This window comes from Frigidibacter sp. RF13 (assembly GCF_026626305.1).
Classification (GTDB): domain Bacteria; phylum Pseudomonadota; class Alphaproteobacteria; order Rhodobacterales; family Rhodobacteraceae; genus TMP-24.
This window is the reverse complement of the sequence record NZ_JAPNUE010000002.1, coordinates 390,085-445,639: the sequence shown is the minus strand read 5'-3', so window position 1 is coordinate 445,639 and position 55,555 is coordinate 390,085. Positions and strand designations below refer to the sequence as shown.

Below are 55,555 nucleotides of genomic sequence, written 5' to 3'. Positions count from 1 at the left end.
GGGGGCTCACCGCACTCCGAGGTACATTCGTCTGCCCACCCCGACCCTGCAAGGCCGAAGGCGGCCAGACCAAAGGTCAGCGCCACTATTCGTGCGACCGAAATGATCATTCGGCGGTTTCCACCAGCTCCAGGAGCTCGCTTGCGTGTTCAAGTGCGGATCGTGCGGCATCGATGTCGCTGTCCGCTGCGGCACCGACGAGGGCGAGGCGGTAAAAACCCAGGGCCGACGGACCGTCGATGATCGTGAGCCCGTTCGCAAGCAACAGGTCGGCGAAGGCCGCGTGAGGCGCCGCATCGCGTACGGATACGGTGAAGATCGCCGCGGGCTGCGGACCGGCCGCCTGTCTGTAGCCTTCATCCGAACTGCCCCAGCCGACCAGGGTGAAGCCGCCCGCCGTGACCGCCGCTGCAATTGCCGCAGCCGCGGCCGACTGACGGAGCGCAGCGGGCGCGCGCGCTTTTTCGGCGACCGAACGGCGCAGGCGGGCAAGGCCGAAATCGCCGGGCGACCGTTCGGGCAGGGCCGAGGCCCGCATCAGTTCGCGCAACTGCCGCGCGGCCTGAACCTGGGCATGAAGGGCCGGATCGCGCTCGAACTCGCGGGCGAGTGCCTCGGCCTCCGCGTCGGTCAGCGAGCCGTTGACCCAGAAGGGAACCAGCTCCGCGATCTTCGCCTTGTCGAATGGGGTCGAAGTCATGCGCGCACCCTCCTGTTCATCTTTGCCTCAAGGCAGCGCAGAAGCAGCGCCTTGGCGTGAAACACCCGTGTCTTCACCGTGCCCTCGGGGACACCGATCACCTCGGCGACCTCGCGGTAGCTCATGTCTTCCAGAAATGTCAGCTCGATTGCCGCCCTATGGTCGGCCTTCAGGCCTCCAAGGCAATCGCGCAGCATGTCCCGCTCTTCCGCCGTCTGCAGAAGCTCGAAGGCGCTTGGCCCCTCGTCGGGCCGATCCGGCATTTCATCCTGTATCGTCACTCGTCCACGTGCCCTGAACTCGTCAACCACCTTGCGCCATGCGATCGCGTAGACCCAAGTCCTGACCCGCGACCGGTCCTGAAACCCGGCGGCACCGCGCCAGACTTCCAGAAAGACCTCGTGCAGTATGTCGGCTGCGGCGAACGGATCGTTCAATTTTGAGTGGATGAATCCGAAAAGAGGTCGCTCAAGCTGGCGATAGAGCGTGTCGAGAGCCGAGACATCGCCTGCGGCCATGCGTCTTACGACAGCGACGAGCGCATCATCCTTCATCTGGGGCAACATCCCGAACCATGCTTACCTGCCCTACATAGCAGGTAGATGGTCCGGGTATAAGCCACAACCCTGACGCATGATGTCGGGTATGATCAAAAGCCGCTAAAGCGACGATTGTTGCGCCGGTTACTCCAGCCGTGCGGGGAAGCCCGGTGCGCGCAGATCGGTGTGCAATAGGTCCTCAAGCAACTTCGCGATCATCGGCGATTGCGCCTCGCCGCCGTAAGCGGCCTTGGCGGCGATATAGGTCTGGTTGGTGGCCGACGCGAGGTCGAGCGGCACGCCGAATTCCTTGCCGAAGCCCAGCGCGAAGCCCAAGTCCTTGAGCGCCAGATCAATGTTGAAGGCGATGTCGTAGGAACCGTTGAGGATCAGCGCGCCTTCAGTCTCATGCACGAAGGAATTGCCCGACGAAGCCTGGATCGCATGCCATGACTGCGCCAGATCGAGCCCGCCGCGCTTGGCCAGCATCAAGGCCTCGCCGCAGGCTTTCAGATGGATGAAGGCCAGCATATTGGTGATGACCTTGATAATCGAGGATGACCCGAGCGGCCCCATGTGAAAGATGCGGTTGCCCATCGCCTCGAAGGCTTTCCAGTGCAGGTCGACAAGGTCCTTGTCGCCGCCCGGCAGCATGGTGATTTCGCCCCGGTAGGCAAGGTGGACGCCGCCGGTGACCGGCAGTTCCAACATGCGCACGCCCGCCTCGCCCGCGACCTTCGACATTGCCAATACATCATCGCGGCCAAGGGTCGACATCTCGATCCAGCTCGCGCCCTTCCTCATATGCGGCAGGATCGACCGCAGGACCTTTTCCGAAACCGCCGGTGACGGCAGGCAGGTGATCACATGATCGACCGATCCCGCCACCGCCTCGGCGCTGTCGGCCCAGGTCGCGCCCGCCTTGATCAGCGGTTCGGCAAGCGCCTTGTTCAGGTCAAAGACCGTGACCTTGAAGCCCGCCTTGAGAAGACATCCCGCGCAGGCAGCACCCAGGTTGCCAAGTCCGATATAGCCGTAGTGCATGTCACTCCCCGAGAGATTGGAAGGGCGGCTCCCCGCCGCCCGAAAGGTTGTTTATTCGCCCCAGCCGACGACGCCCTTGACCTCGCAGAAGTCATGGATGCCCCAGTCGGCATATTCGCGGCCGTTGCCCGATTGCTTGTAGCCGCCGAAGGGCGCGAACGTATCCCAGGCGGGATAGTTCAGGTTCACCATGCCCGCGCGCAGGCGCCGGGCGACGGCGCGGGCCTCTGCAATGGGACCCGCGACATAGGCCGCCAGCCCGTAAGGCGTGTCGTTCGCGGCCGCCACCGCCTCGTCCACCGTGTCATAGGGAATGATCGACAGGACCGGCCCGAAGATCTCCTCGCGGGCGATCACCATGTCGTTCGTCACATTGCCGAAGACCGTCGGGCGCACATACCAGCCCCGGTTAACCCCCGCCGGACGGCCGATACCGCCCGCGACCAGCGTCGCGCCCTCGTCGATGCCCGCCTGGATCATCGCCTGCACCTTGTCGAACTGCATTTTCGAGACAAGCGGCCCCATCGTTGTCGCCACGTCCTGCGTGTCGCCGATCACGACGGCGTCTGCCGCCTCCTTCGCATGAACCAGCGCCCGATCATGCTGATCGCGATGAACGAACATGCGCGTGGGGGCGTCGCAGCTTTGCCCGGTGTTGCCAAAGCAACCCTCGACGCCCGCCTTCACCGCCGCCGCGAGATCGGCCGTCGGCAGGATGATGTTGGGCGACTTGCCCCCCAGTTCCTGCGCCACGCGCTTCACCGTGGGGGCGGCCGCCGCCGCCACCGCCGTGCCCGCCCGCGTCGAGCCGGTGAAGGACACCATATCGACCTCTGGGTGAGAGGTGAGCCGCGCGCCCACCCCCGGCCCCGTACCGTTTATCAGGTTGAAGACCCCTGGCGGCACACCCGCCGCATCGCAGACCTCGGCGAAAAGCACGCCCGACAGTGGTGCGATTTCCGAAGGTTTCAGCACCATCGTGCATCCAGCGACCAGTGCGGGCGCCACCTTGCAGGCGATCTGGTTCATCGGCCAGTTCCAAGGCGTGATCAGCGTGCAGACGCCGATCCCCTCGCGGATGATCTTTGTCGTGCCGCGCATCTCTTCCCAATGGAAGCTTTCGGCAGCCTTGATCGTCGCCTCGATATGCACCTGCCCTGCCCAGGCCTGCGCGCCGCGCGCCCATTCGATCGGTGCGCCCATCTCGACCGCCATGGCCTGCGCGAAATCCTCATAGCGGTCGTTATAGACCTCAAGCACCCGCTTCAGGACCGCGATCCGCTCTGCCACCGGCCGGACGGTCCAGCCCGCGAAAGCTGCCCGCGCCGCCATCACCGCCCGGTCCGCATCGGCTTCGCCCCCCAGCGCCACCTCGCAGACGATCTCCTCGGTCGCCGGGTTCTCGACCCCCATGCGGTCGGACGACAAGGGATCGACCCATTGGCCCCCCACGTAGAATTTCAGGCTGTTTGCGTGGTTCATCCGCCGCTCACTTGAAGTAGATATTGTAAGTCTTGCGGATCGCCGCATCGATCTCCGGGTCGATGACGCTGCCCGCCTTCGACAGGATATCGTTCTTCCGCGCGATGGCCGTATCCAGAAGAATCGGCTTGCCCGCCTCGTTCCATTCCTTGGGGCTCATCCGGTTGCCGACCGCCGGATAGACATACTCGGTCTGCATCAGCGCCAGCGTCTGGTCGGAGCCGAGATAATGGCCCGGTCCGCCCATGCAGACCTGTTTCATCGCCTCGATCGAGGTCGAATCCTCGGTCACGTCGATGCCGCGCACCAGCCGCATGGCCTGCCCCAGAAGATCGTCGCCAAGGATCAGGCTTTCCAGGCAGAAGCCGAGCAGAGAGGCATGCATCCCCACCGCCTCGTAGCACATGTTGAGCCCCGCGAGGCCGGCAAGCGCGTTGGTGATCCCCTGTTCCCAGCCCGCCTGCATGTCCGGCAGCTTCGAATCCGAGATGCCAGAGGCCGCGCCACCCGGCAGATCGTAGAACCGGTGCATCTGCGCGCAGCCCGCCGTCAGCAGGGCCTGTTCCGCGCTGCCGCCCGACATGGCACCGGTGCGCAGATCAGACACGAAGGGCCAGGTGCCGAAGATCGCAGGCGCCCCCCTCTTGATGGCATTCACATAGACGACGCCCGCCAGGCATTCCGCCACCGCCTGCACGATCGTCAGCGCAATGGGCGCGGGCGCCGTCGCCCCCGCCTGACCGGCCGACAGCAGCAGCATCGGCATGCCGCGCCGCACGCAATCCTCCATCGTGATGCAGCTTTCCTCGGCGAATTTCATCGGCGGCACGACGAAACAGTTCGAGTTCGAGACAAACGGCCGTTCCAGCCATTTCTCCTCGCCGCCCGCCACCGTGTAGATCATGTCGAAACAGTCGGCGACATGGGACGGATCGCTGAAGGACGTGCCCACATGCTTGCGGGTGCCCGACAGGCAGCCGTAAAGCGTGTTGAGGTCCATCTCCTTGTTGTCGACCACGTCGCGGCAGACCATCGTGCGCTGGTAGAAATGGATATTGTCCAGATGCTCGACCAGCCGCGCCGCGTCATAGAGGTCCTGCGCGGTACTCTCGCGGTAGTCCAGCGTCACCGGATCGACGATATGGACCGCCGCGCCCGCCGTGCCGTAATGGACCTTGGTGCCTGACAGATGCAGGTCGAACTTCGGATCGCGGGCGTGCAGCGTGATATTGCGCGCCGCGACTGCCAGCATGTCTTCGACGAGCGCGCGCGGGAAACGAATGCGCCCGTCATCGCCGAGGATCGCCCCCGCCTCGGTCAGAAGCTTCACCCCCGAAGGCGGCGCCTGGCTCAGGCCGATCTGTTCCAGCGCGTCAAGCGCGCTTTCATGGATCTTCCTCATCCCCTCGTCGGTCAGCGGCCGGTACTGGCCACCCGACATGCCCGCCCTGACCGGACGCAGCCCCTCAGCCAAGGGTGCCGCCCGCGCCGCGCGGCGCGCTTCCCGCCCACCGGCCCGTGCCGCCCGCCTCGGTTCGCAATTCAGCGCGTCTTCGCTCATCTCAACCTTCCCTGAAGGCGTCTTGCCTTCACTGTGGTCCAAATATCCTCGGGGGGTTCCGGGGGGCAGACAGCCCCCCGGGGCTTCCGCCCGTCACATCTTCGTCCGTTCGCCCTTCGGGTCGTAAATCGGCTGAAGCGAGGCTTCCGCCGTCACCCGCCGCCCGGCGATCTCGATCTCGTAGGACGAGGCCAGAAGCGCCTCCGCCCCTTCGCCCTTCGACGGCACATAACCCATGCCGATGGCGGCGCCGAGGTGATGGCCATAGGCGCCCGACGAAAGATAGCTCACGATCTTGCCGTCCCTCAGGATCGGCTCATTGTGATAGACCATCACGGACGGATCGCTCAGCCGGAACTGCATCATCCGCCGGTCGAGCCCCGCTTCCTTCTTTCTCAGAACCGCGTCGCGGCCAATGAAATCGGGCTTCGCGATCTTGACCGCAAAGCCAAGCCCCGCCTCCAGCACATGATCCTCGGAGGTGATGTCATGGCCGAAATGGCGGAAGGCCTTCTCGATCCGGGCACAATCCATCATGTGCATGCCGCAAAGCTTCAGCCCCATGTCGTGGCCCGCCTCCCACAGCACTTCGAACGCATGTCCGCACATGTCGGAGGAGACATAGATCTCCCACCCCAGCTCGCCCACGTAAGACACGCGGTGCACGCGGGCGAGGCCCAGCCCCAGCTCGATGTCCTGCGCGGTGCCGAACGGGTTCACCTCGTTCGAGAAATCGTTGGGGCTGACCTTTTGCATCAGCGTCCGCGCGTTCGGCCCCATGACCGCCAGGACGCCCTCCGCCGCCGTCACATCGGTGATCACCACGTTGAAATCGCCCACATGTCGGCGCATCCAGGCCTGATCCTTCGGCCGTGTAACGGCGGGGGTGACGACCAGATAGGCGGTCTCCGAAAGCCGCGTGACGGTCACGTCGGCCTCGATCCCCGCATTCTTGTTCAGGAACTGGGTATAAACGATCCGCCCCACCGGCACCGACATGTCGGCGCCGCAGATATGGTTCAGGTAGGCTTCGGCATCGCGCCCCTCGACCCGGATCTTGCCGAAGGAGGACATGTCATACATGCCGACGTTCGTCCTCACCGCGCGATGTTCCTCTGCGGTGTTGCCGAACCAGTTCTGCCGACCCCAGCTGTAGCGGTATTCCCGTTCCTGACCCGGCTTCGCATACCAGTTCGCCCGTTCCCAGCCGCCGATCTCGCCAAAGACCGCGCCTTCGGCCTCCAGATGGGCATGGAAGGGCGTCCGCCGCACGCCGCGCGCGGTGGCCTTCTGGCGGTAGGGGAAATGGTCGGCATAAAGAAGGCCGAGCGTCTCCTTTGACCGTTCGAACAGGTAATGCCGGTTGCCCTGGAAGGGCTGGTTGCGGCCCACATCCACATCGCCGAGGTCGAAGGGCTTCTCGCCCGTCTCCATCCATTCCGCGAGCGCCATGCCCGCGCCGCCCGCCGACTGGATGCCGATCGAGTTGAACCCGGCCGCGACCCAAAAATTGTCGACCTCGAGCGAGAGGCCAAGGTTATAGGCATCGTCTGGCGTGAAGCTCTCCGGCCCGTTGAAGAAGGTATGGATCCCCGCCGAGGCCAGCATCGGCAAACGGTTGATCGCGCGTTCGAGGATCGGTTCGAAATGGTCGAAATCCTCGGGGAGCTGATCGAAGCAGAAATCTTCCGGGATGCCGTTCATGCCCCAGGGCTTGGCATGCGGCTCGAACGCGCCCAGAAGATATTTGCCCGCATCTTCCTTGTAATAGGCGCATTCGTCCGGCACTCGCAGCACCGGCATCTGGGTGAGGCCCGGGATCGGCTCGGTCACGATGTAGAAATGCTCGCAGGCATGAAGCGGCACGTTCACGCCCGCCATGCGGCCAACCGCATGGCCCCACATGCCCGCGCAATTGACCACATGATCGGCCTCGATCACGCCCGCCTCGCCGTCCATCTCCCAGGAGACGCTCTTCGCGCGGCGACCCTCGACCTTCACGCCCGTGACCTTCACGCCCTCGACCACCACCGCGCCGCGCGCCTTCGCACCCTTGGCCAAAGCCAGTGCGATATTCGCCGGGTCGCCCTGCCCGTCGGTCGGCAGCCAGACGCCCGCCTTCACCCCTTCGATGTTCAGGTGCGGATAACGTTCCTTCACCTCCGAAGGCGAGATTTCCTCGACCGGCACACCGAAAGCCCGCGCCATCGACGCATTGCGGAAAATCTCTTCCTTGCGCTCATCGGTCAGCGCGACCGAGATCGAGCCTACGGTCTTCATGCCTGTGGCAAGACCGGTCTCGGCCTCCAGCCCCCGGTAGAGGTCGGCGGTATATTTTGCGAGCCGCGTCATGTTTGACGAAGCGCGCAGCTGGCCGATCAGCCCCGCCGCATGCCAGGTGGTGCCGGAAGTCAGCTGCTTCCTTTCCAGCAAAACCACATCCTTCCAGCCGAGCTTGGTCAGGTGATAGGCGACCGAACAGCCGACGACGCCTCCGCCGATGATGACCGCGCGCGCCTTTTGCGGCAGGTTAGACATGATTTTCGCTCCGGTCTTTGGTCGTCTCGACAAGGTGGATCTGGGACAGGGTGATGGTACTGACGAGCCCCGCGAACACCTCGCGCGGCAGGTGCGGGCGGCCGAAGAGCGTCAGGTCGTTCAGATAGACCGCGCGCATCTGTCCCCGCTCGGACGGCTCGGCGATGATACCTGACGTGGCGTAGACACCGCCGGGGCGCAGACGGGCAAGCACCCCCTGCCGCGCCGTGCCGGTGCCCAGATCGATGATTGCGTCGAACCGACCGGACGGCAGGCCTGCGATCACCTCGGCACCGGCGGCGCGAGCACCGGTGGCCGACGAACCGGTACAAAGCGCCGTGACCTTTGCCCCGAGCGTCCGCGCCAGCCGGATCGCGGCATAGCCCGCCGCCTCGCCTTCACAGACCACCAGAACTGCACTTCCGTCGCCGACGTTCGCGCGCACCAGAAGATTGTGCGCCGTGCCGAAGGCAAGCGGCATCGAGCCGATCTCGGCATTGAGCGGCGAAAGCGCGTCCGCGGCGACCGGCGCAAGCACGGGGCGCATGGGTCGGGATCTGGCGCTTATGCTCGTCACGCCCGGATCCTTTCGTTCTTCGGATCCCAAAGCGGCTGGTCTTCCTGCACCACGGCGCGACAGCGTTCGCCGTAGATTTCCACCTCGATCTCGGTGCCAGGGCTCGCCAGATCGGCGCGCAGCATGCCCAGCGCGATCGACTTGTTCACCCGGTAGCCCCAGGCGCCCGACGTGGTTTCGCCCACGACCTTGCCGTCATGCCAGAGGGTCGACATGTAGGGCGCATCGCAGTCCCCGGCCTCGACGACTAGCGTCACAAACCGCTTCTTCGCGCCGCGCTGCCTTTCGGACAGAAGGGCAGCTTTGCCGATGAAATCCTGCGGCTTGTCGAATTTGACGAACCGGTCGAGCCCGCCTTCCAACAGGCTGTAATCGGTCGAAAGATCACCCTTCCAGGCACGGTAGCCCTTCTCGATCCGCAGGCTGTTCAGCGCCCACATGCCAAACGGCTTGGCGCCCTCGGCCAGCACTGCGTCATAGATCGCCGGAATGCTCTCGACCGGGGCGTGAACCTCCCAGCCCAGCTCGCCTGCGAAAGAGACGCGCGCCAGAACCGCCTTCTGCCCGGCGACGGTCCACATTTCGTGGCTGAGCCACGGCAGGCTGAGGTCGGCGTCCGAAATCTTCGCGAAGAGATCGCGCGCCTTCGGCCCGGTGACGATCAGCGTCGACAGATCGCGCGTGCGATCTTTCAGCGTCAGCCCCTTCGGCAGCGACTTTGCTAGCCATTCGTAATCGTGCCATTGCGCCACGGCGGCGGTGATCAGCGTGTAATCATCCTCGCCGTTACAGGCGACCGACATTTCGGTCAGAATGCGCCCGCGATGATCGGGGAAATAGGCGAGCGACAGCCGCCCGGGCTTCGGCAGGCTGCCAGAAATCTGGCCGAGCAGCCATTCGCCCGCTCCCGGCCCCGAAAGATGGAAACGCGAAAAGCCCGGCAGGTCGAGAACGCCGACCCCGTCGCGCACCGCCTCGCATTCCTCGCGGATGCGCGCCTCCCACGGGCCAGAGCGGCCCCAGGTCTGGGCCGCGTCCCAGGAGGTATCGTCACCGGGCTTGGCGTACCAGTTGGCGCGTTCATAGCCGTTGTATGCGCCGAACTGGCCGCCCAGCGCCTTGACCTTGTCATGCACCGCCGACAGGCGGCGATCCGGCGCTGCCGGCCAGCGCGCCCAGGGGAAGTGCATACCATATTCGTGGCCGTAGACCTCCATCCCCTTCTGCACGCAATAGTCCGTGTCGGTATAGTCGGTGAAGCGGCGCGGGTCGCAGGACCACATGTCCCATTCGGTCGCGCCCTCCGTGATCCATTCGGCCAGCACCTTGCCCGCGCCGCCACCCTGGGCGATGCCGAAGGTGAAGACGCAGGCCTCGAACGCATTGGCCACGCCCGGCATCGGCCCAATCAGCGGGTTGCCGTCGGGCGCATAGGGGATCGGGCCGTTGATGACCTTGGAAAGCCCCGCCTTGCCCAGAAGCGGCACACGCGCCAGCGCATCCTCGATGTAATATTCCAGCCGTTCCAGATCGTCGGGGAAGAGCTGGAAGCTGAAATCATCCGGGAACGGATCGCCGGGGCTCGCCCAATGGGCGCGGCAATTGCGCTCGTAGGGCCCAAGGTTGAAGCCGTTCTTTTCCTGCCGCAGGTAGTAGGAGGTATCGACATCGCGCAGAAGCGGCAACTTGTGGCCGACGCTCGTAGACCATTGCTTCACCTCTTCGACTTCCTCGAACAGGATGTACTGGTGGCTCATCACCATCATCGGCACGGTGCGCCCGCCGTAGGGCTTGAACCATTCGCCGACCTTCTGGGCATAGTAGCCTGCGGCATTCACCACGATCTCGCAGCGGATATCGCCCTTTTCGGTATGGACGACCCATTCGCCGTTCTCGCGGGAAACGCCGGTCGCCGGGGTAAAGCGCAGGATCGTCGCCCCCATGTCGCGCGCGCCCTTAGCCAGCGCCTGCGTAAGCTGCGCGGGGTCGATGTCGCCGTCGTTCGGGTCATACAGCGCGCCTTTCAGGTCATGCGTCTCGATGAAGGGATATTTGTCCCTGATCTCGCCCGGACCAAGGATGTCGATATCCATGCCCTGATAGCGGCCCATGCCCTTGGCGCGCTCAAACTCCTGCATCCGCTCTTTCGAATGTGCCAGCCGGATCGAACCGGTGACATGGTAGTTCATCGGATAATCGACCGCCGCGCCCAGACCACGGTAGAGTTCTGTCGAATAGCGCTGCATGTTCATCAAGGACCAGGAGGTCGAGAAGGTCGGCACATTGCCCGCCGCATGCCAGGTCGATCCGGCCGTCAGTTCGTTCTTCTCCAAGAGCACGACATCGGTCCAGCCCGCCTTGCACAGGTGGTACAGCGACGACACGCCGACCACCCCCCCGCCGATGATCACGACCCGTGCGGTGCTTGGAATGGCGCTCATCTCTTCCTCCGTAATTCCGCGCGGAGTATCGCCGCCGAAGCCGAAGCTTTCAATTCGAAGCGGAGGGGATTATTGATCGGAAAGTCCGATTAGAGGCGCCCATGCAGATCGAACTGATCGAAACTTTCCTCGACCTCTGCGAAACCCGCAGCTTCAACCGCACCGCCGAACGGCTGGGGGTCACGCAGTCAACCGTTTCGGGCCGGATCAGCGCGCTGGAAAAGGCGCTGGGGCAGAAGCTTTTCGACCGGTCGCGGTCGGGCACGCAACCCACCCTGCAGGGCCTCAGGTTCGAGCCGCACGCGCGCGGCCTGCGCCATGGCTGGACCGAGGCGCGCCATGCGGTGGGCGACGCGGGCTCGCGCCCCGCGACGATTCGCATCGGCATCCAGCACGATCTGGTGAATGCCCATTTCAGTGATCTGATCGCCGCCTTTCGCTTGAGCCTGCCCGACACGGCTTTCTTCTTCGAGGCGGATTATTCAGCGCAGATGTGCGCGGACCTCACGACCGGCAAGGAGGACCTCGCCATCCTCTTTTCGCCACGCTTCCATCCCGACCTTTATTTCGAGACGCTCGGCGAAGTGACCTATGTGATGGTCTCGACCGAGGTCGAGCGGTTGGAGGAAGTGCGGCGCGAGACCTACATCCTGCCCCACTTCTCCGACGCGATTCCGCATGCCCATGCGGCGCTGCACCCGACGCTTGTCGATGCGAGCCTGTCGATCGGCCAGAATGCGGCGATGGTGGCACTTCTGCGCAGCATGGGCGGCACCGCCTATGTGATGCAAAGCTCGGTCGCCGATCTGACCGCCGACCGCACCTGCCGCCTGATCCCAGATGCGCCGCCGATCACCCAGACGGTCTTTGCGGGCGTCAACCAGCGCTTTCGCCACCGCCCGGTGCACCGTCGCCTTCTGGCCTGCCTGCGCGACCATTTCGCCTTCGCCCGCCAGCCGGAACCCAGGCGCCCGGCGCGCGGCGTCAGGGCGTAAGCAGCCCGAGTTTGTCGGGGTTGCGCTGGATATAGACTGTCCGGACCGCACCTACCCCGTCGACGTCGAAGGACATGAGGCTACCGCTGTCGCCCTCTGCCAGAATCATCACCGCCGGGGCGCCGTTCACCGTCAGCGGCCGCACGGCGATCCCGCCCGCGGCCTTGCGCGCGATCCCGGCAAGGAAACGCGCGACCGGCACGGCCCCCCTGACCACGTTCAGCGCCGCAAGCGCCTTGCCGCCGCCGTCCGACACCAATTCGGCATCGGCCGCGAGCCGGGCCGCGAGCGACGCCACATCGCCGCTGATCGCCGCATCCGATATCGCCTGCAGAAAGGCCGCTATGTCGCTGGCCGTCGCGGGCCGTTTCGCCCGGCCTTCGCGCACCGCCGCACGGGCGCGTGACGCAAGCTTGCGGCAGGTGGCGGGCGTGCGGTTCAGCGTCCGGGCGATCGTCTCGAAATCCTGATCGAAGAGGTCGTGCAGGAAGAAGGCCGCGCGTTCCAGGGGACTCAGTGCCTCAAGCGTGCGCATCACGGCGAAGGAAATATCGAGTTCCCGGTCGGCGGCGGCATAAAGATCAGGCTCCACCACAGGCTCTGGCAGCCATTGGCCGACATAGCTTTCGCGCCGTGCCTTCTGCCGCCGCAACCGGTCCAGCGCGCCATTCGTCACCGTCCGCGCCAGCCATCCCTCGGGCCGGTCGACCGGGCCTGCCTTGCCGAGCTTCAGGAAAGCCTCCTGCACCACATCCTCGGCGTCGCTGACACTGCCAAGATACCGGTAGGCGAGCCGGAGGAGACGCGGGCGTTCCCGGACAAAAAGCGTCTCTATTCTGGCCCGATCCGCCATTTTCAGGCCGCCTGCGCCGGACAGAACTCCGGCGGCAGCATGGCGCAGTCCCGCGCGTGACCCATGCCCCGCTTGACCATCGGATAGAACTGCGACGTTGCGATGGCGACAGCAAGGCCGGTGCGCCCGCGCCGCCCGAAACGCGCCTCGACCGCCTCCAGCAGGTCGGGCAGAGCGGCATCGTTCGTCACCACCGCTTCGGCGAAATCGGCCGCAAGCCGCATGTCGGGGTCGGCCAAGCCACCCTTGCGCGCAATGGCGGATAGTGCCGCGCGCGATACGCCTGCCTCTTCCGCCATGCGGATCACCAGATCCACGCAAGGCCCGCAGCCAGCCGCACGCGTTGCGATGAATTTCGCCGCGAAAAGCGGCCCGGGCGGCAGGCGATAGCCGTAGGAGGACAGGCCCGCGAGCTTCGCAAAGCGCCGGAACCCGGCGAAATCCTCCTCGATCATCTCGTCCATGTAACCCACATCATAACCGTAGCGGCGACCGAAGCGGCCGACCAGCCGGTGCGCGAGAAGCTTAAGCATCATCTTGTCCTTTCAGAAGCGGAAGAAGCGGCAAAAGACCCGGCAGCAGGACCAGCAAGATGTCACGCAGCACGGCCGCACTGAACACATGGTGGAAGAAGTCCAGCACATGCATCGCGGCATGGCCGCCCAGGAACACCAGCGCCGCTACTAGAAGCGGCCCGCGGCCGGGGGCGCAACGGGCCGCAAGGGCCAGAGCCGTCGCCGCCGCGAGAAAGCCCCAGCCGACATCGGCGATGAAATGCGCATTCGCCGCACCGGTTTCCGCCACGCCCGGCACCGCCCGGAACCAGCCGAGCGGTGCGGCGACCATCAGAAGACCGTTTGCGCCATGATAAAGCGCCAGACCCCACAGAAGCAGCCGCATGATCCGTCCTTTCGTTGATGCAAGGACGCAGGCCGCCCGAAAATGTGACATGGCCCCGCGCGAAAACCCGCCCACAAGCGCAAATTGCTTGCCTTTGGCCGCCGCCCGGCTCAGATGCCGCCATGACCCGCTTTGCCACAGACGCCCGCGCCGCCACCCTCGCCCTGAGGGATCTGTTCGATCCGACGCCCTTGCAGCTCAACGATCATCTGTCGAGCCGCTATGGGGCCGAGATCTACCTCAAGCGCGAGGATCTGACGCCCGTGCGCAGCTACAAGTTGCGCGGCGCCTATAATGCCATGCGGAAAGCGATCTCGGCGGGCAAGGCTGCCTTCGTCTGCGCAAGCGCGGGCAATCATGCGCAGGGCATGGCCTATGCCTGCCGTCATTTCGGCGTCAAGGGCACGGTGTTCATGCCGGTCACCACACCGCAGCAGAAGATCGACAAGACCCGCACCTTCGGCGGCGACAGTGTCGAAATCCGTCTCGTCGGCGACTATTTCGACCGGACGCTCGCCGCCGCCCAGGCCTTTGCGGACGAGGCCGGCGCGCATTTCCTCTCGCCCTTCGACGACGAGGATGTGATCGAGGGTCAGGCCACCGTCGCCGTCGAAATGCTCGACCAGATCGACGGCGCCCCTGATCTGGTGATCCTGCCGGTGGGCGGCGGCGGCCTTGCCGCCGGTGTCACCAGCTATTTCGCCGAGGCCGCACCCCGCACCGAATTCGTCTATGTCGAACCGCAAGGCGCGGCCTGCCTGAAGGCAGCGCTCGGCGCGGGTGCGCCTGTCACGTTGAAAGGCATCAACAATTTCGTCGATGGCGCCGCCGTCGCCCGGATCGGCGCCCGCACCTTCGAGCGTTTGAGACATCTGTCACCCGATCAGGTGCGCCTCGCGCCAGAGGACCGGATCGGCATCACCATGCTCGAATTTCTCAATGTCGAGGGGATCGTTCTGGAGCCGGCCGGCGCCTTGTCCGTCGACGCTTTGCCCGGCCTCGCCGACCGGATCAAAGGCAAGCGCGTGGTCTGCGTGACCTCGGGCGGCAATTTCGATTTCGAGCGCCTACCGGAAGTGAAGGAACGCGCCAACCGTTACGCTGGGCTGAAGAAATATTTCATCCTGCGCATGCCGCAGCGCCCCGGCGCCTTGAAGGAATTCCTGGGCATGCTCGGGCCGGATGACGATATCGCGCGGTTCGAATATCTGAAGAAATCGGCCCGCAACTTTGGCTCTGTGCTGATCGGGATCGAGACGAAGCGGGCGACAAGTTTCGCGGAACTGACGTCGAAACTCGACGCGGCGGAATTCGACTATCGCGACATCACCGAAGATCAGGCGCTTGCCGAATTCCTGATCTGACGGCGCCCCGTCTTACGCCGCGCTCGGCTGCCGCCCCGCCGCCAGCTCACCCAGCCCGTCGATGAACACGTCCTTCGATCTCTCGTAACTTTCGAGGATCACCGGGATGTCGATACCGCCTGCCTGCCCGCCCGCCGCCCGCCGCTCGCCATCCTGGCAGAGCGCGCCAAAAGCGCTGAACCCGAGGTTCCAGGCGCTGCCTTTCAGGAAATGCAGATCTTGCTCATAGGTCGCCGGGTCCGGCACCGCCCTGAGGCGCGCCACCACATCCTCGACCTCGTCGAGGAACAGTTCCACCACTTCGGCAAATCCCTCGTCGCCGATCTCGGCGCGCAATTCACCCACCCTTGCCCAATCGATCATGGCCACCACCTTTTCCCATCCACGCTCGAGCCTAGCCCCCAACCCTTGCGCTGCCGTTAAGGCCCCTGCGGCGAAAAAGCCGATTTGCATTCAATTCGTCTTAACCCGGCCCGGCCTAGTTTCGTCGGGAACGTCAGAGGCGGGAACCGCGTGCAGCCAATGAGGGCCGAACGACCGCAAGCCGAAAGCGCAGGTGCCGTGGCACCGGCGCGATCCGTGCTTGTGGTCGATGACAGCCGGGTGCAACGCAAGATCCTTTCCTCGCAGCTCGCGCGCGCTGGCTACCGCGTGCTTGAGGTCGGATCGGCAGAAGAGGCGATGGATGTCGTCACGCAAGACGCACCCGATCTGGTGATCTCGGACTGGATGATGAGTGGCATGACCGGGCTCGACCTCTGCCGCCGGGTCCGCGACCTCGGGCTTGATCAGTATGTCTATTTCATCCTCCTGACCTCGAAGACCGAAACCGCCGAGATCGCCCATGGCCTCGACATGGGCGCCGACGATTTCCTGATCAAGCCGGTCAGCGGCGACGAGTTGCGCGCCCGCATTGCCGCAGGCGAGCGCATCCTCAGGATCGAACGCGAACTGACCGAGAAGAACCGCCTCCTGTCCTCGACGCTTACCGAACTCCAGGGGCTCTACGATTCCATCGACCGAGACCTGATGGAGGCACGCAAGCTGCAGCAAAGCCTGGTGCGCGAGCGCAGCCGCAATTTCGGCAGCGCCGAGGTCAACCTGCTGCTCAGGCCGTCCGGCCATGTCGGCGGCGATCTCGTAGGCTTCTTCCCGATCAACGCCCGCCGCATCGGCTTCTTCGCCATCGACGTTTCGGGTCACGGCATCACCTCCGCCCTGATGACTGCGCGGCTCGCGGGCTATCTTTCCGGCAATTCCCCCGAACAGAACCTCGCCCTCGTCCTCACCGAGTTCGGCATCTACGACGCCCGCCCGCCCGAGGAACTCGCCGAAACCCTCAACCGCGTCGTCCTGAAGGAGATGGAGACCGAAAATTACTTCACGCTGGCCTATGCCGATATCGACCTCGTCTCAGGCAAGGTCGCGATGGTGCAGGCGGGCCATCCCCATCCGGCGGTAATCCGCAAGGATGGACGGGTGGAATATCTCGGCACCGGCGGCATGCCGATCGGCCTCATAGATTTCGCCAGCTACGACCGGATCGAGACGCAGCTCGACCCCGGCGACCGGTTGTTCCTGATGTCGGACGGCATCACCGAGGCCGCGGATGCCAATGAGGTGCAACTGGGCGAAGAGGGCCTTACAAAACTCATCGCCCGCTGCGAAGGGCTCAGGGGCGCGGCCTTCCTCGAAGCGCTGCACTGGCATCTGAACGACTATACCGGCGGCGAATTTTCCGACGATGTCTCGGGCGTCTTTTTCGAGTTCGACGGTGCGAAGGCCAACGCCGACTGAGCCGCGTCTGCCTCGGACCTGCCCTTCACTGTGGTCCAAATATCCCGGGGAGCGCGAGGGGCTGGCCCCTCGCTCCGTCTCGGCTCAAAACCCGAACGCGAGCCGCAGGAAATGCCGGTCGCCGTCATTGCCGACAAGCCGCTCGGCCTCGCGCGCGCCCACCCAGACCGCCGTGTGACCGGGCTCCTTCGGCGGGCCGATGCGGCGTACGGGTCGGGCGAGGTAGATCATGCAGATCTTCTCGGCCCAGCGGTCATACTCCGGCATGTAGGCAAAGCGGCGGAAGGTCCCGATCCGGCGCGGCGCGGCGATTGTCCAGCCGGTCTCCTCATAGACCTCGCGGTGCAGCGCCTGAACAGGCGATTCGCCCGGGTCAATGCCGCCGCCGGGCAGTTGGAACTCTGCGTCGGGCTCCTCTTGATAGGTCAGCAATACATCCCCATCTAACTTCAGGACCGCGTAAGCCCCTGGCCGGGGCCGATAGACCTGCCCCGCCACCACCGGCTCTCCGAACCGCCTGATCATCCCATCCGCCCGAGGTTGCCCATTTTGACCCGACAAGCTATGCCAAGGCCCGCGCCCGAAGAAAACCCCTCAAGGAACTCCATGTCCTCGACCCTCGAGATTGCCTGGGACGATACCGTCCTGCCGTTCCAGCTTGACGCGTCCGACATCCGTGGCCGGGTGGCGCGGCTCGACGGCACGCTCGACCGGATTCTCTGCCAGCACGACTATCCCGCCCAGATCGAGGCTCTGGTGGCAGAGGCGGCCGTTCTGACGGCACTCATCGGCCAGACGATGAAACTGCGCTGGAAACTGTCGCTGCAGATCCGTGGCAACGGCCCGGCGCGGATTGTCGCGACCGACTACTACGCCCCGGCCGAAGATGGCGCGCCCGCGCAGATCCGCGCCTGGGCCTCGTTCGACCCCGAGCGGATAGATCCGGAGGCAAAGCCCTTCGACCTGATCGGTCAGGGCTATATGGCCGTGCTCATCGACCAGGGCGAAGGCAACCTGCCCTATCAGGGCATCACACCCATCGCCGGCGGCTCGCTTTCCGCCTGCGCCGAGACCTATTTCGCCCAATCCGAACAATTGCCGACCCGCTTTGCGCTGTCTTTCGGCCGCTCGCGCCTGCCCGGCGAGGGCGAACGCTGGCGCGCCGGCGGCGTGATGCTGCAGCACATGCCATCGGCCTCGCCCTCGGTCGCGGCCGATGGCGGTTCGGGCGAGGGCGGGCTCCTGACGCACGCCGACATTCTTGGCGGCGCGGAGGGCGAAAACTGGAACCGCGTCAACCTCCTCCTCGACACGGTCGAGGAGCTTGAACTGATCGGCCCCTCCGTCCAGCCGACCGACCTGCTGATCAGGCTCTTCCACGAGGAAGGCCCGCGCGTCTTCGATGCGCAGGGGGTTCGCTTCGGCTGCACCTGCTCGCCCGACAAGGTGCGCCAGAGCCTGTCGATCTATTCGGCCAAGGACATCGCCACGATGACGACGCCCGAAGGCATCGTCACCGCCGATTGCCAGTTCTGTGGCGCGCATTACGAGTTCGAACCCGCAACGCTTGGATTCGAGGCAACGAAGGCACCCGCAGACGGTGCCGAGGGCGGCTCAGGTGCCGCCCTCTGACCTCGCCATACGGCTCGGGCAGGCGATCGCCCGGCCAGGGCGCGACACGTCGGACTATGACCTGAACCCCGGCACCGTCCTGCCCGAGGGGCGCCTCTTGCGCCCGGCGGCGGTACTCGTGGGGTTTCAGCGCGATCGCGTGATCCTGACCAAGCGCGCCTCGCATCTGAAGCACCATCCCGGCCAGATCGCCTTTCCCGGCGGCAAGGTCGATGCGGCTGATGGTACGGGCGAAGACGGGTTGATCCGTGCCGCGCTGCGCGAGGCCGAGGAAGAGATCGGCCTATTGCCGCAGCAGGCACGGATCATCGGCGCGCTCGCACCCCATGAAACCGTCACCGGTTTCACCGTGACCCCGGTTCTGGCCGAAATAGACCCTGATTTCGCCCCCCGCCCGCAGGAGGAAGAAGTCGAGGAGGTCTTTGCCGTCCCCTACACCCATCTCGCCGATCCCGCGCATTTCCGGGTCGAATCGCGGCTCTGGCGCGGGCAGCGGCGGCATTATTTCACGGTTCCCTATGGTCCCTATTACATCTGGGGCGCGACCGCGCGTATCCTCAGGGCACTGGCGGACCGGATGGCGGCATGAGGATCGAAAGCGACTGGATCGGCGATGAAGCCCTGCAGGCGGTTCTCGCCTGCCTGACGAAGGCGGGACACCGCACGCTTCTGGTCGGCGGTTGTGTTCGCAACGCGCTGATGGGCCGCGCCATCGACGATATCGACATCGCGACAGATGCCCGCCCCGACCGCGTGGTCGCACTGGCCGAAGAGGCGGGGCTAAAGGTGGTGCCGACCGGCATCGACCATGGCACCGTCACCATCGTGGCGGGCGGGCGGCCGCATGAGGTGACAAGCTTCCGCCGCGATGTGGAAACCGACGGGCGGCGCGCGACAGTCGCCTATTCGGACGATATCGCCGAAGATGCGGCGCGGCGCGATTTCACCATGAACGCGCTTTATGCCGAAGGCGACGGCACGGTCATCGACCCACTCGGCGGGTTGCCCGACCTTCTGGCCCGCCGCGTGCGCTTCGTCGGGCGGCCCGAGGATCGCATCCGCGAAGATTACCTGCGCATCCTGCGCTTCTTCCGTTTTCACGCGATCTACGGCGACCCCGCGGGCGGGATCGACCCGGACGGGCTGGCAGCGGCAGCGGCCCTTTCGGCCGGAATAGGGACACTATCGCGAGAGCGGGTCGGGCACGAGATGCGCAAGCTTCTCGGTGCCGCCGACCCCGCGCCCGCGCTTGCCGCGATGGAAGCGGCGGGCGTTCTGGCCCGCGTGCTGCCCGGGGCCGCTGCCGCGCCGCTGGCGCGGCTTGTCGCGGTGGAGGCGGGCGCCCGGCCCGACTGGCTCCGCCGCCTCGCTTTGCTCGGCGGCGCTGACGCGGGCGACGCGCTCCGCCTGTCGCGCGACGAGGCGCGGCGGCTGGTTGTGCTACGCGACGGGATCGGCGCGGCGACCGGGCCCGGCGAACTCGCCTGGCGCCACGGGCCGGATGCGGCGCGCGATATCCTCGCCTTGCGTTTCGCGCTTCTGGAACAGCCGGTGCCCCCTGGCGCCGCCCAAGAGATCGCGGCGGGCACCGCCGCCCGCTTTCCGGTCCGCGCCGCCGATCTTCCCGATCTCTCCGGCCCGGCGCTCGGCCGACGGCTGAAGGACCTAGAGGCGCGCTGGATCGCCTCGGGCTTTATCTTGTCACGGGAACAATTGCTGGCTTGAACCGCGCGCCCCGTCCCGGCACTTTCCCGGGCCGGAGGACCCCATGCCGACCGAGACATTCATCGCCCTGATCGGGCTTGCCATCGCCACGCTGTTCACGCCCGGCCCCAACAATGCGATGCTGGCCGCCTCCGGCGCCGCCTTCGGTTTTCGCCGCAGCCTGCCGCATCTGACCGGTGTCGCCTTGGGCTTTCCAGCGATGCTGCTGATCGTCGGCCTCGCGCTCGGCGGCCTGTTCCAGACGAGTGTCGTCTTGCGCGAGGGCCTGCGCTGGGGCGGGGCGCTGCTCCTCCTCTGGATCGCCTTCAAGATTGCTACCTCGGCGGGCGCCGAGTCAAAGTCCGCCGCCCGCCCGATGACCTTCCTCGCCGCCGTCGCCTTCCAGTGGATCAACCCCAAGGCCTGGTCGATGGCGATCGCCGCCACATCGCAGTTCATCCGGCCCGACGACCCATGGCGGCTCGCGCTGATCGTCGCCGCCACCTTCACGCTTCTGGGCCTCGGCTCCGCCTCGACCTGGGTAGGGCTCGGTCAGGCGATTTCCGGTTGGCTGACCACGGCAGGACGTCTCAGGCTATTCAACCTGACGATGGCCGGGCTCATCGTTCTCTCGACGCTCCAGATCCTCAGCCACTGACGACAGGTCGAGTGCCGCCGATACATTGGCTGGTACAATCCGGGGCGTGACAAGCGCCCGTGATTGCGCTATCTGAACCGCATCCAACGGAGGGTTGCACCATGAGGAACGGGATTCTGCCAGAGCTCGCCTGAGCCGGACCGAACCCCGTGTGGCGGTCCCGCGAGGCCCCGCCTGACCCTTGTTGCATCCGCTGGAAAGTTCTCTCCATGTTTCGCTTCTTCGAAAATCTCGTCGATCCTTTCGCGGCCTATGACGAGCACGACGCACCGCCCACCCGGCTTTTCGCCTTCATCCGCGATTATGTCCGGCCCTTCCGCTGGGTCTTCGTCTTCAGCACGCTCTGCAAGGTGCTGGTGGCGGGGTCGGAGATTGCACTCATCTGGTATCTTGGCCGCATCGTCGACCTTCTGGGCCGCGAAGCGCCCGCGACCCTTCTCGCCGACCACGGTACGGAATTCGCCATCGCGGCTTTCCTCGTCCTCGTCGCAAGGCCGGTCGTGTCGGCTTTCGACACCGCCCTTCTGCACAATACGATCCTGACCAATCTCGGCGCTTTGGTGCGCTGGCGGGCGCACAAACATGTGCTGCGTCAGCCCGTCGGCTGGTTCGAGAATGATTTCGCCGGCCGTATCGCCAACCGCATCATGCAGACCCCGCCCTCGATCGGCGACGCGGTTTTCCAGATGCTCGATTGCGTGGCATTCGCGCTGACGAGCGTGGTCGGCGCCTCGATCCTTCTGATCGGGGCCGATGCGCGGCTTTTCATCCCGCTCGCGGTCTGGATCGTCTTCTACCTCGCGCTCCTCAGATGGACGGCGCGGCGGATCGGCCCGGCGTCCAAGGCCTCGTCCGACGCGCGCTCGACCGTCACGGGGCGGGTGGTGGACAGCTATACCAACATCCATTCGGTGAAGCTTTTCGCCCATGACGACCGCGAGGTCGATTATGCGGGCGCGGCGATCCGGGCGCTGCGCGACCGGTTCATCGCCGAGATGCGGCTCGTCACCAAGATGGACGTGATGCTGACGGCGCTGAACGCCTGCCTGATCGTCATGCTGACGGGCCTTGCGGTGAAATTCTGGCTCGACGGCACAGCCAGCACCGGAGCGGTCGCTGCGGCAACGGCGCTGGTCCTGCGTCTGACCAGCATGACCTACTGGGTGATGTGGGCGACCTCGAACCTCGTCGAGGCGCTTGGCGTCGTGTCCGAAGGCATGGAGACCATCGCCCAGCCCGTCGGCCTGACCGACGCGTCGGGCGCGCCGGACCTGCGGCTGACCGAGGGGCGGATCGCGTTTGAAGAAGTGTCGCACCACTACGGGCGCGGCTCGGGCGGGATCGACCGGATCAGCCTGACCATCCGGCCGGGCGAGAAGATCGGCCTCATCGGGCGCTCGGGCTCCGGCAAATCGACCTTGGTGAAGCTGCTCCTGAGGTTCTACGACAGCGAGGGCGGCCGCATCCGGATCGACGGGCAGGATATCGCCATGGTCCGGCAGGCGAGCCTCAGGGCGCAGATCGGCATGGTGCAGCAGGAAAGCTCGCTTCTTCACCGTACCGTGCGCGAAAACATCCTCTACGGCCGCCCCGAGGCGACCGAGGCGGAGATGATCGCGGCGGCCGAACGGGCCGAGGCGCACGGCTTCATCCAGACGCTGCGCGACCCCGAAGGGCGGGCAGGCTACGACGCGCAAGTGGGCGAACGCGGTGTGAAGCTCTCGGGCGGCCAGCGCCAAAGGGTGGCGATCGCCCGCGTGATCCTGAAGGACGCGCCGATCCTTGTCCTCGACGAGGCGACAAGCGCGCTCGACAGCGAGGTCGAGGCGGCGATCCAGGACACGCTTTATGGCGTGATGGAGGGGAAGACGGTTATAGCCATCGCCCACCGCCTGTCGACCATCGCGCGGATGGACCGGATCGTGGTGCTGGACGACGGCCGCATCGCCGAGGAAGGCACCCATGCCGACCTTCTGAACAGAGGTGGTCTTTACGCCCGCTTCTGGGAACGGCAATCTGGCGGCTTCATCGGGACCGAGGATGCGGAGGCAGCCGAGTGAGGCGATTCTGGACGATTGATGCCTTCCGGCCGGCGGACGGGCCGCCGCCGCGCACGCTCGGGCGCTTCTTTCTCTGGTGTCTCTCAGGCTCCTGGGGGCCGCTTCTGGTCGCGACTTTCCTCTCGGCCTTCGCCGGCGTGATGGAGGTGATCACTGCCGACTTCCTCGGCCGCGTGGTCGATGTCGCCACGAGTGCCGAGGCGGCCACGGTCTTTCGCGATCACTGGCAGCTTTTCGCGACCTTCGGCTTCTTCCTGATCATACTCCGGCCACTCGCCTTCGGCCTCTCGTCGGCCTCGAACTCGGTCATCGTGCAACCGAATGTTCTGCCACTCGTCCTCTCGCGCCTGCACCGCTGGACGATGGGCCATGCCGTCACCTTCTTCGACAATGATTTCGCGGGCCGGATCGCGCAGAAACAGATGCAGGCGGCCCGCGCCGTCACCGATGTGGCGTCGGAAACCATCAATACCGTGGCCTTCGCGCTGGCCACGCTGATCGGCTCGGCGGTCTTTCTTCTGACCATAGACGGCGTTGTAGCGGTGGGCCTGACAATCTGGATTATGGTCTATATCGGCCTGATCTGGGCCTTCCTGCCGCGCATCCGCGTGAAATCGAAGGACCGTGCCGGGGCGCGGGCGATGGTCACCGGCCAGGTCGTCGATACGATCACCAATATCAAGACGGTGAAACTGTTCGCCCATGCCGATCACGAGGATCGCGCGGCCCTTGGCGCGATGGAGGTGTTCCGCACATCGGCGCTCGACTTCGGCAGGCTTTCGGCCTGGTTCCGCCTCGCCTTGATGACGCTTGCCGGTACCCTGCCGCTTCTCCTCATCGGCGGCACGCTGCTTTTATGGTCCAAGGGTCAGGCGACCCCCGGCGACATCGCGGCGGCGGGTACCGTCTCGATCCGCATCGCGCAGATGACCGGCTGGGTCTCTTTCGCGCTCATGTCGATCTATGCCTCGGTCGGCGAGGTCGAGGACGGGATGCGCACGCTCACTCCGCCACATGCCCTGACCGACGCGCCCGACGCCACCGATCTGGGGCGCGTGACCGGCGAGGTGCGGTTTGACGATGTGACCTTCGCCTATGGCCGGACGCGGGGTGGCATCGACCATGTCAGCCTGACCATCCGCCCGGGCGAGAAGCTTGGCATCGTCGGCGCCTCGGGTGCGGGCAAATCGACGCTCGTCGCGCTGCTTCTCAGGCTCTACGACACCGAAAGCGGGCGGGTTCTTGTGGATGGGCGCGATGTGCGCGGCGTGACGCAGGAAAGCCTGCGCCGCCAGATCGCGATGGTCACGCAGGAAACTGCGATGTTCAACCGCTCCGCCCGCGACAATATCCTTTACGGCCGCCCCGACGCGACCGAGGCGGATCTGGTGGCAGCTGCGCGGGCGGCGGAGGCGGACGAGTTCATCCCGTCCCTCGAAGACCACAAGGGCCGCAAGGGCTATGACGCGCATCTCGGCGAACGCGGCGTGAAACTGTCAGGTGGCCAGCGCCAGCGCATCGCGCTCGCCCGCGCTTTCCTCAAGGACGCGCCGATCCTTGTGCTGGACGAGGCGACAAGTGCCCTCGACAGCGAGGTCGAGGCGCAGGTGCAGGAAGCGCTTCACCGGGTAATGCAGGGCAAGACGGTTCTGGCCATCGCCCACCGCCTCTCGACCATCGCCGAGATGGACCGGATTGTGGTCCTTGACCAGGGCCGGATCGTCGAAGAGGGCAGTCACGCGGTGCTTCTCGCCAGGGGCGGGCTTTACGCCCGCTACTGGAGCCGTCAGTCGGGCGGTTTCCTCGGCACGGAAGAGGCCGCCCAGTGAAAGTGACGATCGAACGGCTTGGCCATCTCGGCGACGGGATCGCGGCGGGTCCCGTCTACGTGCCGCGCGCCCTGCCAGGCGAAGTGGTGGAGGGCGAGGTGGCGGACGGGCGGATGGACGCCCCCGCCATCGTCACGCCCTCGCCCGACCGCCGCCGAGCGCCCTGCCCGCACTACGCCGCCTGCGGCGGCTGCGCGCTGATGCACGCGACCGACGGGTTCGTCGAGGACTGGAAGGCGGATGTGGTGCGCGCCGCTCTCGCGGCTCAGGGCCTTCCGGCGCCGATCCGCGCCGTCCATACCTCGCCCGAACGGTCGCGCAGGCGCGCGACTCTTTCCGGCAGGCGCACGAAGAAGGGCGCGATCGTCGGCTTCCACGGTCGCGCCTCGGGCACGCTTGCCGACCTTAGCGACTGCCACCTCCTGCTGCCATCGCTTACGGCCCTTCTGCCCGCCTTGCGCGATCTGACCATCGCGGGCGGCTCGCGCAAGGGCGAGATATCGCTGACCGTGACCGCGACAGAGGCGGGCGCCGATGTCGCGGTCAGCGGCGGCAAGCCGCTGGAGCCCGCGCTGTTCACCGACCTCGCTGCCATCGCCGAACGCGCCGACCTCGCCCGCCTGACATGGGAGGGCGAGCCCGTCGCCGTCCGCCGCCCCGCGACCCAGCGCTTCGGGGGCGCGCTCGTCGAGCCGCCTTCGGGGGCGTTCCTCCAGGCGACGCGCGAGGGCGAGGCGGCACTCCTCGCTGCGGCGCGGGCGGCACTCGGCGGGGCGGACCGGATCGCCGATCTCTTTTCCGGCGCGGGCACCTTCTCGCTGCCGCTCGCTGCGGGATCAGAGGTACATGCCGTCGAATCCGAACGCACGATGCTTGCAGCCCTTGACCGCGCCGCGCGCCATGCGCCGGGTCTGCACCGGATCACGACCGAGCCGCGCGACCTCTTCCGCCGCCCGCTTCTGCCCGACGAGCTTGACCGCTATGACGCGATCCTCCTCGACCCGCCGCGCGCGGGCGCCGAGGCGCAAGTGTCTGAAATCGCAGCTTCCCGGACAAGAGCCGTTGCCTATATCTCCTGCAACCCGGTCAGCTTCGCCCGCGACGCGCGGATCTTGTCGGACGCGGGCTTCACGCTTGACTGGATCGAGGTGGTGGACCAGTTCCGCTGGTCGACCCATGTCGAACTGGCTGCGCGCCTGACGCGCACCGGCCTCACGAAAGCCTGACCGCTTCCCCCTTCCCGCCCGGCATCGCGCCGTGTAAGAGGCGGAAAAGGGCAACGGGTAGCATGACATTTCTTCGCGCAATTCTTCTTCTGGCCACGCTTGCGGTCGTCAGCTCCTGCGGCGGCAAGTTCCGCACCTATAACGGCCCCGCCGTCACCGCGATCGTCGTGCACAAGGCCGACCGGCGCATGTACCTTCTGCATGACAGCGAGGTGCTGAAAGCCTACGACATCGCGCTTGGCGGCAATCCGGTGGGCGACAAGCAGTTCGAGGGCGACCGCAAGACTCCCGAAGGCGCCTATTTCATCGACCGACGGAATCCGAAAAGCAGCTATCACCTGTCGCTCGGCATTTCCTATCCGAACGATCTGGACCGGGCAGAAGCGGCAGCGCTTGGCAAGAAGCCCGGCGGCGACATCTTCATCCACGGCCGCGCGGGCAAGAATCGCGGCTTCGGGCCGGACTGGACCGCTGGCTGCATCGCGGTCAAGGACCGCGAGATCGAGGAGATCTATGCGATGGTGCGTGTCGGCACGCCGATCTTCATCAAGCCCTGACCGCGGTCGCCACCCCAGCGAAGAGAAGCGAAGCGCACGATGAGCGGCCCCTCACGGCTCAGCTTCCGGTGACGAGCGTCCACCAGAGCTTGCCCGACGGTTCCTGGAACCAGGAAAACCCGACCTTCATCGCAGCCGGATCCAGGATCACGCCGCGCGTATCGGCAACCTGCATCCAGGCGGCAAGCGTCTCGCGCTCGTTCTCGTAGGTTTCCGAGATATTCTCGCCCAGCATCTTGCCCGGATAGCCGGTGCGCTGCACCCGGAGGAGCGGCGAGGACCCGTCGGACCCGAAATGCCAGGGCCGGTTCTGCAGATGCATGTCGCGCGAATGGGTGGCGGCGGCGGCGGTCAGCTGCGCATCGAGCGTCAGGGGCGCAAGCCCCTTGGCCGACCTCAGCGCATTGATCGAATCGACCATCGAATAGGTCACGCGGCCCACATCGCCCGGCCCGATCACATAGGCCTGCGGCACCGCGCGCCCATCGGAGGCAAGTTGCACCTGCCCGGTCTGGCAGGCCGCAAGCATCAGGACCGCGGCGAGAACGGCGGAAAAAGGCTTGTTCATCGGAAGAAGGCTCCCATTCTTTCGCCCGTGCTTTACAGTTTCGCCAAACGGTGTTCAAACGCCAAATCGCCGGGATGGGCGGCCTCTCGCGCAGGCGTGATTTGCGCGAACCGCCCCGGACGGCCAGAAATGACACGGGCTGACGGCAGGACCCCGGCGGCCCCAACCGGCAAACGGAGAGATGAGGCAATGCGTTCAGACGGAAAAGAGCTGAGCCGCCGCGCGCTTCTGGGCGGGGCTGCGGCACTCGCGGCGGGAAGCCTCGCAGCACCCGCGCTTGCGCAGGCGGTCAATGATGGTACGACCGAGTTCGAGCAGGACCTGAGCAACAATATCCGCCACAATATCTCGAGCTTCCGCTCGCTCGAATGGCAGCCCTATTTCGCCAATCTCGCGAAGGGCGCAATCCTCGTCGACATTACCTCGCGCGCCCTGCACTACTTCAGTGAGGATGGCGCGACCTACCGGCTCTATCCCTGCTCGGTCGCTTTGTCGGAGGAGCTGACGCGCCGCGGCCGCACCCAGGTGGTTGAAAAGGTGGTCAAACCGACCTGGCGCCCGACGCCGGAAATGCGGCAGCGCAATCCCGAATGGCCCGAGGTGGTCGAGGGTGGCGATCCGAAGAACCCGCTCGGGCCCCTCGCGCTTTATCTCAGCTGGCAATATTACCGCATCCACGGCACGCATGACACCCGCAAGATTGGGCGGCGGTCGTCGAACGGCTGCGTCGGGCTTTACAACGAACATATCACCGAGCTTTTCAGCTTCGCCAAGGTCGGCACCCAGGTGCTGCTGATCTGACCTGTTGCCGAATTGACATGCGCGCCCGCCCCACCGGCGGCGGGCGCGGAAATTCTGCTTGAAAATCTGCGCGTGCCGGGCTCAACCTGTGGCCGAGGGACAGACATCGCCCCGGTCGTTCCGGTTCATGCCAACGGGGCACGGATGGAGATATTCATGAAGAAGTTTGCGCTTGCTGCTGCCATTACGCTCGCAGCAACTTCGGCTTTCGCTGGCGGCATGGCCCCGCCGGTGATGGATGACAAGCCTATCGCCGACGCGGCGGCCTCGTCTTCGGCCGGCGGCATCGTCGTTCCGCTGCTCGTCCTCCTGCTCGTCGCCGCGGCGGCCAGCAACTGATCAAAGCGTGCCGGGCCGGTTTCTGCGCCGGACTGGGACCTGTCGCCGGGGGTGCAGCCCCCGGCGCAACATATCCCCGCTGCCACCGGGTGTTTCTGGTGCCGGAGTGTTCTTCCGGTGTGGCGATCCGACTCAGATAGTTACCTGATCCGGCTGGTCTTCCGGGGAAGGTTTCCTGCCACCCTGGCGCCGCGAAAACCGGACGCCGGGAGTGTTGCTATTTTGACGAAGCTCCCGAAAGCTTTTCGCGCGACCACACATGGGGTGTTGCACATATCCCGCAGTTCGCGCTAGTCGGCGTAACGAGGTAACCAAAATTGCCCCAGTTATCCTCAGATGAATCCCTGCTGGGGCGCGGATGGAGACATAGTCAAATGAAGAAAATCGCGCTTGCTGCCGCCCTCACCCTGGCTGCCACCTCGGCTTTCGCCGGTGGCATGGCTGAGCCGGTCATGGAAGAAACCGTTGTCGAAGCTCAGGCCTCGTCCTCGGCTGGCGGCATCGTTGTTCCGCTGCTCGTTCTCCTGCTCGTTGCGGCCGCTGCCAGCAACTGATCGGGTCTGATCTTTCAGAAGGAAAAGGCGACGCTCCGCGTCGCCTTTTTCTTTTGCGGACTGGACGGGGAGCGGCTCGTCCGGCCTTGCGGCCCTCCTCGCCGAAGAGGGCTGAAAGGCCCGATGAGGCGCCCGGGTCTGCCGTCTTCGCCCCGCTGTCTTCAGACCCAGCCCGAAAGATTTTCAGCGATGATCGCTGAAAGCGCGGCAATATGCGCTTCGCCGTCATTCAGGCAGGGAATGTAGGTGAAACTCTCGCCGCCCGCATGCAGGAAAGCCTCGCGAATCTCGCCCTGAATTTCCTCCAGCGTCTCGATACAATCCGCCGCGAAGGCCGGTGAAATCACCGCGATCCGCTTCTTGCCCGCCCGTGCCAGCGCCGCCACATGTTCGACCGTATAGGGCTTCAGCCATTCCTCCGGCCCGAAGACCGACTGGAAGGTCGTCTCGATCGACCCCTTGTCCCACCCCAGGCGCTCATGCAGCAGCCGCGTCGTCTTCTGGCACTGGCAATGGTAGGGATCGCCCTCCATCAGATAGCGTTTCGGCATGCCGTGATAGGAGGCCACCAGCACGTCCGGCCGGTGGTCGAGCCCCGCATAGGCCTTTTCGACTGAGGTCGCGAGCGCGTCCACATAAAGCGGATTGTCGAAGTATTCCGCGACGGTCCGCGCCGCGGGCTGGCGCTTTTCCTTCATCAGCGCCCGGAAGAACTGATCGTTCGCGGTGGCCGACGTGGCCCCAGCATAGTGCGGATAAAGCGGGAAAAAGAGGATCTTCTCGCACCCCGCCGCCACCATCCGCCGCACCACACTTTCGGTGGAAGGATTGCCGTAGCGCATGCAGAAATCGACCATCACCCGGCCGCCCCAGCGCGCCTCGGCCTCGGCCCTGAGCTTGTCGGTCTGGTCGCGGGTGATGGTCAGAAGCGGGCTTTCGTTCCGCTCATGGTTCCAGATCGTCTGGTAGTCGCGGCCCTTGGCCTGCGGGCGCTTCGACAGGATGATCAGCTGCAGGATCGGCTGCCACTTCCAGCGCGGGTAATCGATCACCCGGCGATCGGACAGAAACTCCGACAGATAGCGCCGCATCGACCAGTAATCATAGCCGTCGGGCGTGCCGAGATTTGCCAGAAGCACGCCCACGCGCGCGGGCGGCAGTTTCGGGTGATCGGCGGGCGCGTGCGGCAGGGGGCGGGTCGCGTCGGTCATCGGCTTCCTGACTCTTTCGGTGGCTCGGTCTGTTCAGTCTTTCAGCGGCGGCGCGTTCAGCGCATCGGCGAGCCGCGCCACGGCAGAACCCGGGCGCAGCGGTTTCTGCTGGCTCTCGTGCGGCGCCCAGCCGGTGAGGAACATCAGTTCCATCGTCGCTGCAATGCGACCTTCCGGCGCGGGGAAATGCGCCGCGTAAACCCTTTCGGCTTCGCGCAGCACAGGGCGCGGCAGGGCGCAGCGCGCCCGGGCGGCCAGCGCATTGCCCTCGCCCATTGCCCTCAGATCGGCGGCAAGATGGCGGATCGACCGATAGCTGACCGAAAGACCCACCACATCGGCGACCGGCAGGGCGAGCCCTGCCCGCGACAACAGCCCGCCCAGATCGCGCACCTCTGCCATCGGCAGGACGCGCGCCGACAGGCCCCCGGTAACCGCCGCCTCTGCTTCGGCGAGGCTTGCCCGCAACTCGTGCAGCGTCCGCCCACCCGGCGCGACGGCAAGGAACAGCCCGTCGGGCCGCAGCGCCCGCGCACACTGGATCACCTGTCCGACCGGATCGGCCGCCCAATGCAGCGCCATCGCATGGATCACCAGATCATGCGCGCCCGCTGTCAGGTCCAGCACATCCGCATCGGCCACGACCCGCGCCGCGGGCACTGCATCCGCCCAAATCTCCGGCCATCCGGTCACGATCGCGGGCGCCGTAAACCGTCTGTTAACCAATCCGAGCCTTTCCTGAATCTCGGCCAAGGCCTCGTCATGCAGGAAGGCCGCAAGGCCCCGCCGCCGCGCACGCGCGCGGTTCGCCTCAAGGGCGGCGCGGTCGGTGAGCGGCGGGGGGGCGGAAACGGGCGCGGACATGGGCCGCGACCATAAGGGACGGAAATGGGAATAGAAAGCGCGCTGCGCCTGATCTTTCCGCCCGCCTGCGCCTCCTGCGGGGCGCCGGTGGCCGAGGAATTCGGCCTCTGCCCCGCCTGTTGGCGCGATACGGGTTTCATCGGCGGTCTCGTCTGTGACCGCTGCGGCACGCCCCTGCCCGGCGAGGACGAGGGCCGCGCGGAATATTGCGACGATTGCCTGACCATCGCCCGGCCGTGGGAACGGGGGCGCGCCGCGCTCCTTTACCGTGACAGGGGCCGCCAGATGGTGCTGGCGCTGAAGCACGGCGACCGGCTCGACCTCGTGCGCCCGATGGCTGGCTGGCTTGCAAACGCGGTCCGCCCGATCCTCGTGCCCGACATGCTGGTGGCGCCCGTGCCGCTCCACTGGCTGCGGCTTCTCCGCCGCCGCTACAATCAATCCGCCCTTCTCTCCCGCGCGCTGGCGCGCAGCCTCGGTCTCGACCATTGCCCCGATCTTCTGATTCGCGCCCGCAAGACCGACAGCCAGGAAGGCAAGGACCGCGACACGCGCTTCCGCAATCTTCAGGGCGCGATCCGCGCCCATCCCCGCCGCCGTCACCGCCTCGGCGGTCGCCATGTGCTGATCGTCGACGATGTGATGACCTCGGGCGCCACCTTCGCCGCGGCAGCGGATGCCTGCCTTGCCGCAGGGGCCTCTCACGTTTCCGTTCTGGCGCTGGCGCGCGTTGCGAAGGACGCCTAAATCCCTATAGTCACGCCGAACCAAGGGATCCGCCATGCCGCGCGTCGAAATCTATACCAAGGGCTATTGCCCCTATTGCCATGCCGCCAAGGCGCTTCTCTCCCGCAAGGGCGTGGCGTTCGAGGAAACCGATATCGGCCGCGAACCTGTCCGCCGGGCCGAGATGATCCAGCGCGCGCGTGGCCGCACCACCGTGCCGCAGATATTCATCGGCGGCGTGCATGTGGGCGGGTCGGACGATCTCCATGCGCTCGACCGGGCGGGCAAGCTCGACCCGATGCTCGCGGCCTGACGGATGCGCGCGGCCCTTCTTCAGCTCTCGGTCACCGACGATCCGGCAGCGAACCTGCCGGTCACGCTCGCCATGGTGCGCGAGGCGGTCAAGGGCGACGCGGGCTTTATCCTGACGCCCGAGGTGACGAACTGCCTGTCGTCCGACCGCGCCCACCAGCGCCGCGTCCTGCGGCATGAGGAGGCGGACGAAACCCTCGCCGCGCTCCGCGAGGAAGCACAGTCGGCGGGCATCTGGCTTCTGATCGGCTCGCTCGGGCTTTTGACCCACGACGCGGATGGCCGCTTCGCCAACCGCTCCTTCCTGATCGCGCCCGACGGGTCGGTCGCGGCGCGCTATGACAAGATCCACATGTTTGACGTGAACGTGTCGGAGACCGAGCACTATCGCGAATCCTCGGGCTACCGGCCCGGCACCCGCGCGGTGCTGGCCGAAACCCCCTTCGCGAAGATCGGCATGTCCGTCTGCTACGACGTGCGCTTTCCCCATCTCTACCGCCGCCTCGCCCAGGCGGGAGCAGAGATTCTGACCGCTCCTGCCGCCTTCAACGACACGACGGGTGCGGCGCATTGGGAAAGCCTGCTCCGCGCCCGCGCCATCGAAAACGGCTGTTTCGTGCTGGCGCCCGCGCAATGCGGCACCCATGCCGCCCACAATGGCAAACCGCGCCGCACCCATGGCCATTCGCTGGCCGTGGCGCCTTGGGGCGAGGTTCTTGCCGACGGCGGCATCGAACCCGGCGTGACCTTCGTCGATCTCGACCTGTCGCAGGTCAGGGCAGCCCGCGCGCGCGTGCCCTCCCTCACGCACGACCGTCCGTTCGAGGGCCCTGATGTCTGACCCGACCGAAGCGCTCGCCGTCACGCTCTTTTCAGAGGTCTTCACCGCCGACCAGCTGGCGCGCAACCGGCTGTCGAAGATGCTGCCCAAGGGCATGGAAATCTCGCATTTCGCGGTGCTCAACCACCTCGCCCATGCCGGGGCCGAGAAAAGCCCCGCCCAGCTTGCCGATGCTTTCCATGTCACCCGCGGCGCGATGACCAACACTTTGTCGAAACTCGAATGGGCAGGCCATATCCATATCCGCCCCGACTGGGACGATGCGCGGCGCAAGTTCGTCTCGATCAGCCCCTCGGGCCGCGCAGCCCGCGATGCGGCGCTGGCCGCCGTCGCCCCGGTGATCGGTGATGTCGTCCGCTCGATCGGGGTCGAGAAGGTGCGCGCCGCGCTGCCGGTGCTGCGCGACCTGCGCCTGCTTCTGGAAGAGGAATAGGAAGGCGCTCTTCCCCCTCTCTTTCGCTTTCAAATATCCCGGGGGTCTGGGGGCAGCGCCCCCAAGCGACCCTAACGCCGCACGCTGGCGGTGACGTAATTGACCGCGAGGTCGCGTTCCGACACCGACCATTGCCAGCTGACCGGATTGAAGACGAAGCCCTTGCGGTCCACCGGATCAAGTCCCGCGGTCCGGATCAGCCCATAGAGCTCCTCCGGCGTGATGAATTTCTGCCAGTCATGCGTGCCCTTCGGCAGCCAGCGCATCACCCATTCCGCGCCGATGATGGCGGCGAGGAAACTCTTTGCCGTGCGATTGAGCGTCGACATGACCATCAGCCCACCGGGCTTCAGAAGGTCGTGGCAGGTGGTGGTGAATCCCTGCGGGTCGGCCACATGTTCGACGATCTCCATCGCCAGCACGACGTCGAACGCCTCGCCCGCCTCGGCCAGTGCCTCGGCGGTCGTATGGCGATAATCGATGGTCAGCCCAGATTGTTCGGCATGAAGCCGCGCGACGGGAATATTGCCCTCCGCCGCATCGGCGCCCACGACCGTGGCGCCAAGCCGCGCCATCGGTTCCGACAAGAGCCCCCCGCCGCAGCCGATATCGAGGAGCCTCAGCCCCTCGAACGGGCGCGGCGCGGTCAGGTCGCGGCCGAACTCGGCGGCGATCTGGGCGCAGATATAGTCGAGCCTGACCGGGTTCATCATGTGCAGGGGTTTGAACTTGCCGCCCACGTCCCACCATTCGGCGGCCATCGCCTCGAATTTCGCGATCTCGGCGGGGTCGACGGTGGTGGGGCTCATCACTCTTCTCCGGGTGGCGGGGCACTTCGAAGGCTTATATAGTCCAATCATGGATCGGACCGCAGGGCAAAAACGCGCAGGTATCGGGGGGCTCTCGCTTTACCCCCAGATCGAGCCCTTTGACCGGCGGATGATCGCCGTGCCGGGCGGGCATGAGATCTATGTCGAACAATGCGGCCATCCGGCGGGCCAGCCGGTCGTGGTGCTGCACGGCGGCCCCGGCGGCGGCACCTCTCCCGCGATGCGGCGCTATTTCGACCCCGCGCACTACCGGATCGTGCTTTTCGACCAGCGCGGCTGTGGGCGCTCGCGCCCCCATGCCTCGGTCGAGGCCAACACCACCTGGGACCTTGTCGCAGACATCGAGCTTATCCGCACCGGCCTCGGCATCGACAGATGGGCGGTCTTCGGCGGCAGCTGGGGCGCGACGCTGGCGCTACTCTACGCCGAGGCGCACCCCGACCGAGTTACCCATCTGATCCTGCGCGGCGTCTTCCTGATGATGCAGCGCGAGCTTGACTGGTTCTACGGCGGCGGCGCGGGCACCTTCTGGCCCGACCTCTGGCAGCGCTTTTCGGGGATGATCCCTGAAGACGAACAGCATGACCTGATCGCCGCCTATCACCGCCGGCTCTTCTCGGGGGACTTCGTCGAGGAGACGCGCTTTTCCCGCGCCTGGGTCGGCTGGGAAAATGCGCTCGCCTCGATCGAAAGCGACGGCCAGACCGGCGAGGCACCCCCCGACTATGCCCGCGCCTTCGCGCGGCTCGAGAATCACTATTTCCTCAACAAGGGCTTTCTGGAGGAAGACGGCCAGATCCTGCGCGACCGCGCCCGGATCGAGCCTATCCCCGCCGTGATAGTGCAGGGCCGCCACGACATGATCTGCCCGCCGCTCTCGGCCTTCCAGCTGGCCCAGGGCTGGAAGAAAGCCGACCTGCGCCTGATCCCCGCCGCCGGTCACGCCCTGTCGGAAACCGGCATCAGCGCCGAGCTGGTGCGGGTGATGGACGGGTTGAGGGGCTGAAGCGGGCAGCGCGGAACCGATTCATTCCTTGCATCCTTTCCCCCTTTCCCCTATATCGCCACTCAACAGAGGCGCTGCGGGGTCCAAACTCGCAGCCCACCGGAAAGTGCGGCGGGCCCTCTGGCCCGCTTTTTGTTTTGGAAGCCACCGATGACCGACCTCATCGCGAAAACCGCCATCGACCGGCGCCTGGCCGAGATCGTGACCCCCGTCATCGAAGGGCTGGGGTTCGAACTGGTGCGCATGCGCCTGATGGGCGGCAATACGAAGACCCTGCAGATCATGGCCGACCGTCCTGATGGCGGCATCGATGTCGATGATTGCGGCAAGATTTCCACCGCCGTCTCGGCCATTCTCGACGTGGAAGACCCGATCGAGGATGCCTATACGCTTGAAGTCTCCTCGCCCGGCATCGACCGACCGCTGACCCGGCTGAAGGATTTCGACCTCTGGTCGGGCTACGAGGCGCGGATCGAAACCTCCGAAATGATCGACGGGCGCAAGCGCTTCAAGGGCATGCTGCGCGGCACCGAGGGCGACGAGGTGCTGATCGAGATCGAGGAAGGCACGATCGGGCTCAAATTCGACTGGCTGGCGGATGCCAAGCTGGTCCTGACCGACGACCTTATCGCTGAAATGCTGCGGCAGAAGAAAGCCACCGAACAGGTGGACGAAGCCCAGTTCGACCATATCGAAGAACATACTTCCGAGGAGGAGTGAATGGCCATCACCTCAGCCAACCAGCTGGAGCTTCTGCAGACCGCTGAAGCGGTTGCGCGCGAAAAGATGATCGACCCGGATCTGGTGATCCAGGCGATGGAGGAAAGCCTCGCCCGCGCGGCGAAGTCCCGCTACGGCTCGGAAATGGATATCCGCGTGGCGATCGACCGCAAGACCGGCCGCGCCACCTTCACCCGCGTCCGCACCGTCGTCGAGGATGATGCGGTCGAGAATTACCAGGCTCAGCTGACCGTCGCGCAGGCCAAGCAGTATCTCAAGGACCCGGTCATCGGCGATACGATCGTCGACGAGGTGCCGCCCGTCGACCTCGGCCGGATCGCGGCGCAGTCGGCCAAGCAGGTCATCTTGCAAAAGGTTCGCGAAGCCGAGCGTGACCGCCAGTTCGAGGAATTCAAGGACCGCAAGGGCACGATCATCAACGGTGTCGTCAAGCGCGAGGAATACGGCAACATCATCGTCGACATCGGCCGCGGCGAAGCGATCCTGCGCCGGACCGAGAAGATCGGCCGCGAAAGCTACCGCCCGAACGACCGGATCCGCGCCTATATCAAGGATGTCCGCCGCGAGGCGCGCGGGCCGCAGGTCTTCCTTTCCCGCACCGACCCGCAGTTCATGGCCGAGCTCTTCAAGATGGAAGTGCCGGAGATCTATGACGGCATCATCGAGATCAAGGCCGTGGCCCGTGACCCAGGCAGCCGCGCCAAGATCGGCGTCATCTCGTACGACAATTCCATCGACCCGGTCGGCGCCTGCGTCGGTATGCGCGGCAGCCGCGTTCAGGCCGTGGTGAACGAGCTTCAGGGCGAGAAGATCGACATCATCCCGTGGAATCAGGATCAGGCGACCTTCCTCGTGAACGCGCTGCAACCGGCCGAAGTGTCGAAGGTCGTGATCGACGAGGAAGGCGGCAAGATCGAGGTCGTCGTGCCCGATGGCCAGCTCTCGCTCGCCATCGGCCGTCGTGGCCAGAACGTGCGCCTCGCCTCGCAGCTGACCGGCCTTGATATCGACATCATGACCGAGCAGGAAGAAAGCGAACGCCGTCAGGCCGAGTTTGCCGAGCGCACCAAGCTCTTCATGGACAGCCTCGATCTGGACGAGTTCTTCGCCCAGCTTCTGGTCTCGGAAGGCTTCACCAGCCTCGAAGAAGTGGCCTATGTCGACATTGACGAGCTTCTGTCGATCGAAGGCGTCGACGAAGGGACGGCGGAAGAGCTTCAGGCCCGCGCCCGCGATTTCATCGAAGCTCAGAACAAGGCCGCGCTGGAAAATGCCCGTGCGCTTGGCGTCGAGGACAGCCTGGTTGAATTCGAGGGACTGACCCCCCAGATGGTCGAGGCGCTGGCCAAGGACGGCATCAAGACGCTCGAGGATTTCGCGACCTGCGCGGACTGGGAACTTGCGGGCGGCTGGACGACCGTGAACGGCGAACGCGTGAAGGACGAAGGGCTTCTCGAGAAGTTCGACGTCTCGCTCGAAGAGGCGCAGACGCTCGTGATGACCGCGCGCATCCAGCTTGGCTGGGTCGATCCGGCTGAACTGGAAAGCGCGGACGCCGAGGAAGAGACCGAAGAGGAAGCCGAGGCCTGATGACACGCGGCGGCGCCGAAAAATTGCGGGAAGACCCCGAACGGCGCTGCGTCGTGACCGGCGAGGTGCAGCCGAAGGCTGGCCTCGTCCGCTTCGTCCTGTCGCCCGACGGGATCGTCACGCCGGACCTCGCCGGCAAGCTGCCCGGTCGTGGCGTCTGGGTGACGGCTTCGCGCGCGGCGATCGACAAGGCGGGACAGAAGGGTCTCTTCGCCCGGGGCGCCAAGGCGCCTGCGAAGGTACCCGACGGGCTCGCCGACCTTGTCGAGGCGGGGCTGGCGCGGCGGGTGGTCGAGCTTATCTCGCTCGACCGCAAGGCAGCAAAGGCGGTCTGCGGCTTTGAAAAGGTCAAGGACTGGCTGGCCGAAGGCAGAGCCAAGGTGCTCCTTCAGGCGTCGGACGGATCCGAACGCGGCAAGGGCAAACTCTGGACGCCCGAGGGGGCGAGATGGTTCGGATGCCTCACGTCCAACGAACTTGGGCAGGCTTTCGGGCGGGATTCGGTGGTCCATGCGGCGCTTGGCGCTGGCGGATTGGCGAAGCGTGTTGTAGAGGAAGCCGCGAAACTAAACGGCTTGCGGCAAAGCACGGCGGATGATCCGTCGGGAAAGAACTGAGACCGGTATGAGCGATACGGACAGCAAGAAACCCCTCGGCCTCGGCGGCGCCCGCCCCGGACAGGTGAAGCAAAGCTTCAGCCACGGGCGGACGAAGGCTGTCATCGTCGAGACGAAGAAGAAGAAGATCGTCGTCACCAAGCCCGGCGCGGGCCCTGCCGCCGCTGGCGGTGGCGCGTCGCTTGGCGGCGACCCGTCGCGCCGTCCCGCAGGCATTTCCGACGCCGAGATGGAGCGCCGCCTGAAGGCGCTGCAGGTCCACAAGGCGCAGGCCGCCGAAGACGCGGCGCGCCGCGAGGCCGAGGAACGCGCCCGCGAGGAAGATCGCGAACGCCGTCGCGCCGAGCTTGAGGAAAAGGAACGCGCCGAGCGCGAGCATCAGGATCTTCTGCGCCAGAAGGCCGAAGAGGATGAGCGTCGCGCCAAGGAGGCCGCCCGCGAGGCGGCCGAGCAGCGCGAGGCACGTCGCCAGGAAGTTCTGGGCACCAAGCCCGCGAGCCGGGCGAAGCCCGCGCCCGCCGCAAAGCCTGCTGCCGCAGGCGCCGCACCGGCCGATCCGGCCGCCGCAGAAGCCGCCGCTGCACGGGCCGCGACCAAAGGCGTCGCGACCGTCGGCCCGCGCAAGACCGACCGCGAACGCGACGAGCGTGGCGGCGCGGGCGACCGCGATGCGCGCGGCAAGGCCGCCCGCGGCGACGAAGGTCGCCGCACCGGCAAGCTGACCATCTCCGACGCGCTCGACGGCGAGGGCGGGCGCCAGCGCTCGCTCGCCGCGATGAAGCGCAAGCAGGAAAAGGCCCGCCAGAAGGCGATGGGCTTTGGTCACAAGGCCGAGAAACAGTCGCGCGACGTGCAGCTGCCCGAGATGATCGTCGTCTCGGAACTCGCCAACCGGATGGCCGAACGCGCGGCGGATGTCGTGAAGTCGCTCATGAAGATGGGCATGATGGTCACGATGAACCAGTCGATCGACGCCGATACGGCGGAACTGGTGATCGAGGAATTTGGCCACAAGGCGGTGCGCGTCTCGGACGCCGACGTCGAACAGGTCATCGACACGGTCGACGACAAGGCCGAAGACCTCGAGGCGCGCCCGCCGATCATCACGATCATGGGCCATGTCGACCACGGCAAGACCTCGCTTCTCGACGCGATCCGCAAGACCAACGTGGTCTCGGGCGAAGCGGGCGGCATCACCCAGCATATCGGCGCCTATCAGGTGAAAGCCTCGAACGGCAGCATCCTGACCTTCCTCGACACGCCCGGCCACGCGGCCTTCACCTCGATGCGCGCCCGTGGCGCCCAGGTGACGGATATCGTGGTTCTGGTCGTGGCGGCGGACGACGCGGTCATGCCGCAGACGGTCGAGGCGATCAACCATGCCAAGGCCGCCAAGGTGCCGATGATCGTTGCGATCAACAAGTGCGACAAGCCCGACGCCAATCCCCAGAAGGTCCGTACCGATCTTCTGCAGCATGAGGTGGTGGTCGAGGCCCTGTCGGGCGATGTGCAGGATGTCGAGGTTTCGGCCAAGACCGGCAAAGGGCTCGACACGCTTCTTGAAGCCATCGCGCTGCAGGCCGAGATTCTGGAACTTCAGGCCAACCCCGGCCGCGCGGCGCAAGGCGCGGTGATCGAAGCCAAGCTCGATGTGGGCCGTGGCCCGGTTGCCACGGTGCTTGTGCAGCACGGCACGCTGAAGCAGGGCGATATCTTCGTTGTCGGTGAACAATGGGGCAAGGTCCGCGCGCTCATCAACGACAAGGGCGACCGGGTGAAGGAAGCCGGACCTTCGGTGCCTGTCGAGGTCTTGGGCCTCAACGGCACCCCCGAGGCGGGCGACGTTCTGAACGTCGTCGAGACCGAGGCGCAGGCCCGCGAAATCGCCACCTACCGCGAGAAAGCGGCGAAGGACAAGCGCGCCGCAGCGGGTGCGGCAACGACGCTGGAACAGCTGATGGCCAAGGCCAAGGCCGACCAGAATGTCGCCGAACTGCCCGTGGTGGTGAAGGCCGACGTGCAGGGATCCGCCGAGGCGATTGTTCAGGCTATGGAAAAAATCGGCAACGACGAGGTTCGGGTCCGCGTCCTGCATTATGGCGTCGGCGCGATCACCGAATCGGACATCGGCCTGGCCGAAGCCTCGAACGCGCCGGTCATCGGCTTCAACGTCCGCGCCAATGCGCCCGCGCGCAATGCCGCAAACCAGAAGGGCGTCGAGATCCGCTATTACTCGATCATCTACGATCTGGTCGATGACATCAAAGCCGCGGCCTCGGGTCTCCTCAAGGCCGAGGTGCGCGAGAACTTCATCGGCTATGCGAAGATCCTCGAAGTCTTCAAGGTCTCGGGCGTCGGCAAGGTGGCGGGCTGCCTTGTCACCGAGGGCGTCGCGCGCCGCTCGGCCGGTGTGCGCCTCCTGCGCGACAACGTCGTGATCCACGAGGGAACGCTGAAAACCCTCAAGAGATTCAAGGACGAAGTCAAGGAAGTGCAGTCGGGGCAGGAATGCGGCATGGCCTTCGAGGCCTATGACGATATCCGCCAGAACGACGTGATCGAGATCTTCGAGCGCGAAGAGATCGAGCGCAAGCTCAGCTGACGAAAATGGGGGCGGAAACGCCCCCATTTCATTTCGTCCGGTGCCGGAATACTGGTGCCGTCAGGCGGCTTTCTTCTGGACGGGAAACCCTTCGAACAGGCGGTCGCCCACCCGCACGAGAATCTTGCCGTTATCCAGCTGCCGCTCGAACGTGCCCTGTACCTGCACGCAGCTGCCGAGAGTGATGGTGCGCAGCATCCCTGTTTCCCCTGTATTGGGCTGCCGAGAGTGTAAGTCCGCCATGCTTGCCTGCCAGTTAACGAACCTGATGTCAGGCTGACATAAATTCGTGACTTTGCAAGTGTGAATTGTGGCCGGAATCGAAAAAGATTCTACCCATGGTGGAATCGGTCGCAGGGGTCAGAGCCAGTCGCGCAGGATCGGGATGAGCGGCAGGTCGGCGGGCGGCATCGGATAGTCCTTCAGATCATTTGCGCGCACCCAGGCAAGGCGCTGGCCTTCATGTGGCTGCGGGGTGCCCTGCCAGCGACGGCAGGCGAACAAGGGCATCAAGAGGTGGAAGTCCTCGTAGCTGTGGCTCGCGAAGGTCAGGGGTGCGAGGCAGCTTTTCCAGGTGTCGATGCCCAGTTCCTCCTTCAGCTCGCGGATCAGGCAGGCCTCGGGCGTCTCGCCCGGCTCGACCTTGCCGCCGGGAAATTCCCAAAGCCCGGCGAGCGACTTGCCTTCCGGCCTCTGGGCCAGCAGCACGCGGCCATCGGCGTCGATGAGCGCGACGGCGGAAACGAGGAGCACTTTCATCGGCCGCAAGCCGGGGGTTTCACACCCCCGGACGCCCGTGAGCGAATTGCACCAAGATGAAGATCAGGACCGGTAATCGGCATTGATCGCGACATAGCGGGCGGTAAGGTCGCAGGTCCAGACCGTGCGCTTCGCGCGGCCCTGGCCGAGGTCGACGGCGATGATCAGGTCGGACTGTTTCATGTAGGCGGCGCCATCTTCCTCGCGGTAGCTGGGCGCGCGCCAGCCTTTCTCGGCGACAAGGATGTCGCCGAAGCGGATCGTCAGCCGGTCGCGGTCGGCCGCCGCGCCGGACTTGCCGATGGCCGCGACGATCCGGCCCCAGTTCGGATCCTCGCCCGCGACGGCGGTCTTGACGAGCGGTGAATTGGCGATGGCGAAGGCGGCGCGGGCGGCGTCTTCGTCAGAAGCCGCGCCACTGACGCGGACCTCGACGAATTTCGTGGCCCCCTCGCCGTCGCGCACCACCTGCTGGGCAAGCGACAGCATCACGCCCTTCAGCGCCGCCTCGAAGGCCTTGGCGACCTCGCCCTTCACCTCCGCCGCCGGGCTTTGGCCGGTCGCGGCGACCAGAAGCGTGTCGGAGGTTGATGTATCGCTGTCGACGGTGATCGAATTGAAGGTCGCGCCCACATGGCGCGACACCATCTTCTGCAGGCTGGTCTGGGCGATCTTCGCGTCGGTGAAGATATAGACCAGCATCGTCGCCATGTCGGGCGCGATCATGCCCGAGCCCTTGGCGATGCCGGAAATATGGATCGCGCCTCCCTCGCCCTGCACGGTCGCCGCGGCACCTTTCGGGAAGGTGTCGGTGGTCATGATCGCGCGGGCCGCCATTTCGACCGCATCGGCATCAAGCCGCGCCACCAGATCGGGAATCTTCGCGGTGATCTTCTCATGCGGCAAGGGCTCGCCGATCACGCCGGTCGAGGAGGAAAAGACACGCGTGACCGGCAGGTTGAGCGCGCCCGCGACCGCGCCGGTCACCGCACCCATCGCCTCTTCGCCTACCTTGCCGGTGAAAGCGTTGGAATTGCCGGAATTGACGATGATCGCCGCGCCCTCGCCAGCCGTGTCTTTCAACGCGAGTTTCGCTTGGCAGTCGCGGACGCAGGCGGACCGCGTGGTCGATTTGGTGAACGCGCCCGCGATCACCGTGCCGGGGGCGAGGCGGACAAGCATCACATCCTTGCGATTTTGATACTTCACCCCGGCCTCGACGGCGGCGAATTCAGCGCCCGCGATCGAGGGCAGGGCGGGGAAGCTTTCCGGCGCCAAGGGCGAGACGGGCTTTGCCGCCTTCGCCTTCGCAGCGGAGGCGGCGGGTGCCGCCTCCAGCCTAGATCTGAGCTTCGCGACCTTGGCCTTGAGTTTCTCGACCTTGGCCTTCCAGTCCCTGTCACTCTTGCCCATGGCGCCCGCCCTTTCCCGTCTTGCTTATTCAGCCGCGTCGAGCAGCTCGACCTTCTTCAGGATCGTCGGATCGATCCCCTCGCTGTTGCGCACGACCGAAGCGCCTTCGGTCAGCTCCGTCACCCGCGCCTCGACCGCGGCCTGGCGCAGGTCGCCCTCAAGCTCGGGCTTCACATCCTCGAACTTCGGCGCCTCGGCGACGCGCACGTCATTGAGCTTGATGACATGCCAGCCGAAATCGGTCTGGACCGGGTCGGAGATCTTGCCCTTTTCCAGTGCCACCACCGCATCCTCGAACGGCTTGACCATCATGCCGAGCCCGAACCAGCCCAGATCGCCGCCATTGGCTGCCGACCCCGGGTCTTGCGACTTTTCCTTGGCGATGGCGGCAAAATCACCGCCCGCGTCCAGGTCTGCCTTGATCGCCTTCGCCTCGTCCTCGGTCGCGACCAGAATATGATCGGCGTCATATTCCTTGGTCGGCTCGGCGTTCACGTATTTTTCCTCGTAAAGCTTCTTGAGCGCCTCGTCCGTCACCGCCGAGGCGGCGGCGGCATCGAGCACCGTCGCCGACAGGTAAGACCGTTTCTGGTTCTCGATCATCAGAAGGTCGAGCTTCTTCGGCGCCTTTTCCGCTTCCTGCGCCAGCGCCGTCTGCTGGATCAGCTGTTCCAGAACGCCGTTGAACAGAACCTCGTCCGGCAGAGCCTTATATTGTTCGGGCAGTGCCTCGCGCGCCGCGATCAGATGGCCAAGCGTGATGTCCGTGCCGTTCACCGTCGCGATGACCGTCGCAGCCGTCGGCTCCTCGGCGCGGGCGGGCGCCGCGAGCGTCAGTGCCGCAAGGGCAACCGACAGCAAAAGTCCGGATTTCATCATTCTCACAAGCTCCTGATGGGTCGCAAACCCTTGCGACGTTGACTATCGGGGGGCAGCCGCTTACATCGCCTGAAGCCTCGAACGGCCCCGCCCGCCCGGTTTCTGCGCCTATCTAGGCCTGAGGGCAATCCGCGGCAAGGCCGATCTCGGCAGGATATCGCGCAACCCGAGCGGAGAGAAAATGCTGGGTCTTGGAACAATCGCACGGAAGGTCTTCGGCAGCCCGAACGACCGCAAGGTCAAATCCGTGCGCCCGCTCGTCGAAAAAATCAACGCGCTGGAGCCGGAGTTCGAAAAGCTCTCGGACGAGGGGCTGAAGGAAAAGACCGCGGAACTTAAGGCGCGGGTGGCGGGTGGCGAAAGCCTAGAGAAAGTCCTGCCCGAAGCCTTCGCCAACTGCCGCGAGGCGGCGAAACGCGCGCTGGGGCTTCGTGCCTTCGATGTGCAGCTGATGGGCGGCATCTTCCTGCACCAGGGCAATATCGCCGAAATGCGCACCGGCGAGGGCAAGACGCTGGTCGCGACCTTCCCGGCCTATCTGAACGCGCTTTCCGGCAAGGGCGTGCATGTCGTCACGGTGAACGATTATCTCGCCAAGCGCGACGCCGACTGGATGGGCAAGGTCTATTCCGCTTTGGGCATGACCACCGGCGTCGTCTATCCGTTCCAGGGCGATCAGGAAAAGCGCGACGCCTATCGCGCCGATATCACTTACGCCACGAACAACGAGCTTGGCTTCGATTACCTGCGCGACAACATGAAGGGGTCGCTCGAGGAAATGGCCCAGCGCGGCCACAATTTCGCGATCGTCGACGAGGTGGATTCGATCCTGATCGACGAAGCGCGGACACCCCTGATCATCTCCGGCCCCTCGCAGGACCGGTCGGAACTTTACAATACGCTCGACAAATACATCCCCGAGCTGCAGCCGGAACATTACAAGGTCGACGAAAAGACCCGCAATGCCACCTTCACCGAAGATGGCAACGAATATATGGAAAAGCGCCTGCAGGCCTCGGGCGTCCTGCCGGAAAACCAGACGCTTTATGACCCGGAATCGACGACCATCGTCCATCACGTGACGCAAGCCTTGCGCGCCCACAAGCTCTTCCAGCGCGACCAGCACTATATCGTCCGCGATAACGAAGTGATCCTGATCGACGAATTCACCGGCCGCATGATGAAGGGCCGCCGTCTGTCGGACGGTCTGCATCAGGCGATCGAGGCCAAGGAAGGCGTGCGCGTCCAGCCTGAAAACGTGACGCTCGCGCAGGTCACCTTCCAGAATTATTTCCGCCTCTATGACAAGCTCGCCGGCATGACCGGTACGGCGGCGACCGAGGCCGAGGAATTCGCCGAAATCTACCGGCTTGGCGTCGTCGAAGTCCCGACCAACCGCCCGGTCGAACGCAAGGACGACCACGATCAGGTCTATCGCACCGCCCGCGAGAAATACGAGGCGATCATCAAGCGCATCCAGAAGGCGCATGATAAGGGCCAGCCGATCCTCGTCGGCACGACCTCGATCGAGAAATCTGAGATGATTTCCGAAATGCTGAAGAAGGAAGGCATTCCGCACAATGTGCTCAATGCCCGCCAGCATGAACAGGAAGCCAAGATCGTCGCCGATGCGGGCAAGCTCGGCGCCGTCACCATCGCCACCAACATGGCCGGTCGCGGGACCGACATCAAACTCGGCGGCAATGTCGAGTTCAAGGTGATGGAGGCGATCGCCGCCGACCCCGAGGGCCATCCCGACGAGGTGCGCGCCCGGATCGAGGCCGAACACAAGGCCGACGAGGATGCGGTGAAAGCGGCGGGCGGCCTTTTCGTCTTGGCCACCGAACGCCACGAAAGCCGCCGGATCGACAATCAGCTGCGCGGCCGATCGGGCCGTCAGGGCGACCCGGGGCGGTCCTCCTTCTACCTCTCGCTCGAAGATGACCTGATGCGCATCTTCGGGTCAGACAGGCTGGACAAGGTTCTGTCCACGCTCGGCATGAAGGAAGGCGAATCGATCGTTCACCCCTGGGTCAACAAATCGCTCGAACGCGCGCAGGCGAAGGTCGAGGGCCGCAATTTCGACATCCGCAAGCAGCTTCTGAAGTTCGACGACGTGATGAACGACCAGCGCAAGGCGATCTTCGGCCAGCGCATGGAGATCATGTCGACCGAGGACATCGAAGAGATCGTGCAGGACATGCGCCATCAGGTCGTGGACGATCTGGTGGATGAGCATATGCCGCCGAAAAGCTATCCCGATCAGTGGGATACCGCCGGTCTGCGCGAAGCGGCGGCGCGGCAGATGAACCTCGACGTTCCGGTCGCCGACTGGGCGGCCGAAGAGGGCGTCGATCAGGACGCCGTGCGCGAACGGCTGTACGAAGCCTCCGACAAGATGATGGCCGAAAAGACCGAGGCCTTCGGCCCCGAGACCATGCGCCAAGTCGAAAAGCAGTTCCTCCTGCAGACGATCGACCAAAAATGGCGCGACCACCTCCTGACTCTTGAACATCTGCGCTCGGTCGTGGGTTTCCGCGGCTATGCCCAGCGTGACCCGCTGTCGGAATACAAGTCCGAAGCCTTCCAGCTCTTCGAGAACCTCCTTGACGGCCTCCGCTCGGAGGTGACGCAGAAGCTTTCCCAAGTCCGCCCGATGACCGAGGAAGAGCAACAGGCGATGATCCAGCAGTTCCTCGCCCAGCAGCAGGGCACGCAGAAGGCCGCGCAACCCAAGGAACCGGCGCTCGCGGATGCGGCCCCGGCCGCCGCCGCCCAGCCACAACCGGAAAGACTCGCCGGGTTTGACGAGGCCGACCCCGCAACCTGGGGCAATCCGGGCCGCAATGACGCCTGCCCCTGCGGGTCGGGCAAGAGGTTCAAAAGCTGCCACGGCCGCGTCGCCTGACCGGTCGCGCTACGAACGGGCCGCGTCTTTCGGCCCGTTCCTTTCACGTTTGAGCCACCCTGCTGCCAAAGTCTTCGCCTAGCCCGAAGGCGTCTGAGCTCTGGAGGCAGTCCGCCATGTCACTCAAACGCTCCGTCCTCCTCGCCGCAAGCGGGCTGATCGTGGCCGCAGCCGCCACCACGGTCGCCAGCGGTCGGATCGGCCTGCCGTCGGTCGGCGGGGGCGAGCCCGCCATCGGCGCGGCGCAGCTGACGGCAGCCATCGCGCCCGCACCGGCACAGGACGGCGCGGCGGAAACCGCCCTCGCCGCCAACCTGCGGCAAAGCCTGCCGGACTTCCCCGACCTTCCCACGCCCGCCCTGACCCCGCAGGCGAATATCGTCCGTGTCGTCGCACGCGCGACCAGCGCAAACGACGTGGCGGTGCCCGACCTCTCTGCCGTGACCCGCGAATATGACGCCTATGGCGTCGCCTGCGCCGAACCGACGCTCAAACTCGTCAAGCTCCGCACCGCGATGCTCGGCCTTTCCCTCTCCGCCCCCTGCCATGCGGGCGAAGTGGTCCGCGTCAGCCATGCCTCCCTGACCTTCGCGGCCCGCCTCTCGGCCACGGGCACCTACGCGACGACTATTCCGGCGCTCGGTACCGCCGGCGCGGTCGAGGTGACGATGGAGCGCGGCATCCGGCTGGAACAGGTCATCCCGGTTCCCGATATCGGCACGGTGGTGCGCATCGCGCTTCAGCTTCGCGGGCAGGACGGCCTGCATCTGAACGCGCTAGCGAACGGCGCCGCCTTCGACGCCCCCGGCCTGATCGCGCCCGCGACGCCGGGCCATCCCTCGCTCGGCAGGGGCGGCTACCTGACCCGCCTCGGCGATCCGACGCTGGACGATCCGCTCCTTGCCGAAGTGCTGACACTGCCCGCAAGCGCCGACGCCGCCCGGCCGATGCTGGTGGTCGAGGTCGGCGCGGCGAATTGCGCGCGCGACCTTCTGGTGACCGTGGCCACAGCGGAAGGCCGCGCGGTGCCGCGCACCGGTGCCGTCAGCTTCTCGATGCCGGACTGCGACGCGGCGGGCCAGCGCCTCGCGCTCGATGCTTCAACCTTCCTGACCCGCCAGCTCGCCGCAAACTCCAACTGAGCCGCACCGGACGGGCTTGAAGAGCCGTCGCCCTGCCCCTAGGGTGCCCGCCGACCGATCAGGGAGGTGGATATGACCGGCAAGATTGACGCGCGGCTCGCAGAGCTTGGGTTGGAGCTGCCGGACGCCCCGGCGCCCGCTGCCAATTACGTGCCTTACGTCCAGTCGGGCGATCTTGTCTTCGTCTCGGGCCAGATCAGCCAGTCGAAGGACGGTCTGATCAAGGGCCGCCTCGGCGCCGACATGGATGTGGCCGCCGGTGCCACCGCCGCCAGGGCCTGCGGGCTCTCGATCCTCGCCCAGGTCCGCGCGGCCTGTGGCGGCGACCTCGACCGCGTGGTGCGCGTGGTCAAGCTCACCGGTTTCGTCAATTCGACCGGCGATTTCACCGACCAGCCCAAGGTGATCAACGGCTGCTCCGACCTGATGGTCGAGGTCTTCGGCGATGCGGGCCGCCATGCCCGCGCCGCCGTCTCCGCCCCCGCGCTCCCCTTGGGCGTCGCGGTCGAGATCGAGGCCGTCGTCCAGATCAAATGACCGTAACCCGCCCGCCCCTGCCCGACGCCTTCCTGCGCCTACCGATCACGCATCGCGCGCTGCACGACCGCGCCGCCCTGCGGCCGGAGAATTCCCGCGCTGCGATCAGGGCCGCCATCGCGGCGGGCTACGGAATAGAGATCGACATCCAGCCATCGGCCGACGGCGTGCCGATGGTCTTTCACGATTACGACCTGCGCCGCCTGACCGGCCAGCCCGGCCGCATCCGCGGCCTGACGGCGGCCGAACTTGGCGCCCTGCCGCTTCTCGACGCGGACGAAGGCGTGCCGACGCTCGCCGACGTCCTGAGCATCGTCGCAGGCCGGGTACCGCTGCTGATCGAGATCAAGGATCAGGACGGCGCCATGGGCCCCGCCGTGGGCGATCTGGAAAGGGCGGTGGCCGAGGCGCTTCAAGGCTATGCGGGCGATGTGGCGCTTATGTCCTTCAACCCGCATTCGGTGGCCGCGCTCGCCCGCCACGCCCCCGACCGGCCGCGCGGCCTGACGACCAGCGCCTACCGGGCCGAGGACTGGCCGCTGCTGCCCGCCCCGGTTCGCGACCATCTGCGCGAGATCCCCGATCTCGACCGGGTCGGCGCCAGCTTCATCTCGCACGAGGCCGCCGACCTCGACCGGCCACTCATCGCGGCGCTGAAGGCCAAGGGCACTCGCATCCTCTGCTGGACGATCCGCTCGCCCGAGGCGGAAGCCAAGGCCCGCACGGTTGCCGAGAATGTGACCTTCGAATCCTACGCAGCACCGTTTGCCCCTTGACGCCGGGGCGCCAACCAGCCCCCCTCGCGGCATGAACCTGACCGTCGCCGTCCTCGACAGCCTCGACAAGATCGCCCCCGGCGACTGGGATGCCTGCGCCGCGCCCGAGGCGGCCCAAGGCCGCGCAGCGAATCCTTTCCTGACCCACCGCTTCCTCTCCGCACTCGAGAAATCCGGCTCCATCGGCCCGGGCACCGGCTGGCAAAGCCTGCATCTTGCCGCCCGCGACGGCGACGATCTGATAGGTGTCCTGCCGCTCTACGCCAAAAGCCACAGCCAGGGCGAATATATCTTCGATCACAGCTGGGCCGACGCCTACGAACGCGCGGGCGGGCGCTACTACCCGAAACTGCAGTCCGCCGTCCCCTTCACCCCGGTCACCGGTCGCCGCTTGCTCTGCCGCCCCGACCGCCCCGACGCGCGCGAGGCGCTCCTCGGCGGCGCCCTGCAACTCGCCCGCCAGAACGACATCTCGTCTCTCCACATCACCTTCTGCACAGAGGAGGAATGGCACTGGGGCCAGACCGCCGGCCTCCTGCCGCGCCTCACCCAGCAGTTCCACTGGGAAAACCGCGGCTACGCTAGCTTCGACGCTTTCCTCGGCGACCTCTCCTCGCGCAAGCGCAAGACGATCCGCAAGGAACGTGCGCTGGCGCAGTCCTTCGGCGGCACCATCCGCCAGCTGACCGGCGACCGGATAGAACCCGCCCACTGGGACGCCTTCTGGACCTTCTATCAGGACACCGGTAGCCGCAAATGGGGCCACCCCTACCTGACCCGCGCCTTTTTCGACCTTATCCACGAGACGATGCGCGACGACGTGATGCTCGTCCTCGCCGAACGGAACGGCCAGCCCGTCGCAGGCGCCCTGAACTTCATCGGCCGCGATACGCTCTACGGCCGCTACTGGGGCGCGATCGAGGATCACCCCTGCCTGCATTTCGAAGCCTGCTATTATCAGGCCATCGACTTCGCCATCGCCAACAGCCTTGCCCGGGTCGAGGCGGGGGCACAGGGCGACCACAAACTCGCGCGCGGCTATCTGCCCGTACCCACCTATTCGCTGCACTGGCTGGCCGACCCCGGCCTCGCCCGCGCGGTCGAGCGCTATCTTAAGGCCGAACGCGAGGCGGTCGGGCAAGAGATCGCGGCACTGGCCGACCTCGGCCCCTTCCGCGCCGGACCGGACCGCGCGGGGGATTGAAACCTTGCCTCCGGGACGAAACACTCCCAGCGGCACTGATATGAGAGAGGAAGAGTGATGCCCGACGCCCTGAGCAAAGAGGAACGCGCAAGCGAACTGCCCGCCCTGGGCGACAGCGGCTGGCGCGCCGTCGCGGGCCGCGACGCAATCCGCAAGATCTGGAAATTCAAAAGCTTTTCCGAAGCCTGGGGCTTCATGTCCCGCGCGGCTCTCGTGGCCGAGAAGCTCAACCACCATCCCGAATGGTCGAACGTCTACAATGTGGTGGACGTGACGCTCACGACCCATGACGCGCCGGGCCTCTCCACACTCGACCTGACCTTCGCCAAACGCCTCGACAAACTGGCGGGAGCGGCAGACGTCCAGCGCGACCACTCCGAACCGGTCACCTGCCTGTGCGAGGAACGCGCCGCCCGGAAAGGGGCCTGACAGCCCCTCCCGAATGCCGATCAAGAACCGTCAGAGCGTATCGAGCAGCGCCTCGCCCTGCGAGATATTGCATTCACCCGGCTTGTCCACGTTCAGGCGGGTGATGACCCCGTCCTCGACCAGCGCCGCGTACCGGTTCGACCGCCCGATCAGACCAAGATGCGGCGCGGTGAAATCGAGGCCGAGGCCCTTGGTCATAGACCCATCGGCATCGCCGAGGTGGACGATTCCCGCCTTGGTTGCCCCGGTCGCCTCGCCCCAGGCCTTCAGCGTGAACGGGTCGTTGACGGAAATGCAGATGATTTCCTCGACACCTTTCGCACGAAACTTCTCCGCTGTCCGGATGAAGCTCGGGATGTGAGAGGTCGAGCAGGGGCCGGTGAATGCGCCCGGCAAGGCGAAGACCACTACCTTGCGACCCTTAAGCCTGTCGCTCAATTGAACCGTCTCGGGTCCGCTGGCCCCCATGGTAACGAGACTGGCCTCGGGCATGCGCCCGCCTACCGATAGCTGCATCGTTCATCCTCTCGCGTTGCGTTCTCCCGTGTCGACGATATAGGTTTCCAGCCTGCGAGGACCAGAGGGAGAATATCGGATGAGCGGCATCGTGATTATTGGGGCCGGTCAGGCAGGTGCCTCGCTCGCAGCGAAGCTGCGGGCACTCGGCTATACCGGCGCCCTCACCCTGATCGGCGAAGAACCGGTTCCCCCCTATCAGCGTCCGCCCCTGTCGAAAGGCTATCTCCTGGGCGAGATGGAGCTTGAGCGGCTTTACCTCCGCGCCCCCGCCTTCTGGGCCGAACAGAAGGTCACGCTCCGCCTCGGCGCCCGGGTCAGCGCCATCGACACCGCCGCGCGGACCCTGACCGTGGATGGCGAAACGCTGGACTACGACCAACTGGCCCTCACCACCGGCTCGCGCCCCCGAACGCTACCGGCTGCCATAGGTGGCGCTCTGGAGAATGTCTTCACCGTCCGCACGCTCGCCGACATCGACCGGATGGAACCCCTGATGCGCAACGGTGGCAGTGCCGTGATCGTCGGCGGCGGCTACATCGGGCTGGAGGCTGCCGCCGTCGCCGCGAAACTCGGGCTGAAAGTCACCGTCATCGAAGCCGCCCCCCGCATCCTGCAGCGTGTCGCCGCCCCCGAAACCTCGGCCTATTTCCGCGACCTGCATGCCGCCCATGGCGTCACGATTATCGAAGGCACCGGCCTCGACCGGCTCACGGGCGAGACGCATGTCACCGGCGCGCGCCTCTCGGACGGCCGCGAGATTTCGGCCGATCTCGTCATCGTCGGCATCGGCATCCTGCCGAACAGCGATCTGGCCGAGGCCGCGGGCCTCGCCATCGAAAACGGCATCCGAACGGATGAACAGGGCCGCACCTCCAACCCGCATATCTGGGCCGCTGGCGACTGCGCCTCCTTCCCGCATCAGGGGGGGCGCATCCGGCTTGAAAGCGTCGGCAACGCCATCGACCAGGCCGAACTGGTGGCCGAGAACATGCTCGGTGCCGGAAAGACCTACGAGGCCAAACCCTGGTTCTGGTCCGACCAGTATGACTGCAAGCTGCAGATCGCGGGGCTGAACACCGGCTATGACCGGATCGTCACCCGCCCCGGCGAGGCGGGCGCGACCTCCTTCTGGTACTATCAGGGCGACCGCCTTCTTGCGGTCGACGCGATGAACGACAGCCGCGCCTACATGATCGGCAAGCGCCTGATCGAGGGCGGCAAGTCGCCCGACCCGGCCATCATCGCCGACCCCGCGGCCGACTTGAAACCTCTGTTGAAAGGCTGAGATGAGCATCCTCGTCTGTCACTATGTCGACGGGTCTCCCTTCGCACGGATGCTGCGGGTCATGGCACGCGAACTTGGACTGGCAATGGAGGAGAGGGAGGTGATCGACTTCCCGCCTGCACCCGCATTCTTCGAAGTGAACCCGCTGGGCCAGGTTCCGGTCCTGATGGTGGACGGCGCGCCTCACTTTCCCACCGAAATCGCGATGGAAGCGATGGGCGACAAGGCTGCGACGTTTCAAGAGGTGCCCCTCCCGTTCCGCCTGTCTGCCTACCCGCTTAACGATCGCCAGCTGCTCGCAGTCATCCTTGCGCTTGGAGACCAGATCGCCGGCATACGCTATCGTATCTGGGCGGGACTGAAGCCTGTTGGCCCGAACCGGCTCGGTTTCGATATGGATGCGCGCGGGCGCGAGCGTGTCACCGCAACCCTGGACTGGCTGGAAAGCCGCCTTCTGTCGGATGGGTTCCTGTCCGAAGGCTTGTCGCTGCCGGACATTGCCTTCGCCTGCCTGATCCTTTGGACCGAGTCGCGCGGCCCGATCGCGTGGCGCGGTCGACCCCGGCTGGAAACGCTGGTCGACCGTCTGGCAGGGCGGAAGAGCTTCCGGGACACAGCGCCCCGGCCGCTGGCGATTTAGGGCGGCATCATGCGTATCATCGGTGGCACACGACGGGGCTTGAAGCTTGCAGAGGTGGGCACGGGCGATGCCACCGCCCACTTGCGTCCCACCTCCGACCGGGTGCGCGAGGCAATCTTCAACCTCCTCCTCAACGGCCCCTACGGCAATCCCGTGCAGGGCGCGCGTGTCCTTGACCTTTTCGCCGGCACCGGCGCGCTCGGGCTCGAAGCCCTCTCGCGCGGCGCCGCGCGCGTGACCTTCGTCGATGACGGCACTGCCGCCCGCGCGCTTCTCCGCCGCAATATCGAGCTGATGCAGGCCGCGGGCACCACCGACATCTGGCGCCACGACGCAACCCGGATGAGCCCCCATCGCGGCCCCGCCCACGATCTCGTCTTCCTCGACCCGCCCTACGGCAAGGGCTTGGGCGAAAAGGCGCTGGCCTCCTGCCTCGCGGGCGGCTGGCTCGCGAAGGGCGCCCTGATCGTCTGGGAGGAAAGCGCCCCCCCGATCCCGCCCGTCGACCTCGAACCACTCGACCAGCGCAGATACGGCGACACGATCGTCACCATCCTGCGGCTCCCGGCATGAGGCCCGCCGCCGTCCTCTTCGACTGCGACGGCGTGATCGTCGACAGCGAAAAGATCACCCTGCGCCTCTTCGCAGACAGCCTCGCGCGCCACGGCCTGCCCCTCGTGCCCGCCGAGATCGAAAGCCTCTTCCTCGGCGGCACGCTCGCAAGCGCGGCCGACGAGGCCCGCCGCCGCGGCGCCCGCCTGCCCGAGGACTGGGTCGAAGCCACATACGAAGAAATGTTCGCCCGCCTCGCCGAAGGCACGCCCCTGATCCCGGGCATCGAACCCCTGCTTGACGCGCTCGACAAGGCCGCCATTCCCCATGCCGTCGGCTCGAACGGCCCACACCGCAAGATGGCCGTCACCCTCGGACAGCATCCCGCCCTGCACGCGCGCCTCGAAGGCCGCATCTTCTCGCGCGAAGACGTGGCCCGCCCCAAACCCGCGCCCGACCTCTATCTCCACGCCGCCCGCGCCCTCGGCGCCGACCCCGCCCGCTGCGCTGTCATCGAAGACAGTCCAAGCGGTGTCCGCGCCGCCCTCGCCGCCGGCATGTGCTGCTACGGTTTCGCCGCCGGCACCGACGGCAACCGCCTCGCCGCAATAGGTGCCATACCTTTCAGGGCAATGGCCGACCTCCAGGACCTTCTCTGTCTCTGATCACGTTCTGTCCCGAAATACTCCGGGGGGGTCCGGGGGGCAGCGCCCCCCGGCGGATCGACGCCGAAGGCGGCGAACCTACCAGGTCGGGTGGAACTTGCCTGCGGGCGAAAGCGTGAACAGCTCGCAGCCATCCGCCGTCACGCCCACCGAATGCTCGAACTGTGCCGACAACGATTTGTCGCGCGTCACCGCCGTCCAGTCATCGGCCAGGACCTTGGTCTCCGGCCGGCCGAGGTTCACCATCGGCTCGATGGTGAAGAACATACCCTCTTCCAGCCGCGGCCCGGTGCCGGGGCGGCCGTAATGCAGGACGTTCGGCGGCGCATGGAAGACGCGCCCCAATCCATGGCCGCAGAAATCGCGCACCACCGACATGCGGTTCGCCTCGACGTAGGACTGGATCGCATGGCCGATATCGCCGAAGGTCTTGCCCGGCCGGACAGCCTCAATCCCCTTGAACAAGGCGTCATGCGTGACCTGGATCAGCCGCTCGGCCTTCCGGGGCAGATCGCCCGCCACATACATCCGGCTCGTATCGCCATACCAGCCATCGACGATCACGGTGACATCGATGTTCAGGATATCGCCGTCTTTCAAGACCTTCGGCCCGGGTATCCCGTGGCAGACCACATGGTTCACGCTGATGCAGGAGGCGTGCTGATAGCCGCGATAGCCGATTGTCGCCGACACGACCGCACGCCGCTCGATCTCGGCCCGGATGAAATCGTCCAGGACCTCGGTCGTCACACCGGGCGCCACCAGACCACCCACCTGATCGAGGATTTCCGCCGCCACGCGGCCCGCCTTGAGCATGCCCGCGAAATCGGCGGGCTCATGAAGGGTGATGCCGTCCTTGGTCTGACGGGTGCGCGGTTCGTCCACGGGGCCGGTCCTTTCGAAATCCCGCCCTAGATAGTGAAGAAATCCGCGCTTGGCCAGAGCCGGGGCTTTTCGGGGGGAAACGGGCGGCCTATAGGGGGAGGCATTGGTGATGAAAGGCCGCGATGCAGAACCCTACCGCCTCCATCCTGATCATCGGCGACGAGATCCTGTCGGGGCGCACCCGCGACGCCAACATGCATTACCTCGCGGGCGAGCTTTCCCGGATCGGCATCGACCTTGTCGAGGCGCGCTTCGTCTCCGACCGGCATGAGGCGATCGTCCAGGCGGTGAACGCCCTGCGCAGGACGACCGACAATCTCTTCACCTCGGGCGGCATCGGCCCCACCCATGACGACATCACCGCAGATGCCGTCGCCGCCGCCTTCGGCCTGCCGATCTCGGTCCGGGCCGATGCGCGGGCGCTTCTTCAGGCCCATTACGACCGTTCGGGGGTCGAGCTGAACGAGGCG

General features: G+C 65.8%; 57 protein-coding genes (1 of these 57 cut by a window edge). 34 read left to right on the top strand and 23 right to left on the bottom strand.

Annotated features, from left to right (window positions below; genetic code table 11):
- Window positions 1-106: 106 nt before the first annotated feature.
- From OU426_RS07840 to OU426_RS07805, 8 genes are all read right to left on the bottom strand, one after another.
- On the bottom strand, window positions 107-700 hold the full coding sequence (locus OU426_RS07840) for a hypothetical protein (protein ID WP_267633371.1): 594 nt from the start codon (window positions 698-700) through the stop codon (window positions 107-109).
- Window positions 697-1,254, bottom strand: a complete 558-nt coding sequence (locus OU426_RS07835; RefSeq protein WP_267633370.1) for an RNA polymerase sigma factor — start codon at window positions 1,252-1,254, stop codon at window positions 697-699. Before OU426_RS07835 ends, OU426_RS07840 begins: the two co-directional genes overlap by 4 nt.
- A gap of 129 nt (window positions 1,255-1,383) precedes the next feature.
- Window positions 1,384-2,283 (bottom strand): NAD(P)-dependent oxidoreductase, encoded by a 900-nt coding sequence (locus OU426_RS07830; RefSeq protein WP_267633369.1) that lies wholly within the window; start codon window positions 2,281-2,283, stop codon window positions 1,384-1,386.
- A gap of 51 nt (window positions 2,284-2,334) precedes the next feature.
- Window positions 2,335-3,765, bottom strand: coding sequence for an aldehyde dehydrogenase family protein (locus OU426_RS07825; protein ID WP_267633368.1), 1,431 nt, complete (start codon window positions 3,763-3,765; stop codon window positions 2,335-2,337).
- Window positions 3,766-3,772: 7 nt separating this feature from the next.
- Complete coding sequence (locus tag OU426_RS07820) at window positions 3,773-5,326, bottom strand: trimethylamine methyltransferase family protein (protein WP_267633367.1); 1,554 nt, start codon at window positions 5,324-5,326, stop codon at window positions 3,773-3,775.
- A 93-nt stretch (window positions 5,327-5,419) separates the two neighbouring features.
- Entirely contained in the window at window positions 5,420-7,864 is a 2,445-nt protein-coding gene (locus tag OU426_RS07815; RefSeq protein WP_267633366.1) for a GcvT family protein, read from the bottom strand.
- Window positions 7,857-8,411 carry an MDR/zinc-dependent alcohol dehydrogenase-like family protein gene (locus tag OU426_RS07810; RefSeq protein ID WP_267633365.1) on the bottom strand — a complete coding sequence of 185 codons (555 nt, stop codon included), beginning with the start codon at window positions 8,409-8,411 and terminating at the stop codon, window positions 7,857-7,859. Before OU426_RS07810 ends, OU426_RS07815 begins: the two co-directional genes overlap by 8 nt.
- 26 nt (window positions 8,412-8,437) lie before the next feature.
- Entirely contained in the window at window positions 8,438-10,882 is a 2,445-nt protein-coding gene (locus tag OU426_RS07805) for a GcvT family protein (protein ID WP_267633364.1), read from the bottom strand.
- 101 nt (window positions 10,883-10,983) lie between these two features.
- Here OU426_RS07805 and OU426_RS07800 point away from each other — a divergent pair, with 101 nt between their 5' ends.
- A complete protein-coding gene (locus OU426_RS07800) occupies window positions 10,984-11,877 on the top strand; it encodes a LysR family transcriptional regulator (RefSeq protein WP_267633363.1) in 894 nt (297 codons plus the stop codon).
- On the opposite strand, the gene sigJ is transcribed toward OU426_RS07800, so the two are convergent.
- Genes sigJ through OU426_RS07785 form a run of 3 tightly spaced genes read right to left on the bottom strand, consistent with a single transcriptional unit; the run spans window position 11,867 to window position 13,630 of the window.
- A complete protein-coding gene (gene sigJ / locus OU426_RS07795; RefSeq protein ID WP_267633362.1) occupies window positions 11,867-12,730 on the bottom strand; it encodes an RNA polymerase sigma factor SigJ in 864 nt (287 codons plus the stop codon). The genes OU426_RS07800 and sigJ overlap by 11 nt on opposite strands.
- A gap of 2 nt (window positions 12,731-12,732) precedes the next feature.
- The gene (locus tag OU426_RS07790) at window positions 12,733-13,263 is read right to left on the bottom strand and encodes a carboxymuconolactone decarboxylase family protein (RefSeq protein ID WP_267633361.1); all 531 of its coding nucleotides are present in this window, start codon (window positions 13,261-13,263) and stop codon (window positions 12,733-12,735) included.
- Window positions 13,256-13,630, bottom strand: a complete 375-nt coding sequence (locus OU426_RS07785) for a hypothetical protein (RefSeq protein WP_267633360.1) — start codon at window positions 13,628-13,630, stop codon at window positions 13,256-13,258. Before OU426_RS07785 ends, OU426_RS07790 begins: the two co-directional genes overlap by 8 nt.
- 122 nt (window positions 13,631-13,752) lie before the next feature.
- Between OU426_RS07785 and ilvA the strand changes: the two genes are divergently transcribed.
- A complete protein-coding gene (gene ilvA / locus OU426_RS07780; RefSeq protein ID WP_267633359.1) occupies window positions 13,753-14,994 on the top strand; it encodes a threonine ammonia-lyase IlvA in 1,242 nt (413 codons plus the stop codon).
- A 12-nt stretch (window positions 14,995-15,006) separates the two neighbouring features.
- Here the strand turns inward: ilvA and OU426_RS07775 are convergent, their stop codons facing one another.
- The gene (locus OU426_RS07775) at window positions 15,007-15,357 is read right to left on the bottom strand and encodes an Hpt domain-containing protein (protein ID WP_267633358.1); all 351 of its coding nucleotides are present in this window, start codon (window positions 15,355-15,357) and stop codon (window positions 15,007-15,009) included.
- 159 nt (window positions 15,358-15,516) lie between these two features.
- Between OU426_RS07775 and OU426_RS07770 the strand changes: the two genes are divergently transcribed.
- Window positions 15,517-16,791: a PP2C family protein-serine/threonine phosphatase gene (locus tag OU426_RS07770; protein WP_267633357.1), complete on the top strand. Its 1,275-nt coding sequence runs from the start codon at window positions 15,517-15,519 to the stop codon at window positions 16,789-16,791.
- Between the two features lie 84 nt (window positions 16,792-16,875).
- On the opposite strand, the gene OU426_RS07765 is transcribed toward OU426_RS07770, so the two are convergent.
- A complete protein-coding gene (locus tag OU426_RS07765) occupies window positions 16,876-17,316 on the bottom strand; it encodes an NUDIX hydrolase (RefSeq protein ID WP_267633356.1) in 441 nt (146 codons plus the stop codon).
- An 81-nt stretch (window positions 17,317-17,397) separates the two neighbouring features.
- On the opposite strand from OU426_RS07765, the gene hslO reads away from it, so the two are divergent.
- From hslO to OU426_RS07725, 8 genes are all read left to right on the top strand, one after another.
- The gene (hslO, locus tag OU426_RS07760) at window positions 17,398-18,423 is read left to right on the top strand and encodes an Hsp33 family molecular chaperone HslO (protein ID WP_267633355.1); all 1,026 of its coding nucleotides are present in this window, start codon (window positions 17,398-17,400) and stop codon (window positions 18,421-18,423) included.
- A complete protein-coding gene (locus OU426_RS07755; protein WP_267633354.1) occupies window positions 18,410-19,012 on the top strand; it encodes an NUDIX hydrolase in 603 nt (200 codons plus the stop codon). Before hslO ends, OU426_RS07755 begins: the two co-directional genes overlap by 14 nt.
- Entirely contained in the window at window positions 19,009-20,148 is a 1,140-nt protein-coding gene (locus OU426_RS07750; protein WP_267633353.1) for a CCA tRNA nucleotidyltransferase, read from the top strand. The genes OU426_RS07755 and OU426_RS07750 overlap by 4 nt, the downstream gene beginning before the upstream one ends.
- Window positions 20,149-20,191: 43 nt before the next feature.
- Complete coding sequence (locus OU426_RS07745) at window positions 20,192-20,785, top strand: LysE family translocator (protein ID WP_267633352.1); 594 nt, start codon at window positions 20,192-20,194, stop codon at window positions 20,783-20,785.
- A 209-nt stretch (window positions 20,786-20,994) separates the two neighbouring features.
- On the top strand, window positions 20,995-22,845 hold the full coding sequence (locus tag OU426_RS07740) for an ABC transporter ATP-binding protein (RefSeq protein ID WP_267633351.1): 1,851 nt from the start codon (window positions 20,995-20,997) through the stop codon (window positions 22,843-22,845).
- On the top strand, window positions 22,842-24,674 hold the full coding sequence (locus tag OU426_RS07735) for an ABC transporter ATP-binding protein (protein ID WP_267633350.1): 1,833 nt from the start codon (window positions 22,842-22,844) through the stop codon (window positions 24,672-24,674). The genes OU426_RS07740 and OU426_RS07735 overlap by 4 nt, the downstream gene beginning before the upstream one ends.
- Window positions 24,671-25,900 carry a class I SAM-dependent RNA methyltransferase gene (locus tag OU426_RS07730; RefSeq protein WP_267633349.1) on the top strand — a complete coding sequence of 410 codons (1,230 nt, stop codon included), beginning with the start codon at window positions 24,671-24,673 and terminating at the stop codon, window positions 25,898-25,900. The genes OU426_RS07735 and OU426_RS07730 overlap by 4 nt, the downstream gene beginning before the upstream one ends.
- A gap of 62 nt (window positions 25,901-25,962) precedes the next feature.
- Window positions 25,963-26,457 carry a L,D-transpeptidase family protein gene (locus tag OU426_RS07725; RefSeq protein ID WP_267633348.1) on the top strand — a complete coding sequence of 165 codons (495 nt, stop codon included), beginning with the start codon at window positions 25,963-25,965 and terminating at the stop codon, window positions 26,455-26,457.
- Between the two features lie 58 nt (window positions 26,458-26,515).
- Here the strand turns inward: OU426_RS07725 and dalA are convergent, their stop codons facing one another.
- A complete protein-coding gene (dalA, locus tag OU426_RS07720; RefSeq protein ID WP_267633347.1) occupies window positions 26,516-27,025 on the bottom strand; it encodes a divisome-associated lipoprotein DalA in 510 nt (169 codons plus the stop codon).
- 189 nt (window positions 27,026-27,214) lie between these two features.
- Between dalA and OU426_RS07715 the strand changes: the two genes are divergently transcribed.
- The 3 genes from OU426_RS07715 (at window position 27,215) to OU426_RS07705 (ending at window position 28,719) form a co-directional block, all read left to right on the top strand.
- Window positions 27,215-27,826, top strand: coding sequence for a L,D-transpeptidase (locus tag OU426_RS07715; protein WP_267633346.1), 612 nt, complete (start codon window positions 27,215-27,217; stop codon window positions 27,824-27,826).
- Between the two features lie 156 nt (window positions 27,827-27,982).
- Entirely contained in the window at window positions 27,983-28,165 is a 183-nt protein-coding gene (locus OU426_RS07710; RefSeq protein ID WP_267633345.1) for a hypothetical protein, read from the top strand.
- Window positions 28,166-28,539: 374 nt separating this feature from the next.
- A complete protein-coding gene (locus tag OU426_RS07705) occupies window positions 28,540-28,719 on the top strand; it encodes a hypothetical protein (protein WP_267633344.1) in 180 nt (59 codons plus the stop codon).
- Window positions 28,720-28,880: 161 nt separating this feature from the next.
- On the opposite strand, the gene hemH is transcribed toward OU426_RS07705, so the two are convergent.
- The gene (hemH, locus tag OU426_RS07700; protein WP_267633343.1) at window positions 28,881-29,930 is read right to left on the bottom strand and encodes a ferrochelatase; all 1,050 of its coding nucleotides are present in this window, start codon (window positions 29,928-29,930) and stop codon (window positions 28,881-28,883) included.
- A 33-nt stretch (window positions 29,931-29,963) separates the two neighbouring features.
- Entirely contained in the window at window positions 29,964-30,794 is an 831-nt protein-coding gene (locus tag OU426_RS07695; RefSeq protein ID WP_267633342.1) for a methyltransferase domain-containing protein, read from the bottom strand.
- A 24-nt stretch (window positions 30,795-30,818) separates the two neighbouring features.
- Between OU426_RS07695 and OU426_RS07690 the strand changes: the two genes are divergently transcribed.
- Genes OU426_RS07690 through OU426_RS07675 form a run of 4 tightly spaced genes read left to right on the top strand, consistent with a single transcriptional unit; the run spans window position 30,819 to window position 33,106 of the window.
- A complete protein-coding gene (locus OU426_RS07690; RefSeq protein WP_267633341.1) occupies window positions 30,819-31,541 on the top strand; it encodes a double zinc ribbon domain-containing protein in 723 nt (240 codons plus the stop codon).
- Between the two features lie 34 nt (window positions 31,542-31,575).
- A complete protein-coding gene (gene grxC / locus OU426_RS07685) occupies window positions 31,576-31,833 on the top strand; it encodes a glutaredoxin 3 (RefSeq protein WP_267633340.1) in 258 nt (85 codons plus the stop codon).
- A 3-nt stretch (window positions 31,834-31,836) separates the two neighbouring features.
- Window positions 31,837-32,673: a carbon-nitrogen hydrolase family protein gene (locus OU426_RS07680; RefSeq protein ID WP_267633339.1), complete on the top strand. Its 837-nt coding sequence runs from the start codon at window positions 31,837-31,839 to the stop codon at window positions 32,671-32,673.
- Entirely contained in the window at window positions 32,666-33,106 is a 441-nt protein-coding gene (locus tag OU426_RS07675) for a MarR family winged helix-turn-helix transcriptional regulator (protein ID WP_267633338.1), read from the top strand. Before OU426_RS07680 ends, OU426_RS07675 begins: the two co-directional genes overlap by 8 nt.
- Before the next feature lie 71 nt (window positions 33,107-33,177).
- Here the strand turns inward: OU426_RS07675 and ubiG are convergent, their stop codons facing one another.
- The gene (gene ubiG, locus OU426_RS07670) at window positions 33,178-33,915 is read right to left on the bottom strand and encodes a bifunctional 2-polyprenyl-6-hydroxyphenol methylase/3-demethylubiquinol 3-O-methyltransferase UbiG (protein ID WP_420712574.1); all 738 of its coding nucleotides are present in this window, start codon (window positions 33,913-33,915) and stop codon (window positions 33,178-33,180) included.
- A 49-nt stretch (window positions 33,916-33,964) separates the two neighbouring features.
- On the opposite strand from ubiG, the gene pip reads away from it, so the two are divergent.
- The 5 genes from pip (at window position 33,965) to infB (ending at window position 40,492) form a co-directional block, all read left to right on the top strand.
- Entirely contained in the window at window positions 33,965-34,942 is a 978-nt protein-coding gene (gene pip, locus OU426_RS07665) for a prolyl aminopeptidase (protein ID WP_267633336.1), read from the top strand.
- A gap of 150 nt (window positions 34,943-35,092) precedes the next feature.
- On the top strand, window positions 35,093-35,662 hold the full coding sequence (gene rimP, locus OU426_RS07660; protein WP_267633335.1) for a ribosome maturation factor RimP: 570 nt from the start codon (window positions 35,093-35,095) through the stop codon (window positions 35,660-35,662).
- Entirely contained in the window at window positions 35,663-37,273 is a 1,611-nt protein-coding gene (gene nusA / locus OU426_RS07655) for a transcription termination factor NusA (RefSeq protein ID WP_267633334.1), read from the top strand.
- Window positions 37,273-37,890: an RNA-binding protein gene (locus OU426_RS07650; protein WP_267633333.1), complete on the top strand. Its 618-nt coding sequence runs from the start codon at window positions 37,273-37,275 to the stop codon at window positions 37,888-37,890. Before nusA ends, OU426_RS07650 begins: the two co-directional genes overlap by 1 nt.
- Before the next feature lie 7 nt (window positions 37,891-37,897).
- Complete coding sequence (gene infB / locus OU426_RS07645; RefSeq protein WP_267633332.1) at window positions 37,898-40,492, top strand: translation initiation factor IF-2; 2,595 nt, start codon at window positions 37,898-37,900, stop codon at window positions 40,490-40,492.
- 60 nt (window positions 40,493-40,552) lie between these two features.
- Here the strand turns inward: infB and OU426_RS07640 are convergent, their stop codons facing one another.
- The 4 genes from OU426_RS07640 to OU426_RS07625 form a co-directional block, all read right to left on the bottom strand.
- On the bottom strand, window positions 40,553-40,690 hold the full coding sequence (locus tag OU426_RS07640; protein ID WP_267633331.1) for a hypothetical protein: 138 nt from the start codon (window positions 40,688-40,690) through the stop codon (window positions 40,553-40,555).
- Window positions 40,691-40,852: 162 nt separating this feature from the next.
- Window positions 40,853-41,251: an 8-oxo-dGTP diphosphatase MutT gene (gene mutT / locus OU426_RS07635; protein ID WP_267633330.1), complete on the bottom strand. Its 399-nt coding sequence runs from the start codon at window positions 41,249-41,251 to the stop codon at window positions 40,853-40,855.
- 63 nt (window positions 41,252-41,314) lie between these two features.
- Window positions 41,315-42,664, bottom strand: coding sequence for a bifunctional glutamate N-acetyltransferase/amino-acid acetyltransferase ArgJ (gene argJ / locus OU426_RS07630; RefSeq protein ID WP_267633329.1), 1,350 nt, complete (start codon window positions 42,662-42,664; stop codon window positions 41,315-41,317).
- Between the two features lie 24 nt (window positions 42,665-42,688).
- On the bottom strand, window positions 42,689-43,543 hold the full coding sequence (locus tag OU426_RS07625; RefSeq protein WP_267633328.1) for a peptidylprolyl isomerase: 855 nt from the start codon (window positions 43,541-43,543) through the stop codon (window positions 42,689-42,691).
- Window positions 43,544-43,724: 181 nt separating this feature from the next.
- Between OU426_RS07625 and secA the strand changes: the two genes are divergently transcribed.
- The 6 genes from secA (at window position 43,725) to OU426_RS07595 (ending at window position 50,539) form a co-directional block, all read left to right on the top strand.
- A complete protein-coding gene (gene secA / locus OU426_RS07620) occupies window positions 43,725-46,451 on the top strand; it encodes a preprotein translocase subunit SecA (protein ID WP_267633327.1) in 2,727 nt (908 codons plus the stop codon).
- Between the two features lie 116 nt (window positions 46,452-46,567).
- A complete protein-coding gene (locus tag OU426_RS07615; protein ID WP_267633326.1) occupies window positions 46,568-47,593 on the top strand; it encodes a hypothetical protein in 1,026 nt (341 codons plus the stop codon).
- 72 nt (window positions 47,594-47,665) lie between these two features.
- On the top strand, window positions 47,666-48,130 hold the full coding sequence (locus OU426_RS07610; protein ID WP_267633325.1) for a RidA family protein: 465 nt from the start codon (window positions 47,666-47,668) through the stop codon (window positions 48,128-48,130).
- Window positions 48,127-48,906 (top strand): glycerophosphodiester phosphodiesterase family protein, encoded by a 780-nt coding sequence (locus tag OU426_RS07605; RefSeq protein WP_267633324.1) that lies wholly within the window; start codon window positions 48,127-48,129, stop codon window positions 48,904-48,906. Before OU426_RS07610 ends, OU426_RS07605 begins: the two co-directional genes overlap by 4 nt.
- Before the next feature lie 31 nt (window positions 48,907-48,937).
- Window positions 48,938-50,110: a GNAT family N-acetyltransferase gene (locus OU426_RS07600; protein ID WP_267633323.1), complete on the top strand. Its 1,173-nt coding sequence runs from the start codon at window positions 48,938-48,940 to the stop codon at window positions 50,108-50,110.
- 57 nt (window positions 50,111-50,167) lie between these two features.
- Complete coding sequence (locus OU426_RS07595; RefSeq protein ID WP_324289804.1) at window positions 50,168-50,539, top strand: 4a-hydroxytetrahydrobiopterin dehydratase; 372 nt, start codon at window positions 50,168-50,170, stop codon at window positions 50,537-50,539.
- A gap of 30 nt (window positions 50,540-50,569) precedes the next feature.
- On the opposite strand, the gene OU426_RS07590 is transcribed toward OU426_RS07595, so the two are convergent.
- Window positions 50,570-51,055, bottom strand: a complete 486-nt coding sequence (locus tag OU426_RS07590; RefSeq protein WP_267633322.1) for a peroxiredoxin — start codon at window positions 51,053-51,055, stop codon at window positions 50,570-50,572.
- Window positions 51,056-51,134: 79 nt separating this feature from the next.
- Here OU426_RS07590 and OU426_RS07585 point away from each other — a divergent pair, with 79 nt between their 5' ends.
- From OU426_RS07585 to OU426_RS07570, 4 genes are read left to right on the top strand one after another with little or no spacing between them, the layout of a single operon-like run.
- Window positions 51,135-52,343 carry an NAD(P)/FAD-dependent oxidoreductase gene (locus OU426_RS07585; protein WP_267633321.1) on the top strand — a complete coding sequence of 403 codons (1,209 nt, stop codon included), beginning with the start codon at window positions 51,135-51,137 and terminating at the stop codon, window positions 52,341-52,343.
- A gap of 1 nt (window position 52,344) precedes the next feature.
- A complete protein-coding gene (locus tag OU426_RS07580; protein ID WP_267633320.1) occupies window positions 52,345-52,983 on the top strand; it encodes a glutathione S-transferase family protein in 639 nt (212 codons plus the stop codon).
- A gap of 9 nt (window positions 52,984-52,992) precedes the next feature.
- Complete coding sequence (gene rsmD, locus OU426_RS07575) at window positions 52,993-53,556, top strand: 16S rRNA (guanine(966)-N(2))-methyltransferase RsmD (RefSeq protein ID WP_267633319.1); 564 nt, start codon at window positions 52,993-52,995, stop codon at window positions 53,554-53,556.
- Window positions 53,553-54,200, top strand: coding sequence for an HAD family hydrolase (locus tag OU426_RS07570; RefSeq protein WP_267633318.1), 648 nt, complete (start codon window positions 53,553-53,555; stop codon window positions 54,198-54,200). Before rsmD ends, OU426_RS07570 begins: the two co-directional genes overlap by 4 nt.
- Window positions 54,201-54,278: 78 nt before the next feature.
- Here OU426_RS07570 and map read toward each other — a convergent pair whose 3' ends face one another.
- Complete coding sequence (gene map / locus OU426_RS07565) at window positions 54,279-55,085, bottom strand: type I methionyl aminopeptidase (protein WP_267633317.1); 807 nt, start codon at window positions 55,083-55,085, stop codon at window positions 54,279-54,281.
- A gap of 122 nt (window positions 55,086-55,207) precedes the next feature.
- Here map and OU426_RS07560 point away from each other — a divergent pair, with 122 nt between their 5' ends.
- Window positions 55,208-55,555: the start of a competence/damage-inducible protein A gene (locus tag OU426_RS07560; protein ID WP_267633316.1), read on the top strand. 384 nt of this gene lie beyond the right edge of the window; only the first 348 of its 732 coding nucleotides appear in the window; its start codon is at window positions 55,208-55,210; its stop codon lies off the right edge, out of view.

Coding starts and splice junctions, on each gene's coding strand:
- OU426_RS07840 (WP_267633371.1), bottom strand. CDS start 700: ATGACTTCGACCCCATTCGACAAGGCGAAGATCGCGGAGCTGGTTCCC.
- OU426_RS07835 (WP_267633370.1), bottom strand. CDS start 1,254: ATGAAGGATGATGCGCTCGTCGCTGTCGTAAGACGCATGGCCGCAGGC.
- OU426_RS07830 (WP_267633369.1), bottom strand. CDS start 2,283: ATGCACTACGGCTATATCGGACTTGGCAACCTGGGTGCTGCCTGCGCG.
- OU426_RS07825 (WP_267633368.1), bottom strand. CDS start 3,765: ATGAACCACGCAAACAGCCTGAAATTCTACGTGGGGGGCCAATGGGTC.
- OU426_RS07820 (WP_267633367.1), bottom strand. CDS start 5,326: ATGAGCGAAGACGCGCTGAATTGCGAACCGAGGCGGGCGGCACGGGCC.
- OU426_RS07815 (WP_267633366.1), bottom strand. CDS start 7,864: ATGTCTAACCTGCCGCAAAAGGCGCGCGCGGTCATCATCGGCGGAGGC.
- OU426_RS07810 (WP_267633365.1), bottom strand. CDS start 8,411: ATGCGCCCCGTGCTTGCGCCGGTCGCCGCGGACGCGCTTTCGCCGCTC.
- OU426_RS07805 (WP_267633364.1), bottom strand. CDS start 10,882: ATGAGCGCCATTCCAAGCACCGCACGGGTCGTGATCATCGGCGGGGGG.
- OU426_RS07800 (WP_267633363.1), top strand. CDS start 10,984: ATGCAGATCGAACTGATCGAAACTTTCCTCGACCTCTGCGAAACCCGC.
- sigJ (WP_267633362.1), bottom strand. CDS start 12,730: ATGGCGGATCGGGCCAGAATAGAGACGCTTTTTGTCCGGGAACGCCCG.
- OU426_RS07790 (WP_267633361.1), bottom strand. CDS start 13,263: ATGCTTAAGCTTCTCGCGCACCGGCTGGTCGGCCGCTTCGGTCGCCGC.
- OU426_RS07785 (WP_267633360.1), bottom strand. CDS start 13,630: ATGCGGCTGCTTCTGTGGGGTCTGGCGCTTTATCATGGCGCAAACGGT.
- ilvA (WP_267633359.1), top strand. CDS start 13,753: ATGACCCGCTTTGCCACAGACGCCCGCGCCGCCACCCTCGCCCTGAGG.
- OU426_RS07775 (WP_267633358.1), bottom strand. CDS start 15,357: ATGATCGATTGGGCAAGGGTGGGTGAATTGCGCGCCGAGATCGGCGAC.
- OU426_RS07770 (WP_267633357.1), top strand. CDS start 15,517: ATGAGGGCCGAACGACCGCAAGCCGAAAGCGCAGGTGCCGTGGCACCG.
- OU426_RS07765 (WP_267633356.1), bottom strand. CDS start 17,316: ATGATCAGGCGGTTCGGAGAGCCGGTGGTGGCGGGGCAGGTCTATCGG.
- hslO (WP_267633355.1), top strand. CDS start 17,398: ATGTCCTCGACCCTCGAGATTGCCTGGGACGATACCGTCCTGCCGTTC.
- OU426_RS07750 (WP_267633353.1), top strand. CDS start 19,009: ATGAGGATCGAAAGCGACTGGATCGGCGATGAAGCCCTGCAGGCGGTT.
- OU426_RS07745 (WP_267633352.1), top strand. CDS start 20,192: ATGCCGACCGAGACATTCATCGCCCTGATCGGGCTTGCCATCGCCACG.
- OU426_RS07740 (WP_267633351.1), top strand. CDS start 20,995: ATGTTTCGCTTCTTCGAAAATCTCGTCGATCCTTTCGCGGCCTATGAC.
- OU426_RS07725 (WP_267633348.1), top strand. CDS start 25,963: ATGACATTTCTTCGCGCAATTCTTCTTCTGGCCACGCTTGCGGTCGTC.
- dalA (WP_267633347.1), bottom strand. CDS start 27,025: ATGAACAAGCCTTTTTCCGCCGTTCTCGCCGCGGTCCTGATGCTTGCG.
- OU426_RS07715 (WP_267633346.1), top strand. CDS start 27,215: ATGCGTTCAGACGGAAAAGAGCTGAGCCGCCGCGCGCTTCTGGGCGGG.
- OU426_RS07710 (WP_267633345.1), top strand. CDS start 27,983: ATGAAGAAGTTTGCGCTTGCTGCTGCCATTACGCTCGCAGCAACTTCG.
- OU426_RS07705 (WP_267633344.1), top strand. CDS start 28,540: ATGAAGAAAATCGCGCTTGCTGCCGCCCTCACCCTGGCTGCCACCTCG.
- hemH (WP_267633343.1), bottom strand. CDS start 29,930: ATGACCGACGCGACCCGCCCCCTGCCGCACGCGCCCGCCGATCACCCG.
- OU426_RS07695 (WP_267633342.1), bottom strand. CDS start 30,794: ATGTCCGCGCCCGTTTCCGCCCCCCCGCCGCTCACCGACCGCGCCGCC.
- OU426_RS07690 (WP_267633341.1), top strand. CDS start 30,819: ATGGGAATAGAAAGCGCGCTGCGCCTGATCTTTCCGCCCGCCTGCGCC.
- grxC (WP_267633340.1), top strand. CDS start 31,576: ATGCCGCGCGTCGAAATCTATACCAAGGGCTATTGCCCCTATTGCCAT.
- OU426_RS07680 (WP_267633339.1), top strand. CDS start 31,837: ATGCGCGCGGCCCTTCTTCAGCTCTCGGTCACCGACGATCCGGCAGCG.
- OU426_RS07675 (WP_267633338.1), top strand. CDS start 32,666: ATGTCTGACCCGACCGAAGCGCTCGCCGTCACGCTCTTTTCAGAGGTC.
- ubiG (WP_420712574.1), bottom strand. CDS start 33,915: ATGAGCCCCACCACCGTCGACCCCGCCGAGATCGCGAAATTCGAGGCG.
- pip (WP_267633336.1), top strand. CDS start 33,965: ATGGATCGGACCGCAGGGCAAAAACGCGCAGGTATCGGGGGGCTCTCG.
- rimP (WP_267633335.1), top strand. CDS start 35,093: ATGACCGACCTCATCGCGAAAACCGCCATCGACCGGCGCCTGGCCGAG.
- nusA (WP_267633334.1), top strand. CDS start 35,663: ATGGCCATCACCTCAGCCAACCAGCTGGAGCTTCTGCAGACCGCTGAA.
- OU426_RS07650 (WP_267633333.1), top strand. CDS start 37,273: ATGACACGCGGCGGCGCCGAAAAATTGCGGGAAGACCCCGAACGGCGC.
- infB (WP_267633332.1), top strand. CDS start 37,898: ATGAGCGATACGGACAGCAAGAAACCCCTCGGCCTCGGCGGCGCCCGC.
- OU426_RS07640 (WP_267633331.1), bottom strand. CDS start 40,690: ATGCTGCGCACCATCACTCTCGGCAGCTGCGTGCAGGTACAGGGCACG.
- mutT (WP_267633330.1), bottom strand. CDS start 41,251: ATGAAAGTGCTCCTCGTTTCCGCCGTCGCGCTCATCGACGCCGATGGC.
- argJ (WP_267633329.1), bottom strand. CDS start 42,664: ATGGGCAAGAGTGACAGGGACTGGAAGGCCAAGGTCGAGAAACTCAAG.
- OU426_RS07625 (WP_267633328.1), bottom strand. CDS start 43,543: ATGATGAAATCCGGACTTTTGCTGTCGGTTGCCCTTGCGGCACTGACG.
- secA (WP_267633327.1), top strand. CDS start 43,725: ATGCTGGGTCTTGGAACAATCGCACGGAAGGTCTTCGGCAGCCCGAAC.
- OU426_RS07615 (WP_267633326.1), top strand. CDS start 46,568: ATGTCACTCAAACGCTCCGTCCTCCTCGCCGCAAGCGGGCTGATCGTG.
- OU426_RS07610 (WP_267633325.1), top strand. CDS start 47,666: ATGACCGGCAAGATTGACGCGCGGCTCGCAGAGCTTGGGTTGGAGCTG.
- OU426_RS07605 (WP_267633324.1), top strand. CDS start 48,127: ATGACCGTAACCCGCCCGCCCCTGCCCGACGCCTTCCTGCGCCTACCG.
- OU426_RS07600 (WP_267633323.1), top strand. CDS start 48,938: ATGAACCTGACCGTCGCCGTCCTCGACAGCCTCGACAAGATCGCCCCC.
- OU426_RS07595 (WP_324289804.1), top strand. CDS start 50,168: ATGCCCGACGCCCTGAGCAAAGAGGAACGCGCAAGCGAACTGCCCGCC.
- OU426_RS07590 (WP_267633322.1), bottom strand. CDS start 51,055: ATGCAGCTATCGGTAGGCGGGCGCATGCCCGAGGCCAGTCTCGTTACC.
- OU426_RS07585 (WP_267633321.1), top strand. CDS start 51,135: ATGAGCGGCATCGTGATTATTGGGGCCGGTCAGGCAGGTGCCTCGCTC.
- OU426_RS07580 (WP_267633320.1), top strand. CDS start 52,345: ATGAGCATCCTCGTCTGTCACTATGTCGACGGGTCTCCCTTCGCACGG.
- rsmD (WP_267633319.1), top strand. CDS start 52,993: ATGCGTATCATCGGTGGCACACGACGGGGCTTGAAGCTTGCAGAGGTG.
- OU426_RS07570 (WP_267633318.1), top strand. CDS start 53,553: ATGAGGCCCGCCGCCGTCCTCTTCGACTGCGACGGCGTGATCGTCGAC.